Origin of the sequence: Streptomyces sp. GbtcB6 (assembly GCF_019091475.1) — a bacterium.
Classification (GTDB): domain Bacteria; phylum Actinomycetota; class Actinomycetes; order Streptomycetales; family Streptomycetaceae; genus Streptomyces; species Streptomyces hyaluromycini.
The window spans coordinates 1-52,390 of sequence record NZ_JAGXJL010000059.1 but is presented as its reverse complement, the minus strand read 5'-3'; the positions used below and the strand labels follow the sequence as shown (position 1 = coordinate 52,390).

Genomic DNA, 52,390 nt, shown 5'->3' with positions numbered 1-52,390 from the left:
GGGCCGGGCTGGGCCGCCGCGAGCGACCTGCTGCGGGTGGCGGTCGTCAAGGAGTTCGGCGGCCTGTACAGCGACGGCGACCATGTGATCGACAGCCTGGCGGACCTGCACGAGATCGGCCGGGGAGCCCGCCAGGACACCTACGCGGTCTACTCCGAGTTCGTTCCGCAGACCCAGAACTACAACATCGCGAACGGGGTCCTGCTCGCGCCGGCCGGCCATCCGGTTCTGACGATGCTGGAGGACACACACCTGCGGAACTACGAAAAGACCCAGCGGCAGCTGTACCAACCCTTCAGCAACGCCATCCAGGCCGGCCGGGTCGACATGAGCACACATCGCTATTCCGTCATGTTCCGGACGGGGCCCAACACCTTCACCGACCTGTTCGTCGATCTCGGCTATGTCAACACCGTCCGGGTTCCCTCCGTCCAGCACATCACGATGAGTTTCGAGGGCAGCTGGCGGGCGGCGGTGCCCCCCGTGAGCGTCGCCGAGAACTGGCCGAAGGAGCGCACCCACGCCCTTGCCAGGAATCTCGTCCACACCGCGGTCCGGGGCCTGCACAACCGCGACGGCGACCTGCACCTCACCCAACTGGACAAGGCGATCCGGAAATCGGGGCACCCCGACCGGGACCTGCTGTGGCGGAGCGTCTTCCAGTTCCTGCGCTCCCGGAACGACCTGGCGGGCCGGGTCAGGACGGTGACCCCCACCTCCTGGAACGACAGCACCGGCCGCTGGGAGACGGTCGAGCTGCCCCCGGACGTCGTGGCCATGATCCAGTACCAGCAGGCGCCGCCGGAACAGTGGCTGTCGGAGTACGTGTACCAGGCGCGGCTGACAGCACCCGCACCGGCCCAGGCCCAGGCTCAGGGCTGGCAGCCAGGTCTGGCCGGCGGCGCGCCCGCCGCTGACCGAGGTGCGGACGCGGGGTGGGACACGGCGGCGGCCGGTCCCTCCTCCGGTGTGCGGGAGCCGTCGGTCACGGCAGGTCCGGAGCCCGTCGACGTGCTCCCGGAGGGCGGTCTCGCGGAGCGGTTCGACGCGCTGGTGGAGGTGCTGGCCGCGGAGCGTGGCCGTGCGATCCGGGAGGCGGTGGCGGCGCTCCGCCGGGACGGGGGTGCGGCGCGGGTCCTGATCGGGAACGACACCGAGACGGTGCTGGCGCGTCAGCGGCGTGCTCTGCGGCTGCTCACGGCGGCCGAGGAGCGGGAGCCCGGGGAGGCGCGTCACCGGGAGCTGCTCGACCGGCTGCACGCCCTCCACGCGGCTTTCGAGACCGGCGTGACGGCACCGGCCGCCACCAGCTCTCGCGACGAGCCCGCCGGTGCGCAGACCGCGGACGGCGACGCCACCGGGCAGACCGTCCGGCCCCCCTGGTACACCGCCCACGGCATGCTCGGTGTGCACACCCTCCGGGAAGCCGCCGGCTGGTCACGCGACGAGGCGGACGGCCATGCCCGCGCGTTCGCGGCGGAACTCGCCGACCGGGACCTGGCGCGGGCCGTCGAACCGCACATCGCCGAACTGCTCGCCGTGCGGGGGCCCGCCGCGTGGCACTCCCTGCTGGCCGCCGGACGGACGGTGCCGCTGGACGGGCGAGTGGTCTGGCTGCGGCCGGTGCTGCACGGCTTCACACCGTCCGAGGCGCCGGCGGCGGCCGACGGGGTCCGTGACTACGAGGTGCGCTACGCCGCCACCTCCGTCCAGAACACCGAGACCCGGGCGACCACCCGCGCCGCGGACGCCCTGCTGTTCACCGCCCTGAACCTCAAGACGGCGGTGGCGTCGGCGTTCGTGGGTACGCCGATGATCACCGGGCAGGCCGAACGGATCACGAACACCAAGGTCAAGCAGGACGTCGTCAGCGGGCGCAAGATATTCGTGGCGGACGTCAACACGTTCGACGCGGACCTCCGGGTCCAGATCTTCGTCGACGGGGAGCGGCGCAACCCGGAGGGCCGGTACTCCCTGCCCCGGGCCATGACCGTGGAGTTCCCGGACGCCTACTCACAGCCGGACGAACCCGTGGTCGCCCCGACCGGGGAGCCCATCGCGACTCCGGCGGACACGACCGCGCCGGCGAACGTCCAGGAAGCCGGCCGCGCCGCACGGCCGAGGCCGGCCGGCGAGGTGGTCAACGCCCTCGACACCGGCCCCGTCCTCGCCGCGCTGCAACAGGCGCTGCGCGCCCAGGACCTGAACCCGCGGGTCACCGCCGAGGTGGTCCACGAGGCCGGCAAGCTGCTGAACGAGTCCACCCTGCTCAACCGCAGCCGCTGGTCGCTCACCAGCGGTGACCCGAGCAACCCCATCGTGAAGGGCCTCAACCTGCCCGGCCTGGGAGGCTTCGACGGCCATTTCCGGCTCCGTACCGACATCGCCGGGCTCCAGCTGATCGGTTTCGCCCCGTCCAGGACCCGCCAGGACCTCGGAGTCGGCCTCGCCCGGCTCGACGGGTACGGCGGCAAGAGCGCCGTCACCTACAGCGTGCTCGCCAACGTCAGCGGACTGAACGTGCCGAGCCTGTCCGAACGGGTCCGCGCCTTCGCGCCGTTGGCGGGCCTCGGCCTCGGTACGGGCCGGAAGTGGGGTCATACGCTCACCTCGCAGCCCCTCGCCCACGCCATCCTCAACACGGACACCATGCAGGCGCGGTACCGGGCGCGGGTGCGGGTCGCCCTGGAGTGGACGAGCCGTACCCACCCAGGGCTGAGCACGGTCGACGCGGTCACCGACGCGGACATCAGCGTGCCGTGGCGGGACGGCGCGGGCGCCCGGGAGTTCGAGGAGCACGTCCTCGGTGACGTGCGCAGCCCCGCCGTACGGGAGGCGGGACCGGTCGTGGCACGCGGCCCGGTCGCCGCGCAGCCGTATGTGCGGGCGCTGCTCCGGGAGGCGGGGATCACCCCCCGGCGCACCGACGTCCGTCCCGCACGCCTGGACACCCCGCCCGAGGAACAGGTACGGCGGGCCAGGACCCTGCCCGCCGCCGAACCGCCGGCGCTGGCGCGGCGCCGCGGCATCGGCTACGCCGTCGCCGCCGCCCTGCCCGGTGCCGCGCTGGTCGAGGAACACTTCCGGTCGGCGGTGCGCGACGTGGCCGGACGGGACCGCAACGTCCCCTGGGCCCTGGTCGACCGCCAGCTGTCGTCGTACTTCGGCCAGCCGGCGCTGGAGGGCGAGCTGCACAACCTGCTCGCCGGAGTGGGGCACACGATCCGCGCCGGGGACCACCGGCTGAGGCTGTCCGTCCGGGCCCATCTGCTCGACCACCGGGGCACGGTGTCCTATCCGATGACCGTCAACAACCGGGCGGCCGTCGGCGAGACGCTGGCCGTACACGTGGACACCACCCGCAGCGTCTCCGGCGGGCTGGGCGCGGCCGTACGGTTCAAGGCCAGCTCCGCGGTGCGGCTGCAGCTCGGCGGCCTGCGGTTCCGGCTGCACGCCGACACGGGCCGTACCGAGGGTTTCACGGACGTCGCCAAGGGCTACCGGCGCATGGAGAACGTCAACAGTGTCGACGAGCACCGCTACGACGTCGTCTACGAGTTGTCCCTCGTCCCCGAGAACCGGCCGCGGGAAGCCGTGCGCTGGTGGATCGACGAGCCGGGACTGCTGGCGCAGGTCGTGATACCGCAGGAGCACGTCCCACGGACGCATCCCGGGCACCGGGAACTCCTGGACGCCGGGAACGTCGCGTTCTCCCGGGCCTGGCCGGACGAGAAGGAGGCCCACTTCGACTTCGGCCGCGGAGCCGCCGGCCTGTACCCGGCGTTCCTGCACAGTCCCTCCCTCGACGCCGTGGCCGCCGACCTGTTCTCCCGGCTGCACGGGCTGCCGCGCAGTCGCCCCGGCCGGGAACAGCTGCTGCCGGAGGCCCTGTCGACGGCGACCCGGCCCGGCGACCTGGTGGCGTACTTCGGCCAGCTCGTCGAACCGACGGGCCGGGTCGTGCGGTTGCCGGACCTGAACGGCTGGCACTCGACGCTGCGGCTGCGGCTGCGCGGCCACCGGCCCCGCCGGGCCCCGCAGCCGGCCGGCGACGGTCCCACCGAGATCGAGCAGTACGCCCAGGCGTCCTCCCGCCACTCCGAGCGGCGCAGCCTGGGAGTGGCGCTGAGCGTCCAGGCGGGGCTGGGGCCGCAGATCCGGTTCGGCTCGGACCTCGGCAACGACGCGGAACTCGCCGACGAGCACGGGAGGGAGGCCCTCGCGGCCCGCCGCCCCGGCGGACGGTTCGTCGCCTCCGCGCACGCGGAGTTCGGCTGGCAGCTGTACAACAGGGCCCGCGAGCAGGACAGGGGCGCGATCGAGGTCACCCGGGCGACCTACGCCGACTCGGCCGCCTTCCGGGCGGACGCCGTGTACGAGGTGACGGTGACCCGGTGGAAGTCGCGGCGGGATCCGCAGACGCTGACGCGCTATCTGCGGGTCACGGACGGGATGGATCTGCTGGCCCCGACACGCAGGATCGAGGACATCCTGCCCGCGGAAGCCCCCGAACCGGCTCCCGCACCGCACCCCCTGGCCGAGGGAACCGTCGCCGGGACCGGCCGCACCGGCGGGATCACGCGAGGCTATCTCGGCGGCCGGCTCCTGCCCGCCGCGTCCCATCCGGAGCTGCTCGACGCGCACTCCGTCCTGCCGTACATCGTGCGGCACCTCGGCGACCGGGGCGTCCTGCGGGCCGGCGCGGCCGACCGGGGGACCGAGCTGTGGCGCTCCCTCCAGGCGGCGTTCCGCTCCGAGTCGCTCGGCACGCAGTGGGCCGCGCTCACCGACGGCGGTGTGCAGCGGTGGTTCCCCGTCAAGGCCTCGGAGTCCTCGGCGCTCTCCGGCCTCGCCGGTACCGGTCACTACCTGTGGGTGAACGTCGAGGTGACGGACCTGGCGCCCGCTCACGCGCACCGCCACCGCGACGGCGTCAGGCTCACCCTGCGCGGCGAGTCCGTCACCGACGAGACGAACGTCCGGGGCCGGGGCACCGCCCACGGCTTCGGCGTGGAGGCCGAGGCGCGCGGGGGCGAGCGGGTCCTGGAGAACAACCAGCAGGCCCACGGCGGCCTGGGCTTCACCGCCGGGGTCGTCGACCGGGACATCCGCACGGTCACCGCCGTGAAGAAGGACGTCGACATCTACCGGGCGGACACCCGGGACTCCTCGGAGGAGTTCACCCACCGGCTCGGGTTCCGGGTGCGGATGGGCGTCACCACACAGATGCCGGAGATCCTGAGCTCCGTCGGACGGACCCTGGTGGGTGCCGCCGGGCTGCTGGCGCGCCCGCTCGGCGCCCGGCACCTGGTGGAGAACGCCTGGTACCGCCACCAGCCGTGGAGCTGGGAGCACCGCAGCGACGGCACCCCGATCGACGGTGAGGTACGGCTGCTGGTCCCGTCCCATCTCACCGTCGACCTCGACGGGACCGAGCCGGCGGCCGAAGGCGCCGGTGCGGCACCGCTGGCCCGTCCGGAGATCGGCACCCCGCGCTGGAGCGGCCGCGACGGGACGACGGCCCGCCCCGGGCCCACCCCACGGCAGGTCGCGGACCTGCTGGCGGAACTCCACCCGTGGGACGTGCCGGCCGCCCGGGCGGTGCGCGAGTGGGCCAAGGTGGTCGGCACACCGAGCCGGAAACTCCCCGACCTGGCGGACGTCCGCACGCGTGACGTGCCGGCGGTCGGCCTCCTCACCCGGCACGGACTCCTCTACCACAACGAGACCGCCCGGTCCGCCCTCCGGGCCCGGATCTCGCATCTCCTCGCCCACACCTACCAGGTCGACGTCGCGGGCCGGAAGGTCACCGTCGGCTTCGAGCCGACCGCCGCACGCCGACTGCACCCCGACGACCGCGCCGTGCCCTTCAAGGCACGGCGCTACCAGCCGGGCGACACCAGCGAGCACGTGGGCGTCGACCGGGCCACGGGCCGGTACGCGGGCGTCATCCCCGAAGGCGGCGGCAGCGGGGGCGGCGATGTCGCCCGGCTGGGGCGCGTGATCTACGAAGCCGGCGTGGAACGGGGCAGCGGGATCGACGGCGGCATCTCGGAGACGCGGGAGCACAACCGTGCCGCCGGCCGGCCGTACGCCTACTACGCCTTCGACGTCGACGTCGTCATGCGGGGCGCCGGCGGGCGGGAACTGCGCGTCCACGTACCTGACGGCCTGACCGGCATGCTGCCGGTCACGGACGGCGGACCGGCAGCCCCACTCGTGGCGCAGCTGGACCACCTGTTCGCCGAGCAGGCCTTCGGCTCCCGTGAGGAGTTCGACCGGGCGGCCGCCTCGGCCGGCAGGTTCCTCGGCAAGCAGCGGCCCGAAGTGGCGGGGCGCTGGGAGGCCAGGGCCGCCGCCCTGATGGCGGACGAGCACGAGGCGCCTCCGGTCCGGCACGCGGAGATGACGGAGGGGGACGCCGCGCGGCTCGCCGTCCACGAGAACATCCGGTCGGTGCTCGCCCGCCGGCTGTACCAGGACCGGGACGCGGCCGATCCGGAAGGCGCCGCCCGCAGGCTGTCACGGGAGGCGGGGGACCTTCTCGGCACGCGACGCGCGAACTCCGTACCGGCTTCCGGGGCCCGCACCCTCGACCCGGACCGGCAGCTCCTCGACGACACCAACGCCGAGCTGCGGAGGCTGGAGTGGCCGGACGGGCCCGTCGACCTCGCCACCGTGCTCAGGCACCGCGACACCTACCCGCCCGCCCAGCTGCCGCACCAGCCCGTGCGGCACATCGCCGAACGGATCGCCCGCACCATCGCCGCCCGCGGCACGGAGTCCGGGGTGCCGGGAGGCTCGCCCGCCTCACGGCGCAACGACGAGCGGCGGACCGGGACGTCCACACCGTACGTCGCCTCGGGCCAGCGGTCGGCGACGCGCGGGGGGACTCCCGGGGCGATGGCCGGTCCCTCCCAGAGCCACGGCGGCGCGGGCACCGGGTACCGCACGGCCGGGGAAGTCGTCGCCGATCTGCACCGGACGGCGGTCATGCCCGCGGTGGGGCCGTTCCAGCAGCACGGCGCCCTGGGCCCCGACCTGTTCGGGCTGCGGCGAGCGCCCGGCGTTCCGGCCCTCCTGAGGGACCAGCAGAACATCCCGTACGACTACTCGGGGCTGCCCGCCGACCAGAGGGTGGAGTTCCTGCGGCGCGTGGACATGGTCGCGCGGACATCCGCCCAGGGCATGGACCCGCGCGGCTGGGGCGTGCCATCGGGACGGTTCAGCCACTCCCGTCGGCTGGACGGCCGGCAGTGGCACTTCGGCCCCTCGGTCCGGCGTCTTGAGCAACTGCCGTTCACCACCATGGAGATGCCCCGGCTGGTGCACGCCGTCTGGCTGGGCGGTCCGCTCAACACGGCCGACGCCCCGCGGTTCTGGGAGCGGTACGGCAACGATGCGGTGAGGTTCCGCGACGAGGCGACCTTCGTGCTGTGGACCGACGTCTCGCGCGCGGAGATCGGGAACGCCCTGGCGGGGTACCGGGGTTCACCCGGTACCCGGGCCGCCAGGGTCGCGGACTTCGTCCAGTGGGCGCACAACTCCGGCGTCCGGCTGGTGAACGTCGACGAGGTGTTCAACGCGAGCCGTCCGATGCGGCTCAACGACGCGTTCCGCACCGAGCTGGCGAAGCAGTCCGGGCCGGGCTGGGCCGCCGCGAGCGACCTGCTGCGGGTGGCGGTCGTCAAGGAGTTCGGCGGCCTGTACAGCGACGGTGACCATGTGATCGACAGCCTGGCGGACCTGCACGAGATCGGCCGGGGAGTCCGCCAGGACACCTACGCGATCTACGCCTCGCTCGACGCGCAGACGCAGCGCCCCGACTTCGCGAACGGAGTGGTGCTCGCACCGGCCGGCCACCCGATCCTGACGATGATCGAGGACATGCAGGCGCACAACTACTCCCTGACCCAGGGGCAGTTGTACGAGCCTTTCCTCCCGGCCATCAACGCCAACCGGATCGACATGAACCTGCACCGGCATTCCGTCATGTTCCGGACGGGGCCGACCAACTTCACCAAGCTGTTCGTCGATCTCGGCTATGCCCAGGCCCTGCCCCCGTCCGTCAGACACATCACGATGCATTTCGAGAACACCTGGCGGGCGGCGGTGCCGGTGGAGCACGCCGTCGAGCAGTGGCCGCGGGACCGCACCCTGGCCCTCGTGAAGAACCTCGTCCATTCCGCGGTCCGGGGTCTGTACAACAGGAACGGCAGCCTGCACGTCACCCAGCTGGACGAGGCCATCCGCAAGTCGCGGCACCCCGACCGGGACCTGCTGTGGCGGAGCGTCTTCCAGTTCCTCGCCTCCCGCAACGACCTGAGGAGTCAGGTCCGCGTGGCAACGCTCGACTCCTGGGAGAGAGGTGGCTGGGCGCGGGTGCAACTCCCGCAGGACGTCCTGGACATGGTCGAGTGGACCCCGGGGCAGCCGCCGTTCGAATGGCTTTCGGAGTACTCCTACTGGATGACTCTGCGGGCACCCGCGCAGGGGGGCCAGGGTCCGTGGCAGCCCGGTATGCCCGGCGGAGCGCCGGATGCGGCGTCGGCCGGTTCCTCCTCCACTGCGCGGGAGGCGGGGCGGGACCCGTCGGCCGAGGCCGGCCGGGATGCCGTCGACGTTCTCGCGGAGGCGGCGGCGGACACCGAGGGTGGTGCGTCGCAGCCGGAGCTCACGGAGCGGTTCGACGCGCTCGTGGAGGTGCTCGCCGGGGAGTTCGCCGGGGAGCGCGGCGGGGAGCGCGGCGGGGCGCTCGGGGAGGCGATGGCGGCGCTCCGCCGGGACGAGGGTGCGGCGCGGGTCCTGATCGGGAACGACGCCGAGACCGTACTGGCGCGTCAGCGGCGTGCTCTGCGGCTGCTCACGGCGGCCGAGGAGAGGCAGCCGGGGGAGGGACGGCGGGAGCTGCTCGACCGGCTGCGTGCCCTCCACACGGCTCTCGAAGCCGGCGTCAGGACACCGGCGGAGACCGGCCGGCGGGAAACCTCCGGCTCCGGCGGGACCGGCATGCCGGAAGGTGCGAAGGGCAAGACGAAAGCCGGCGGCTCCGGTGCCGGCCTCTCGCGCTCCGCGGCACAGACCGCGCAGAGTTCCGCGTCCGACACCGGCCGAGAAGCGGCCGAACTGCCGGACCTGCTGGTGCACGTCGTACACAGCGTGCTGCTGCGGGACCTGCGGTGGAGCAGCGCGGCGATGCCCGACGACGCGCTGGTGGGCGCAGTCCGCGAAGCCCTCGGCGAGGATTGGCGGCAGCGACCCGACCACGAGGTGGGTGCCGAGATCGCGCACCGCATCGCGGCGGTACTGGCCCCGATCGCACAGCCCCACCCCGGCATGCCCGACCGGGTGGTGCTGCTGGGCCAGGTACGGCGGGCCGTCGGCGACCGCGGACCCGAGATCACCGAGGAAGACCTTCGCGATGCCCTGGCCTCCCTTCCCCCGGCCGACTGGACCCTCCACGAGCCCACCCTCGCCGAACGCCTGACCACCGGGCCCCTGGGCCTGCGGCGCCGGCCGCGGGAGTCCCGCCGGGCCGGCCGATGACCGCTGCCCGGGCGGTCGCCGGCGACCCCCGCCGGTGCGCGGACCGAGCCGAGGGAACCCGCCCGCCGGGCGGTACGCCGACGGACCCGGCGACTACGGCCCGGGGCCTGGGCAGCGGGGCCCGCATGCTACGGCGAGGAGCGCGCGCGTCGCGTCCGTTCATACCCGCGAACCTGCCTGTTCGGCTCGACTTGGGAAGCGCGCGGCGCCGGTCGGGTGCGCCTCGCGAAGCGGAAAGCCGCTGGTCCGGGCGGTGTTCGGGCTCGGCGGACGCCGTGTGGCCGGCCGGTGGGACGCGGGTTCGCTCGATTACCGTTCGAAGGGTGACGGTGACATGGGCGGCTCCTGTAACCCGGAGCCGACGATGAGCGGGCGGTCCGCCCGGCGGGGTTCGGGCAGGCGCCGTGGGGACCGGCACGGCGACGAGGCGGCCCTGGAGGTCACCGGCGCTGACGGCGTCCTCGCCGTGCACGCGGCGGGCCAGTCGCCCGACCATCTCGTGGGCGTGGCCGCCGAGTTGCGGCAGGGGCGCCCCACGGACCACGTGACCGTACTGGTGGGCGCCGGCTTCGAGGCGCCCGAGACGCTCCGCGCCCGGCTGGCCCCGGCGCTCGCCGAGGCCCACGCGGCCGGGGCGCGCGAGCTCCGGCTGGTGATGTCCGGCGCCGCCGCCGACCGCCCCGACCGGCCCGCCGCCGCACGCGCGTTCAGCGAGGCGGGGCCGTTCGAGGTCCTCGCGCCCCGCGGCCTCGTCGTCGTGGCCCCCGGCGGCACTCTCTTCGCACCCGATCTGCCCGACACCCCGGGCGGCTGGTGGAACTTCTCCTCCGGGCTGGTGCCCCGCCGCGTCGGCACCCGGCTCCCGGAACCGCAGTGGCAGGCCGCGGTGGAGCGCACCGCCCCGGCGGTCGCCGGCGGCTGCGTGGTGGAGCAGATCCCCGCGGGCCTGCTCGTCCTGCCCACCGGAACCCCGCCGGAGGGCGCCTCCGCGCTGCGGTACGCGGTGCCGCCCGACGCGGCCGGTCCGCTGCTCGTCGTCGGCTCCTCCCGGACCGCGACCGTGCCCGCCGACGCCCTCGCCGAGGTGATCGCCGCGCTCCCCGCCCAGGTGCGCGGCACCGTACGGCTCGTCCCCGGCGGCGGCGCCGATCTGCTCCCGGTCGGCCGACACGTCGCGGACCTGCTCGGCATCCCCGTCCAGGTGCTCAGCGGACTGCCGTTGCTGCTGGACGACCCGGAACGCGCCGACGACCGCGGCCGGGCCGGCACACCGCGCGTGGTGCTCACCGACGAGACCGGCGAGCCCTCCTGGCGGCCCTACGTGGAGACCGTCACCTGTGTGCCCTCGGACGGCGGTGCCGCGCCCGCGCCGCGCCTGGGCACCTGGCGGCCGCCCGTCAGCGGACTGCGCCCGGGACTCGAACCCGGAGCGATGATGCTCGACCGCAAGTGGGAGGTCGTGGTCACCAGAGCGGGGCTCTGGATCGGGCCGAACGGCCTCGCGGTACCGGAGGACATCGCCGCCCGCCCCGTTCTGCCCGAACTCATGACGGTGGACGTCGGCGTGCCGGGCGAGCCACTCGACGACTCGGTCTGGGAACCCCTCGACCGCCTCTTCACCGCCCTCCAGGACGACGTGCGCGAGCGCACCCTCGTCCAGCTGCAGGGCGACGGCTCGGACGACGACCTGCGCGCGGTACGCCGGCTGGCCGTCGTCCACGGTCTGGCCGTGGCACCGCGCGGCTGGCAGGGCGCGGCAGGGACGTCCGCCGCCGCGGAGCCCGCCGTGGCACCCGGGCCGGTGGTGCGGCCGGACTTCGCGCTCCAGGCGGAGCCGGCCGAGGAGCCCGCCGAGAACGTACGGCCCGAGAACGTACGGCCCGAGCACGTACGGCCCGAACCGGCGGTGTCCCCCGCAGCGGGGCAGCAGCCGGGGCCCGGGACCGGATCCGGCACCGCACAGCACCACGAGCCGAAGCAGGAGCACGAGCCGGAGCCGGAGCAGAAGGCCGCTCCGGGAGGGGCCGCGGGCGGGGCGTTGCGGCTCGTCGCCGAGCCCGTGCCGAGGCCCCCCGCCGTCACCGTCACCTTCACACCACCGGCCGCGACGCCCCCGCCCCCGCCGGCGCAACAGCCCGGCGCGCACGGAGAGATGTCCAGTTCACCGGGGTGAAGTCCGGGCGCTGGCCACCACCAGAAGACCACGAGGAGAACGGATGACCCCCACGCACCAGCCGGGCGCCCGGCCGCCCGGCACGGATCGCACGGCTCTCGGCGATCCGCCGAGGGCCAGGCGGATACGCCGCGCCGCCGCCATGCCCATGCACGACGGCGACCCGGACGGCACGGCCGCCTCGGCCGCGCTCGCGCACGCCCAGGCCGTCGCGGCCGGCGTCGCGGCACGGGCGGCGGTCACCGCCGTCGCCGAGGAGCCGACGGCCCCCGTCGTACCGGCGCCCGCCGAGACCCGCCCGGACGTCGTCACCCGCCTGCGCCGCACGGGCGCGACGGCGCGCGGCTTCCGCCCCGACCCCGGCGGCGACCAGCCGGGTCCGGTCACGCGCGGCGCCCGGCCGAAGTCCGGCCCCTGGCCGCTGGTCGCCGCGGCCGCGGTGGCGGGCGCGGTCCTGGTCTCCGTGCCGCTGGCGCACAAGGGCGAGAAGCAGACCACCGACGTGGAAGGGCTCGACCGCGTGGCGCCGGTGGCCACGTCCGGCAGCGGCGACCTCTCCAGCGACGGCGGCAGCAGCCCGGTCCCGTACGCCACCCAGCAGCAGGGCACGCGGAACCCGGCCCAGAGCGGTACGGCGACGGACGACGACCTCGGCGCGGGCGGCACACCGACGCCGACACCCTCCCCGAGCGGCAGCCGGACGCCGCACGCGGCGCCGAGCGGGGACGCCACCCCGAAGGCCGCCGCGCACCAGCACGCCGCACCCCGCACGTCACCCAGCGAGAGCCGAACACCGCCCGTGCCGTGGGCGGATGCGCTCCTGGAGGAGTCGGACGACCAGACCCCGGGGACGGACGATCAGGTCACGAGCCGGCCGCGGCACGTCTCCCGAGCGGCGGAGGACTCGGCGAGCGCGGACTCCGCTGCCACGCCGCGGACCGACGCCGCACCGGCCCACCGGTCGCGGACGGCCACCGACCGGCCGTCGGCGGCCACCGAACGGTCCGTCACTCCGCGTGCGACCACCGAGAAGCAGCCGGTCCACCGGACAACGGCCGCTCAGAAGCCGACAGTCGAGAAGCCGACAGTCGAGAAGCACACGGCCGAGAAGCACACGGTCGAGAAGCCGAAGGCCACGGAGACGCCGGAGGCCACCGAGAAGCCCAAGGCCAGTGCCCGTCCGAGCGTCGCCGCCGCCCCGCACCAGTGGGGGACCCGGGTGGTCAACGCCACCACCGTGCTCGGCGCGGGGCAGTCCGTGTCCACGGACCATGTGCGGCTCGCCATGACGTCGGCCGGCAATCTGGTGATCACCGACACGAACGGCACGGTCCTTTGGTCCGCCGGCACCTCGGGCGCGGGCAACCGGGCGGTGTTCCAGGCCGACGGCAACTTCGTCGTCTACGGCTCCGCCGACCAGACCCTGTGGACCGCGGGCACCGCCGGGAACAACGGCGCCGAACTGGTCCTGCAGGCCGACGGCAACGTGACGGTCCTGACCTCGTCCGGCACCGTCGTCTGGGCTTCCGGCACCGTGCACTGAGACCCGTAGGGCGTAGACGGTCCCCCCGCCGCAACTCCGCGGCGGGGGGACCGTTTCCGGTTATCCGGCCGGAACCGCTTCGGCCTCCGGCTCGGGTGCCGGAGCGGCGACCACACCCGCGCCGTACAGCTCCCGCGCACCGATCTCCAGCCGCTCGCAACGGGCCGCGAGCAGATCGGCCAGCCGGTGCGCGCCGAAGACCGCGCCGCCGGGCGGCCGCCGGCCGAACTCGGCGGCCAGTTCCGCGGCGCCGTCCTCGGCGAGCCGGAAGCCCTGGACCCGCAGCCGCCGTGCCACCAGCTCGACCAGTTCCGCCGGTGTGTACGGCACCATCCGCACGTACTCGGCGAACACCGCCGTCAGCGGGGCCCGGCCCCGCAGCAGCGGCCCCATGTTGGCCGAGCCGCTGAGCACCGGCACCGGACCACCCGGCCGGACCGCGACCGCCTGCAGGCCGTCCAGGACCGCCGTCTGCTCCGCCGGCGGCCGCTGTTCGAAGCCGGGGTCCAGCTCCAGCAGCAGCACCCCGCCCTCGGCCTCCGCGAACGCGGCGGTCAGCCGGGCCACGGGCTGCTCCGGCCAGCGGGCCGGCACCTGCGACAGCGGCAGCCGTACCACCGCACCGGTGGGCAGCAGTCCCGCCTCCGCGAGCCCGCGCCCGTACAGCGCGGTCAGTGCCGCGCGACCGGATCCCGGCCCGCCCTCCAGCACCAGAGCGGCCGCCCGCGGCAGTTCCCGGTCGGCGCCGGACGCGACGGCCAGTCGGCGCAGCCGCGCCAGCAGGGCGTCGCGGGCCGGCTGCTGCCCGCTGACCGCGGCGAGCCGGCGCACCGCGGGGGTCTCCCGGCCGCCGCCGTCCTTGCCGCCCGACTCGTCGCCCCGGGCCGGCAGGGCGGGTACGTCAGTGGCCGCCAGGACGCTCAGCTCGTTGTCGTCGAGCGGCGCCTCGACGGCGAGCCGGGACGCCTGACGGCTGATCATCTCCTCGAAGATCTGCCGGGCCACCCGCCCGTTGCCGAAGGTGTCGCTCTTGGGCACCGCCTCGAAGTACTGGTCCAGCGCCGCCAGCGCGCCGTCCGACAGCTCGTAGTAGTGCTTGCCGCACAGGCCCCGCACGATGGTCACCAGCTCGTCGGGGCTGTAGTTGGGGAACTCCACGGAGCGGGCGAACCGGGACGCCATGCCCGGGTTGGAGGCGAGGAACTGGTCCATCTGCGCCGAGTAGCCGGCCACGATGACCACGATCTCGTCGCGGTGGTCCTCCATCAGCTTCATGAGCGTCTCGACGGCCTCTTGGCCGAAGTCCGGCCCGTTGCCGCGGGACTGGTTGGTGAGGGTGTACGCCTCGTCGATGAACAGCACCCCGCCCAGGGCCTTGTTGAAGACCTCGGTGGTCTTGATGGCGGTCCCGCCGATGATCTGGGCCACCAGGTCGGCCCGGGCCACCTCCACGATGTGGCCCTCGCTGAGGATGCCCAGCTCCGCGAGCACGGCCCCGTACAGCCGGGCCACCGTGGTCTTGCCGGTGCCGGGCGGACCGGCGAAGACCAGGTGCCGGCTCATCGGCGGCATCGGCAGCCCCATCTCCTGCCGCCGCTGGGCCATCTTGTTGAGGTTGATCAGGCCCGTGACCTCGCGCTTGACGCTCTCCAGACCGACCAGCGCGTCGAGTTCGGCGAGCGGTCCCACCATCCGGGTCCGGTCCGTACGACCGTCCTCGCCCTCCCTGCCGGACCGCCCGGCCGGCCCGGCGTCGGGTCCGTCGCGGTCGGCCTTTCCGGCCACGGCGTCCGGGGCGCCGCTCCGGTCGGCCACCGCCCGGCCGCCGTTGTCCCGGATGTCGCAGTCGGTGACCACCACCGGCTCGTCGCTGCGCGAGCGCACGCCGTCGCCGCCGTTGTCCCGTACCGTGCAGCCCGTCAGCTCCGCCCGGCAGCCCGCCGTCACATGGACACCGTGGCCGCGGGCGCCGGAGATCCGGCAGCCGGTCGCGGCCAGTTCGCCCGCGGTGAGCAGACGGATGCCGTCCGCGTCGGAGTCGCCGAACTCGCTGTCGTGCGCGGTCAGCCGGGAGCCGGAACCGATCAGCACCGCGGAGCCGGTCACCGCCGACCCGGTGAGGGCGGCCCGGGACGCGTCCGCCAGCGACAGGCCCGGTCCGCCGGTGGCCCGCAGCCGTACCGCCGACAGCTCCGCCCGCGCCCCCTCGGTCAGCGTCACACCGGTGCCCGCCGCCACCTCGGCGTCCCGCACCTCCAGCCGGCCCCCGTCACGCACCACCACGCCGTGCCCCCGGCCCCCGCTCACCGTCAGCCGTTCGACCCGCGCCTCCCCGGCCACCCGCAGCGCCGCCTGCGCCGCGTCGTGGACGGCCAGCCCCGCACACTCCGCGCTCGCCTCCGCGTCCACCGCGACGCCCACCCCGGCCCCGCTGACCGCGCACTCCTCCAGCCGCACCCGGGCCCCGGACACGGCCTGTACGCCGACCTCGCCCGGTGACTCCAGCACACAGTTCCGCAACACCGGGGCGGCGCCCGGGCCCACATACACCGACTGCTGGCCGGCGCCGGTGAACCGGCACCCCGTCAGCACGGTCTCCGCGGTGCTGGTCAGATACGCGTCCAGCGTGGCGCTCCCGGAGATCTGCACCTCGCGCAGCTCGGCCCGCGCCTGCTGCTCGACGGCGAGAGCCGGTTTCCCGCTGCCCGCGATCCGGGTCGTCTCCACCGTCAGCGAGCTCTGCCCGTTGGCGCACACGCCGTTGCCCCGCGCCCCCTCCAGCACACAGTCACGGACCGTCAGCCGGCCCCGTTCGGCGACCACCACGGCGGACGAGCCCACCCCGGTCACCCGGCTGCGCTCCACCACGTTCGACCGGTCCGAGGTCACCACGATCCCCGCGCCCCGCTCGTTGGCCAACTCGCAGTCCCGCAACGCCAGTACGCCCTCGTGCCAGGCCAGCACCGCGGCCCAGGCCTGACCGGAGACCCGGCAGCCGTCCAGGGCCGCCTGGCCGCGGCGCACGTCCAGCACCGGCGCCTCCCGGTCCGCCCCCGTCAGCACCAGGTGGGACAACTGCACCGCCTCGGCGTCCAGGACGATCGTGCTGCCCGCCGAGGCGTGCAGCCGCGGCGGCTGCGCGCTGTCCTGCGCGGCGACCGTCACCGGCTTGGTCACGTGCAGGCTCTCCTCGTAACGGCCGGGCGCCACGGTGATCAGCGCGCCCTCCCGGGCGTCGGCCAGCGCCGCGCCGATCGAGCGGTAGGCACCGGGCCGGTCCGGGGCGACCTGCAGCATCTGCCGGGTCACTGGCGTGCTCCCTTGCTGTTCGACGAGGCGGGGCGGGCCGGCAGCAGTCCCGGCGGGACGCCCACGGGACGGGCCGGCGGTTCCTGGCCGCGCGCCGGACCGCCGCGGAACTCGCGCAGGGCGGCGAGCGACGCGGTGAGACCGTTGAGCGCGATCTCGTCCAACGGGAGCGGCTCGTCCTGCCCGGTCTCCGAGGCGGACAGCTGGCGCAGCAGGACCGCGGGCCGGTCCCCTTCGCCGTCGGTGCGCAGCACCTTGAAACGGGTGCCGGGTTCGAAGACCACGCGGTCGGTGGCGGAGGCGTCCACCAGCCGGGTGCGGCGCGCGGTCATCGACCACACCAGGAAGTCCACGCTGTCCGGCGGCGCCGGGTAGGGCGCCGTCCACGCGGAGCAGAACGCCCACTCCGTGGTGACCCGGCCCTCGTGGAACCAGGCCAGTTCCGCCGGACCGGCCGGCGCGTGCAGCAGCGCCGGGCCGCGGTAGGAGGGCAGCCGGCGCAGACCCGCGGTCACGCACCGGGACATCGGGACGTGCGGTCCCTTCGTGGCGCCGCGCACCGCCGCGTCCACACGGGCGCTGTCGCCGCCCAGGTACAGGCGCACCGCCACCAGGTCGGTCAGCGCGTCCGCCGCGTCCTCGCGGGAGGACGAACGCAGCCCCGGCGACTCCGACAGCACCCGGGCGACCGACCCCGCGAGCGCGCCGAACTGGGCGCTGAACGTCCGGCGCAGCCAGGTCCGTTCCCGCTCCAGCCCACGCTCCGGCGGCACCGCGGCAACCGCCGCACCGGGCACGGGCTGCACCCGGACCCCGGGCCCGCCCGCCTCCCGCCGGTCACCGGCTGCGGCCGCCGGCACCGACGGCCCCGGGGGCATCACGTCCGACTCGAGCCGGATGAGAGGGGCCCCCGCCCGCGCGCCGGGCGGCGGCGGCACGGCTCCACCGGGCCCCGCGGACACCCCGGGCGCCGGCACCGGCACGCCGCCCACGGGGGCGGCCGGAGCGGGAGCCCCGTGTGTCACAGCGGCGCCTCCGAGGCCGACCGGAGCGGTGGGCGCCGGTTCACCGGTCGGGGGGTCGGCAGGGGTCGTGTGCCCCGGTGCGCTGCCCGCTGGGTCGGCGTGGACCGGTCGGGGGGCGGCGAGGTCGGGGCGTGTGGCCGGTGCCGGTTCCGTGTCTGCCGGTTCTGTGGGGGTGGCGGGTCCCGGCCGGGCGTTCCCGACACCGCTCCGGACCTCGGTGGACCGCTCTTCGCCGGCCCGGCCGCCGGGAGTGGCGGGCGTCGGTTCCGCGCCCGCGGGATCCGACGGAACGGCGGGATCCTGCACGGTGTCCACGGGATCGGCGGGGGCCGGTGCTGTGCCTCCCGGGCCACCGGGATCGGGGCGTCCCGGCCGCGTGTCCGTGGGGTCGGCGGGAACCGCGTGTGTCCGTGTCGCGTTCGCCGGATCGGCCCGACCCGGCTCGGGGCCGCGGCTCTCCTCGGGCGGGGCGGGATACGGGACCGTCGCGGGTCCGGGGCCGGCTGCCGAGGCCGGGTAGGTCGGGGGTTCCGGTGCGGGCGTCGGCTGGATGCGGGCGTACGACGGTGCGGGCGGCGGTGCGCTCGGCGCTGCGGCGGGGGCGGCGGTCGGTGCCGCCACGGCCTGCCCGGCGTCCTCGTGTCCGGGCGACCACACCCACCACTCCTGCTCGTGCCAGCCGAGCGAGGGGCCCGGTTCGTCCGCCGGGGTCACCCGGAACGCCTCCCGCAGGGTGGGGTCCAGCTGGCGCAGCATGTCCTCGGCCAGGCCGCGCAGCCGCTCCCCGGACTCGGGGGTGGCCCGGTCGTAGAGGATCAGCGCCCGCCCGGGCGCGGCGGCGACCCGGCGGACCCGGTCGGAGTTGTCCGGCTCGGCCTGCGGGCGCAGCCACAGCCCGCTCTGGACGACCTCCAGCACGGTCTCGGGCCCGTACGCGTACGTCCCGCCCGTGCCGTCGGGGGTTCCGGTGAGCGGGGAGCGGACGCCGAACAGGGCGGGCAGCGGTGGCGTACGGCCGTTGCCCGGGAAGTACACCACCTCGCTGACGAACGGCTTCCAGGCGGCCGTACCGTCGTGGCTCGGCACCTCGATGTCGGGGGCCTGCCCGCCCAGGTGCTGCCGGGCGGGCAGGCCGGTGTAGAAGACGACCTGTTCGCCGGTGCCGTCGGCGAGCCCCTGGCCGAGGGAGTCCACGCCGTCCGGCAGGGCCACCGGGCCGAGTTGCAGGAAGCGCAGCCGCCGGCGGGCCGAGGGCAGGACGCTGTGCCAGACCCGGACCGCGTCCGGGAGGTCCACCGGAGGGCCGCCCGGGCTGCCCACCACCGCGGTCAGCATCTCGGTGCCGGCCGGGATGCGGTCCACCAGCCAGTGCCGGCCGCCGCCGGGGGCGCCGGTGCCGCGCAGCCAGACCCCGCTCGGGGTGGGCTCCACGACGGCGTGGGACGCGGTGTGCCACGTCCGGTCGGTGACGGCGTACTCCCAGGCGGGCTTCGGGAAGCGCCGGGAGTCGTACCCCACCGGGTGGCGGGCCCGGTAGCTCAGCCAGCCGGTGCCGTCCTCGGGCGCGATGAACAGCCCGCCCTCGGGCAGGGTCCGTACCGCGCCGTCCGGTGCCAGCACCACGCTGCCGAGCCGCTCGGCCGCGGCCTGGCCGAACCGGCGTACATCGGGCGGGAGGGCATGGCTGAACACCAGCCGTACCCCCTCCGGCGCGGCGGTCAGCGCCCGCGGCACCGCCTCCCACTCGCGGACGGTGGCGTCGAACGGCAGGTCCACCACGACGAGTCGGTGGAGCGGGTCGGCGGCGAGGGTCCGGGCGAAGGCCAGCGCGGCCGGATCCGGCCCGCCCTTGCGGTGGACCAGCAGGGCCTCGCCGGCCGGCCGGGTCCGCAGACCGGCGCGGCCGGCCAGCGCGGCCGGGGCCTCCAGATGCACCACGCTCACCCCTCCTTCACGGTGGCGGCGGCCGCGTCGCCGTCCAGGACCGGGCCGCGGGGCAGCAGCGACAGCACGTCGGCGGGCATGGGCGTGGTCGGTCCGCCGAGCCGCAGCGCGCTCGCGGCCTGCTGACCGAGCGGGAAGAGCCTGCCCTGGTCGTCCACCAGGTACGGCTGCGGGGCGGCGGCCCCGGCGGCGACCTGGTCCTGGTCCACGGCGAGCACGCCGTGCCCGGGCGGTACCCGTACGGTGCGGTCGTCGCCGGCCGTACGCTGCTCCAGCACCACGGTGGAGGTGAGCTTCCGGCCGGCGGGAACCTGACGCAGGCACAGGTCGGCGCCGGCGGTGTCCACCGCCGGCGCGTGCAGGACGTCGGGCAGGCCGGTGGCGGCCAGGCCGGACCGGGAGAGGGTGGCGCCGGCCAGGGTGGTGGCGTCGATGGTGAGCACCGGGGCCGGGCCGCGCCGGGCGGCCAGCAGGGCCAGTTCGGTCGGCGTGACCGGCGCGATCCCGTCGGCGAGCAGCACGTAGGTGTGGCCGCCGGACGCGGCGGGGGTGCGGAAGAGCTGTCCGACCCGCACGGCGTGACCGGCCACGCGGCCGGCCGGGGTACCGGCGTGCGGTACGGCCGGTGCGGTGAGGGCCGTGCCGCTGGGCACCCGGGCGAGCCAGGCGCGGGGCGCGGTGATCCGCTGTTCGCTGTCCAGGCCGAGTGCGATCAGGGTGGCGTCGGCGGCCGGCACGGGGTACTTCACGCCCTGCCACAGGACGTAGAGCTCGCCCTTCGGTCCGGCCAGCACGGCCTGGGCGGAGCCCGGCGCGGGCAGCGTCCGGGGCGGCCCCAGGTCGAGGATCTCGCCGGCCCGCGCCCCCGGCCGCAGACAGCGCGCCCAGCCGCCCGACAGGACGTCGGCCGCCGCCGGCAGCGCGTCGGGGGCGCCGGCGATGCCGATGGCCGAGCCGTGCGGCACCGTGGCGAGCACGTCCCGGGAGACCGTGCGCACCGTCCCGGACGAACCGGTGAGCAGCAGCGCGGAGGCGTAGTTGAGCACCGGCCGCAGGGTGCCGCCGACCAGCAGGTAGCGGCTGCCGGTCTCCTTCTCCACGATGATCGACCCCGGCTGCCGCCAGGTGTCCTTCTGCACCGGCTTGATCAGGCCGTACACCCCGGAGCCGGCGCACAGCAGCACCACCAGGAGCACGCCGAAGAAGGCGCCCAGGGAGCCGCGCCGGGTCGGGCTGGTACCGCGGCCCGGATCACCGGTGACCAGCGAGGTCGCCAGCCGGCCCACGGCGAACTGGTACGCCTGCACATGGTCGCGTCGGGTCTGCACCTGTGTCTCCTTCAGCCGGCCAGGGAACGGAACCACGCGTAGGCGTGCAGCAGCTGGAACAGCAGCGGCAGCAGGGCGATCGCGGTGACCCACTCGGTGATGTCGCCCAGCTGCCCCCAGACCGGCAGCAGCCGGCGTCCGGGCAGCCGTTCGGCGGCCAGCAGCAGTCCGCCCGCGGCCAGCAGCAGCGTCGCCGCCGTCGCCATCCGGGCCCCGGTGCCGTGCGGTGCCACGTCGACCAGCAGCACCACGACCGGCCCGGCCAGACCGGCCACGGCGGTGGACACCCGCTGGGTGATCCCGGTCAGTTCGCGGGCCTGCAGCGCCACCGCCGTGCCGAAGACCAGCGGAAGTACCCAGCCGACCCAGTCGGTGCGGTGGGCCAGCAGCCACCAGGCGGCCAGGCACAGTACGGCGGTGGTGACGGCGAGCGTGTCCAGCAGGGCGCCGGCCACCCTGGTCCGGGAGCGGATCCGCTCCTCCGGCTGGGGCTCGATGTCCTGCTGCAACTCGTCCGCGTTGTGCGGGAGCTGGGGTGCCCGCAGCCGGGCCAGGCGCAGCGCCGTACGCGGGCCGAAGCGGCCGAGGACGAACAGGGCGGCGGCCACCACGGCGACCGCCTGCGAGGGCGAGCAGCCGGCGGCGGCCAGCCCGCAGGCCGCCGCCGTGCTCACCGCGGTGAGCAGCGCGGCGCCCGGCAGCGCGTCCGGCAGCGCCCGCAGCGCCAGCAGGGGACCGGCGAGCACGGTCACCCAGAGCGCGGCGAGCAGCAGGCCGGGGCCGTCCGGACGGTAGCCGCCGCCCGCCGCGGGGCGGGAGGCGAGGCCCGCGAGGACGCCGAGGGCGAGGGCGCCGCAGCCGGCCGGCACGGCGGTGGCCCGCCGGGTGCCGTACCGGTCCGCGGCGACGCAGCCGGCCGCCAGCAGCAGCGCGGCCGCACCGGCGGCGGCCGCGTTCGCCGCACCGGGGCCGGGCCGCAGCAGTGCCGCGAGCAGCACCACCAGCACCAGCCCGGCCCCGGTCAGGGCGAGGACCCGGGTGGCGGCCGGGGTCCAGCGCCCGCGCTGCCCGCCGACGACATGGGCTACGCCGTCCGCGACGTCGTCGAAGTGCAGTCCAGGCAGGGCCTCTTCCGCCGCCCGCAGCCACAGCACCTCACCGTGGCGCAGCCCCAGGGTCTGCGGGGTGCCGTCGGGGTCGAGCGGCTCGTCGCCGATCCGCTGGAGCACCCAGTTGCTGCTGCCGTCGTCCGGCAGGCCCGCGTGCCGCAGCAGGACGGGCAGCAGCGCGGCGACCGGCAGGGTGAGCGGGACCGCCAGATCGGCGCGCCCGGCCGGGCCCTGAACGGTGAGCCGGCAGACGTCGGGCGGAGTGGACTGGAGCGGGGGCGTTGACGTCGTCATGGTGTTCCTGTGCGGTGTGGGGGCGGGATCCTGTTACCGGGACCCGGTCGCGCGGCGGAGAGGGAGCGGCGGGGCGGTCGCGTCGGGGGCGCGTCGGGGATCACGCCGGGGGGACCAGGCCGGTGTGGACGAGACCGACCGAACGCCGGGTGACCAGCTGGGCCCGGCCGGGCGGCAGGGTGCGGGGCTTGGCCTCGCCGAGGAACTTGCCCTCTTCCTTCGGGTAGGAGAACAGCAGTGCCGGGTTGCCCAGTTCCCACATGCGGCGCAGCAGCGGGTCCATCATGGCCCGGCCGGCTCCCGAGGCGCTGCGGGCGACCACCAGGTGCAGGCCGATGTGCAGGCCCTGCGCCAGCAGCGGGACCAGGGGTGCCGTCGGGGAGGGCATCCCGGGCAGGCCGCCGAACAGGTCGTAGTCGTCCATCACCACGAACAGCCGCGGCCCGTGCCACCAGTCCCGGCGGGCCAGCTGCTCGGGGCTGATGTCCGCCCCCGGCAGCCGCTGACCGACCGACACGGCCGCGGACTTGGCCAGTTCGCCGAGTCCGTCGGAGTCGACGGCGTAGCCGACCCGGTAGGCCTCGGGGATGTCCCGCAGCAGCCCGCGGCCGGGGTCCGCGGTCAGGATGCGGGCCTCGTCGGGGGAGTAGCGGGCGGTGACGGCCCGGATGGCGAGGCGCAGCAGGTTCGTCTTGCCGGTCTCGTTGTCGCCCAGCACCATCAGGTGCGGCGCGGTGCCGAAGTCGTGCCAGGCGGGCTCCAGGCGCAGTTCGTCCACACCGAGGCAGATCCGCAGTTCGGCGGCGTCCGCGGGCGGGTTCGGCAGCCGGTCGGCGGGCAGCCGCAGGGGCAGCAGCCGTACCTCGGGAGCCCGGCGGCCGGTCCAGAACGTGTCGATCTCGGCGACCGCGGACTTGGTCGCCGCCGTCAGGTCGTCGACCGTCGCCATGCCGTCGATCCGGGGCAGCGCGGACAGGAAGTGGTGACCGGAGGAGACCAGGCCGCGGCCCGGCCGGTGCGGCACCCCGGCGGCGATCCGGCTGCCCACCTCGGACTCCATCGAGTCGCCCAGCCGCAGCTCCAGCTTGGTGCCGAGCAGGTCCCGCAGCCGGGGCCGGATCTCCGACCAGCGCACCGCGGAGGCGACCACGTGCACCCCGAAGGACAGGCCGCGCGCGGCCAGGTCGATGACGACCGGCTCCAGGTCCTCGTACTCCGAACGCAGCGTCGCCCAGCCGTCGACCACCAGGAACACATCGCCGTACGGGTCCTCGACCTGGCCGGCGGCGCGCCGCGCGCGGTAGGCGGCCATCGACTCGACGCCCAGGGCGGCGAACTCCTGTTCCCGGCGTTCAAGGAGCTGGGTCAGCTCGGCCACCGTACGGTGCACCCGGTCGCGGTCGACCCGGCCGGCGATCGAGCCGACGTGCGGCAGACCGCCGGTGGAGAGCAGACCGCCGCCGAAGTCCAGGCAGTAGAACTGCACCTGCTCCGGGGTGTGGGTGAGCGCCAGGGACAGCATCAGGGTGCGCAGCAGCGTCGACTTGCCGGTCTGCGGCGCGCCCACCAGGCCGACATGGCCGTCGGGCCCGGCGAGGTCCGCCACGAGCAGTTCCCGGGCCTGTTCGTACGGCCGGTCCACCATGCCGAGCGGGACGCGGGTCAGCGGGGGAGCGTCATGGCCGGCGGCGGTCATGCCGCGCACCGGGTCGGGGACGATGCCGGGCAGCAGTTCGTCAAGGCCGGCCGGATCGGTCAGCGGCGGCAGCCACACCTGCCGGGCCGGCGGCCCGCTGTCCTCAAGGCGGCGCACCAGCAGGTCCAGCAGACTCTCCCCGCTCGCGTCCTGCTCCGCCCGGTCCTCGTCGACGGACGGCCGGGCCGGTGCCGCCGTCGGCTCCGGCGGCCGGACCGGGCCCAGCCGGCCCAGACCGAACAGCGCGACCTCCGCCGCCGGTTCGGCCGCCTGTGCCGCCGACTCGCCCGGAGCGGCCGGTGCCGGTGCCGGACCCGAGACGTAGGCGGCCTTGAACCGGGCCAGATTGGAGATGTCGACCTTCAGATAGCCGTTGCCGGGCGCGGACGGCAGTTCGTACGCGGAGGTCACCCCGATGACGGCGCGGGACTCCATGGCGGAGAACGTGCGCAGCGCGAGCCGGTACGACAGGTGGCCCTCGACCTTGTGGATACGGCTCTCGTCCAGCCGCTGCGAGGCGAGCAGCAGATGCACCCCGAGGCTGCGTCCCAGCCGTCCGATGGACACGAACAGGTCGACGAACTCGGGCTTGCTGGCGAGGAGTTCGGAGAACTCGTCGACGATGATGAGCAGTGACGGCAGCGGGGTGAGGTCGGCTCCGGACAGCCTGGCCTTCTCGTACTCGAAGAGCGAGGAGTGGCCGGCGGCGCGCAGCAGCTCCTGACGGCGGACCATCTCCCCGTTGATCGAGTCCCGCATGCGGTCGACCAGGTGGACCTCGTCGGCGAGGTTGGTGATCACCGCCGAGGTGTGCGGCAGCCGCTCCATGTTCAGGAAGGTGGCGCCGCCCTTGAAGTCCACCAGGACCAGGTTGAGCACCTCCGAGGAGTGGGTGGCGGCCAGGCCCATCACCAGGGTGCGCAGCAGTTCGCTCTTGCCGGAGCCGGTGGCGCCGATCAGCAGCCCGTGCGGGCCCATCCCGCCCTGCGCGGACTCCTTGAGGTCGAGCTCGACCACCTCGCCGTCCTCGGTGACCCCGAGCGGCACCTTCAGCCGGGCCGCCTGCAGCTGGCGCGGCCGCCACAGCCCGGCCACGTCGAAGGTGTGCGGGTCGCGCACGCCCAGCAGGGTGGTCAGTTCGAAGTCCGAGTCCAGCGACCGGTCCACCAGGTCGATGACCCCGCCGGTCCGCAGCGGTGCCAGCTGCCGGGCCAGTACCTCGGCGGCCGTCCCGCTCAGCGCGTCGGCCGTCACCCGGGCGGTGTCGTTGCCCGCCGGGTACTCGGCCCGGCCGTCGCGCACGGTCAGCCGCAGCACCTTCGTACCGCCGGGCATGGCGCCGGTCGCGTCCAGCAGGACCACGTTGCGGATTCCCGAGGTCAGCAGCCGGGACGCCGCGGGGATTCGGAGGTCCTGCGCGATCACCACCACGAACGGCTCGGCGATGCTGGGCGACACGTCCGGGTCGTGGTCGGGGCGGTCGCGGACCTCGGCGCCGAGCAGCTCCAGCAGCCCGTCGTGGTCGTCGGCGGCCAGCCGCAGCGGTCCGGCCGCGTCCGACTCCTCCGGATGCGCGTTGTGCGGCAGCCACTTCAGCCACTCCCACTCCGCGGCCGCCAGCTCCCCGCCCAGCAGGGCGATCCGCAGGTCGTCGGGGGAGTGCAGCACGGCCAGCTGAGCCACCATCGCCCGCATCAGGGCCAGCGCCTCGACACCGGAACCGGCGAACTCCACGCTGGTGAAGGCGCGCAGCGCCACCGGCACCGGCAGATGCGGGACCCGCTGGTGGGCCCGGGTGAAACGGCGCAGCGACACCGCCGACAGCGGCTCCAGGTCCTCCACCGGCCGGGTCTGCGGCGGCAGGAACTCCAGTGCCGCCCGCCGGGTGCCGGTGCCGATCCGCACCCGGGCGAAGTCCTCGTGGTTCGGCCGGCGTTCCCACAGCCGGTCGCCGAGCGGCCACGTCCACAGCCGGTCGGGCGGCGGGTTGTCCCACAGCAGGGCGGCGCGCTGCTCGGCCGCGGCCTGCCGGGCCTGGGCCCGCTTCTGGCCCAGGTAGCGCAGGTAGTCACGGCGTTCCGCGCGCATCCGGCGCCGCCGGTCGCCGCCGGCCCGGCCCAGCTGGGTCAGGGTCATGCTCGCCATCGACCCGCCCATCAGCCCCGACATCAGATACGTCGTGGGACCGGGCCGGCCCTGGGAGAACATCAGCATCATCGCGCCCGTGCCCAGGCCCATCGGCAGGTACATCAGGGCGGAGCCGAGGTCGGCCTGCGGGGGCTCGCCGAGCGCGGGCGGCTCGGCCAGCTCCACCTGCCCCTCCGGCATCCCCGGCCCCGCACCCCGCGGCCCCCGCCGCACCGATTCGGTACTCAACGGCCCTGCCCCTTCGCCGAGTCGGCGCGGAGACATGCTCCACGGGGGGCGGCGGGGCAACGGGTACGGGGGTGGGTGCCGTGGCCGGACAGCGGGCGGGACCACATGGCACGCGGGTCGGCGGCACAGCCGGGCAGCGCGGGGTGCCAGGCGGTACGGCGGTCGGCGCAGCGGCCGGGCAGCGGGCGGTACCACGCGGGCCGTGCGCGGTACCGGCGGGCGGGGTTCATATCTGGCCGCTTCGGATCGCGTAGGCCACCGCGTGGGCGCGGTTGCGCAGCCGGTGCCGTTTGATCATTCCGTAGAGCACGTTCTTGATGGTCCGTTCCGAGTAGCCGAGCTTGTCTCCGATGTGCTGCAACTCGTCGCCCTCGGAGACCAGTTGCAGCACCTCCGCCTCCCGCTGGGTGAGCCCGCCGGGGGTCAGGCCGTGGGGGGCGAGCACCTCTTGGTGGGTCCTCGTCATCTGGTCCATCAGCTGGCCCTGCAACGCCGCCGGCAGATCACCGTGACCGGCCCGCACCTCCTGCAGCGCCTCGCCGAACCGCTCCCAGGTGAACGCCGGGCGGAACAGCACCGCGCGCACGCCCGCCTCCAGCGCGGCGTAGGGGTCGACCGACCACTCGCCGTCCACGATCACGACGAGCCTGGCGGCGCCCTCGGCCTCCTGGCTCAGGTGTGTGAGCGTGCGGGCGTCCGGGTCCTGCAGAGCCGCCACGACGATGTCGGCGGGTGTGTCCCGGCCGGTAAGCGTCAGGCCGGGCTGCCGCCGGAGGTAACTCACCAGGGCGGACCGGGTGATCGGGTCGGCGGCGTGCACCGCCAGCCGGACCGTGTCGGTGGCGTCCGCGCCCTCGGACGGGGACCGGCCGTGGCCCTGGTCGTTCCCGAGGCCGCCGGGGACCGGGTGCGGGCGCGCGGAGAGGGGGTTGAGTGCTCTCGGCTCCGTCCTGCCGGGGCCGGCCGGCGCGGCGGGTGGAGCACTGCGCGGGGTGGCGCCTGCCATCGGTCTCTCCTCTCCGGTGTCCGGTGCACGGTTCGGCCGAACCGTGCACCGGGCCTTCTGCGTGTGGGGCACAGCCAGGCTCCGGCGGCGTACGCCGTTCAATTGCAGAACTTTCTCGATCGCTCGATTCTTCTCGACGATATCCGGGACTTGTCAAGCCTCTCCGGGTGTGACGTCCTTGCGTACGCAATAATCTCGCCAATTTCACCGGGTGGTCGCCCGGGTGGCGACAATTAACCGACTCGTTGCCCGCTCCGGTGGAACCGAACGTGCCGACCAGGCGTCTAGGAGCACCCCTTGGCCGCGCGAAACACCAGGTGAAGCAGGTGACTTGACATGAGCAGTGAAGTGACTGAAGATTCATTCATGGTGCAGGGTGGAGGGGTGTGCGACCCGGAGGTAACTTCTCCATAAGCGGCGAGGGGAGATTCTTCGGCTGCCGTGGAGGAGCGGAAAATGCCCCTCGATGCCCGCCCGGCGCATTAGTCGGCCGCTCGCCGGAATATCCCGGTGTTTCGGTGGCGTTTTCCGTCGGGACGCGGATTTCCGCCGGACCGCACAGCACGCCGGGCGCGATGCGTTCCTTTCCCGGCCGCCCGCACGGATGCCGTATCCAGGATGATCGCCGTCGCGCCGGCAGTCGATGTGCCGGGCCACAGAGTTGTCCCGCCCCCGCAGTGGATCGCCACTGCCAGGGCCTCCCGGACTCCTTCGTACGGCTCCGGCAGGGCGAGGGCGCCGAGGACGGTCACGTCGACGGTGGCCGGCGGGGCGTCGGCGAGGTCCTCCGGCGGGTCACCAGCCGGTGAACAAGAGGTGGTTCAGCAGCAGCCCGAGCAGCGCCTGTGCCGTGAGCCAGACACGCGGCCGGGGCAGGAGCGCGCAGGCCGGCAGCAGCCACATCGCGAACGGCAGCCAGATGCGCTCGGTCTCCGCCTTGCTCATCCCGGACAGGTCGGCGATCAGCAGGGCCAGCAGGGCGGTGCCCGCGAGGAGGGCGAGACGGGTCCGCGGGGCAGGCGCGGTACGGCGGCGGACCAGCACGGCACCCGCCCGCCGCAGCCCGGCGACCGTGGCCGGACCCGTGATGACCACCGTGCAGGCCAGGTTGGCCCACACCCAGTAGCCGTACGGCCGGGTCCCGCCGACGCCCTGGTAGTAGCGGGTGACCAGCAGCCGGTACCCCTGCCACCAGTCGAACCCGGCGAACGTGAACACGAGCGGGACGACCGCGGCCCCGGCCGCCAGCAGGGCGAGGACGACCGGCCGGGCCCGGACCCGCCGCCGGCCGAGCACCAGCACGGCCGCCCCGATCAGCGCGAAGAGCGTCAGGCCGTACGAGAGGTAGCAGGTCAGCCCGTACAGCAGTCCCGCACCCGCCGCCCAGGCCACGGACCGGCCGGTGACCGCGAGCGCCAGCAGGGCCACCGCCCAGGCGGCGACGGCCGCGAAGTACCCGTCGGCCGAGGCGCCCACCCACACCGCGGCCGGCGCCATGACCAGGAAGGACGCGGCCCGCCGGGCTAGCCGCTCGTCGGCCAGCGCCCGCACCGCGACCAGCACGGCGACGCAGGCCGTCGAACCGACGGTGATGCACCAGGCGCCCGCCCAGCCCCCGCCGCGCAGCCCGATCCGGTCCAGGAGGACGAAGGTGAGCGTGGCCGCCGGCGGGTGCCCGGCGATGTGTGCGGGCCAGGGGGCCGGGGTGCCGCTGACGATGTGGTGGGTGAAGTCGCGCAGGGTCGCCGGGATGTCGTGGAAGCGGCCGATGACCGTGAGGTACTCGTTCGGGCTGGTGAGCCGGCCCGCCACGCCCCGCTGCCAGCCGTCCACCAGCGCCAGCGACCACGTCCAGGCCAGACAGGCGCCCCAGGCCGCGCCGAGCAGCCCGCGCCAGGGCAGCCGTACGGCGAGGTTCGGCCCGTACGCCACGACGGCGGCCGCGACCAGCACGGCGGCCGGGGTGCCCGGGCCCACGTGCGGGTCCCAGTCGGCGAACAGCGGCGGCCAGTGCACGAACAGCACGCGGTAGGTGTCCTGGAGGTGCCGGCCGACCAGTACGGCCACGAGCACGAGCAGGGCGGCGCCGAGGACGGCGAGCAGATCGGCGTACCGATCCCGGAGCGGAGCGCGGGTCACAGCGGAACGCTAGGTCGGCGACCGCGCCGGAGCGTGGATCAAGCGGCTGACGTCAGACTTTCGTCATGGGTCGCGCACCCTTTCCGGGGGTTTTCCCGGCCTACGGTCGGAGCATGCGACACGACGACCCGCGGCTCCCCACCTCACCCGGCTTCTGGCGCAGCCCGCTGCGCGGCACCTGGTTCACCTCGGTGCTCGGCCTGGTGCTGCTCGTCGGCATCACCGTGCTGTTCGTGACGGGACTGGTCTCGTACGCCGCGTACAACCCGGACCTGGCCCCGGTGAACGACCAGACCCCGGACAAGGGCATCCTCGGCTTCTACCTCTTCTCCTGGCCGACGAACCCGTCCTGGCTCTACCGGCTCACCCAGGGCCTGCACGTCACCCTGGGCATCGTCCTGATCCCGGTGCTGCTCGCCAAGCTGTGGTCGGTGGTGCCCAAGCTGTTCACGCTGCCCCCGGCCCGCTCGCTCGCCCACGCCCTGGAGCGGATCTCGCTGCTGCTGCTGGTCGGCGGCGGCCTCTTCGAGTTCACCACCGGTGTCCTCAACGTCCAGCTCGACTATGTCTTCCCCGGTTCCTTCTACCCCCTGCACTTCTACGGCGCCTGGGTGTTCTTCGCCGCGTTCCTCGCGCATGCCGCCCTGAAGACCCCGACGGCGCTCCGGGCCGTTCGCGGGCGACGCCTGGACGAAGCGGAGTTGGCGGCACCCCGGCCGGACCCGCCCACCGTCTCGCGGCGCGGGGCGCTCTGGTTCGTGGGCGGCGCGTCCCTGCTGCTGCTCGTCACGACGGCCGGGCAGAGCATCGGGGGCGCGCTGCGGCGCACCGCCCTGCTCGCTCCGCACGGCGGAGCCGACCCCGGCAGCGGGCCGAACGGCTTCCAGATCAACAAGACGGCCGCCTACGCCGGGATCGACACGAAGGAGACCGGGGAGGAGGCGTGGCGGCTCGTCGTCACGGGCCGGGGCGGCAGAACGGTCCGCCTCAGCCGCACCCAGCTCCTCCGACTGCCCCAGCACAGCGCCGCGTTGCCCATCGCCTGTGTCGAGGGCTGGTCGACCGCCGACCAGTGGTGGCGCGGAGTGCGGCTGCGCGACCTCGCCGCGCTCGTCGGCTACGACGGCGACCCGCCGGACGTGCTCGTCGAGTCGATCCAACGGCACGGCGCCTTCCGCCGCGCGGCCCTGCGCGCCAACCAGGTCGCCGACCCGCGCTCCCTGCTCGCCCTCCAGGTGAACGGCGAGGACCTGTCCCCCGACCACGGCTACCCGGCGCGCGTGATCGTGCCCGCCGCACCCGGTGTCCTCAACACCAAGTGGGTGGCCCGGATGACCTTCGGAGACCTGTGATGCGCCCGCGCCCGGTGGTCGGCAGCCCCTTCCACATCCTCATCCTGGCCTGCTCGTTCGCACTGGCCGCCTACGCCGGCGTACGGCTGCTGTCCGGCGACTGGCTCGGCGTGGCGCTGTGGGTGGCCGGGGCGGCGCTGCTGCACGACCTCGTCCTGCTGCCGCTGTACGCGCTGGCCGACCGGGCGGTGGCACGGGGCCTCGGCGCCGCCGGCCGCCGGGAGTGGGCGATGTACGTCCGGGTCCCGGCCGCCCTCTCCGCGCTGCTCCTCCTCGTGTGGTTCCCGCTGATCAGCGGGACGGTGGCCGGACACTACCGGTCGGCCACCGGCCAGTCCGCGGACGGCTTCCTGGCCCGCTGGCTGCTGATCACCGCCGTGCTCTTCGGCGGCTCGGCGCTGCTGCTGGCGCGCCGGCTGCGCAGGGCGACGAAGCGGCGCCCGCCGGCCACCCACTGAGCCTCCTGCTCCCAGCCCCGCGCGTACCGCAGCAGGGCCGGGGTGCCGAGCCGCGCCCAGAGGAAGGGGGCGCCGACCGCCTCCTGGGCGTCGGTGAGGTGGACGTGGGCGCGTTCGTCCACGTCCACCGAGGTCGTCTCGGCGATCAACAACCCTTTCCGGGCGAGGAGTCGGGCCACCCGGTCCAGCAGGGCGTGCGGGTCGCCGCCGATGCCGACGTTGCCGTCCATCAGCAGGACGGTGCCCCAGCGGCCCTCGCCGGGCAGCGGCTCGAAGACCGAGCGGCGCAGGGCCTGGCCGCCGAGCCGCACGGTGTGCTCGACGGCGGCCGCGCTGACGTCGATGCCGAGGACGGTACGGCCCCGGGCGGCGAGTTCGGCGACCAGCCGCCCGGGGCCGCAGCCGACGTCCAGGACCGGGCCCTCGCAGCGGTCGAGGACCGCCAGGTCGACCGGGTCGGCCCGCGCGCACCAGCGCTCGACGTCCAGGGGCAGCAGCCAGCCGTCGGTGCGGCGCAGGAACAGCGGGCCGTGCCCGGCGTGCAGGGCGGCGGCGTAGGGGTCGGGGCCGGTCCAGGGGACGGCCGGCGAGGTGGTCATCGGCGGCCCGTTCCGCTGGGCGCCGTGCACCGGGCCAGCAGCGCGGCGAAACGGCCGTGCGGGACGAGGGCGGCGACGGCGGCCGCGTCGGCCGCGGTGTCCACGTCCCGCAGCCGGGGCAGGTCACGCACGCGCAGCCCGGCGGTGACGAGGCGCCGCCGCTGGACGGCGCCGGTCTCCGGCGTGGACATCGGCACCCCGAGCAGCAGGGCCGGGTCCGGGTCGGCCAGCCCCAGCGCCCAGAACCCGCCGTCCTCGGCGGCACCGAAGTACGCGTCGCACTCCGCGAAGTCCACGGTGAGCAGGGCCGTGGTGACCTGGGGGGTGTCCATGCCGATGAGGAGGGCGGGGCCGGAGCAGTGCGCGAAGGCGTCGGCGAGCCGCTCGTCCAGCCCGCCGGCGCACTGCGGCACGACGTCGAAGCCGGGCGGCAGCCAGGGGCCGGGGTTGCCGGCGAGGGCGAGAACGCGGCGGGTGGCGGGGGTCTTGGCCACCACGTCCAGGGTGTCGGCGAGCGAGGCCTCGGCGAGAGCGGCGGCCTGCGCGGGAGAGAAGGGCGGGGTGAGCCGGGTCTTGACCCTGCCGGGGAGGGGTTCCTTGGCGATGACGAGGAGGGTGGTCATGGGGGGTTCCTTGGGTGGTGCGAGTGGGTGGGGCCGGGGGGTGGGTTCGCTTACCGGCGCTGGCCGGGTGCCGCTGCGCCCACCCGTGCCGCCTGGGGGTACCTCCCAGGCCCTTAAGGCACTGGGGGAGGCACGACTGCCCGCAGCTGGGTAGCTGCGACGCTGCCCGCGGCTGGGGAGATGCGGCGGGCGTAGCGCCCCGTAAGGGGCGCGGGGCTGTATCTGATTTGAGGCTGCCGCCGCGTGGGCGTGATCAGCCCCCACCGGCCTGCACCCGAGGTGACTCGTGCAGCACCCGGCTCATGTCCCGCACCGCCTGCCACGTGCCGCGCCACGTGCCCGTCACCTTCGAGGAACCCACGCGCGGCCGGTACGCCACATCGCGCTCGGCGATCCGCCACCCCGCGTCCGCCGCCCGCACCACCATCTGGAGCGGATAGCCGCTGCGCCGGTCGTCGAGGTCCAGCGCGAGCAGCGCCTCGCGGCGGGCCGCCCGCAGCGGACCGAGGTCGTGCAGCCGCAGCCCCGTGCGGCGCCGCAGCATCCGCGCCAGCGCCAGATTCCCCGCGCGGGCATGCGCGGGCCACGCGCCCCGCCCCTGCGGACGCCGCCGGCCCAGCACCAAGTCCGCCTCGCCGTCCAGGACTTCCCGCACGAACGGCACGAGGAGTCCCGGGTCCAGCGAGGCGTCGCAGTCGCAGAAGCAGACGATGCCGGCGGTCGCGGCGGTCAGCCCCGCATGGCACGCCGCGCCGAAGCCGCGCCGCGCCTCGTGGACGACGGTCGCACCGTGCGCCCGGGCGATGTCCGCCGAGCCGTCGGTGGATCCGTTGTCCACCACGACGGCCCGCCAGCCCGCCGGGATCCGGCCGAGCACCCAGGGCAGGGCCGCCGCCTCGTTCAGGCAGGGGAGGACGACGTCCACGTCCGTCGCCGGGGAAGGGGAAGAAGGTGAGGTGGTCACGGCTTCACCCTACGAACGTGAACCGGGCATATCGGGCCCCGACTGCTTACGAAACGCGGACGTCGGCGCCGGGCGTCCGCCTCCCCTGTTTCTTACGAAACGCGAACGTCGCACCCCGGGCCCACCCTCGGCCGCGACACCCGCGACGGCCCGGTGCGAGGGTGGAGGCATGCAGCAGCCGTACGAGCTCACCGAGGCCGAGGCCACCGCCGGAGGTGCCCGTGTCCTGGTAGTGGACGACGATCCGACCGTCGCCGAGATCGTCGCCGGGTACCTGGACCGCGCCGGGTACCTGGTCGACCACGCCGGCGACGGCCCGACCGCCCTGACCCGCGCCGCCGCGCACTGGCCGGACCTGGTCGTGCTCGACCTGATGCTGCCCGGCATGGACGGTCTGGAGGTCTGCCGGCGGCTGCGCGGCCACGCCCCCGTCCCGGTCATCATGCTCACCGCACGCGGCGACGAGGACGACCGGATCCTCGGCCTGGAGGTCGGCGCCGACGACTACGTCACCAAGCCCTTCAGCCCCCGGGAACTGGTCCTGCGGGTGGAGTCGGTACTGCGCCGCAGCCGCCCCGCCCCCGCCGACCGGTCCTTCTCGTCCGCCGGACTCACCCTCGACCCAGGTGCCCGCCGCGCCACCAAGGACGGCACCGGACTCGCCCTCACCCTGCGCGAGTTCGACCTCCTCGCCTTCTTCCTGCGGCACCCGGGGCGGGCGTACAGCAGGGAGGACCTGATGCGCGCGGTGTGGGGCTGGGACTTCGGCGACCTGTCCACCGTCACGGTCCATGTCCGCCGGCTGCGCGCCAAGGTCGAGGACGACCCGGCCCGGCCGCGGCTGATCCAGACGGTGTGGGGCGTCGGCTACCGTTTCGAACCGACCGGACAGGGCGGACCGAACGGACCGGAAGGAGCGGCCTGACATGCGCGACACCCTCCTCATCGCCCTGTATGCCTTCGCCGGCGCCGCCGGCACCGGACTGCTCGGAGCGGCCGCGCTGCGCCTGCTGCGGCGCCGCTCGCTGACCGCGTCTCTCGCCGTGGTCGCCACCGTCGGCGTGGTCGCGATGCTCGCCGGCACCCTGGCCGTCGCCTGGGCGATGTTCCTCTCCTCGCACGACCTGTCGGTGGTGACGACGGTCGTCGCGATGGCGGCCGTGGTGTCACTCGCGACCGCGCTGATACTGGGCCGCTGGGTCGTCGCCCGCAGCCGTGAACTCGTCCTCGCGGCACGCTCGTTCGGCGAGGACGGCGACTTCGCCGCGCCCTCGGTCCCGGCCACCGCCGAACTGGCCGAGGTGAGCCGCGAGCTGGCGGCGACCAGCGCGAAGCTCGCCGAATCCCGGGAGCGGGAACGTGCGTTGGAGACCTCGCGCCGGGAGCTCGTCGCCTGGATCTCGCACGACCTGCGCACCCCGCTGGCCGGTCTGCGCGCCATGTCGGAGGCCCTGGAGGACGGCGTCGCCACCGACCCCGGCCGCTACCACAAGCAGATCCGCACCGAGGTCGAGCGCCTCAACGACATGGTCGGAGACCTCTTCGAACTCTCCCGCATCCACGCCGGCACGCTCGCGCTGAGCCCCAGCCGGATGTCCCTGTACGACCTCGTCGGCGACGCCCTCGCGGGCGTCGATCCGCTGGCCCGCGAGCACGGCGTACGGCTGGTCGGCGACCGGGTGGAGCCGGTGCCGGTCGAGGTGGACGGCAAGGAGATGAGCAGGGTGCTGGGCAACCTGCTGGTGAACGCCATCCGCCGGACGCCCCCCGACGGCACGGTGGCGGTCGCCGCCGAGCGGTCCGCCGAGGGTGCCGTCGTCCTGTCCGTCACGGACGGCTGTGGCGGCATCCCCGAGGAGGACCTGCCCCGCGTCTTCGACACCGGCTGGCGCGGCAGCCACGCCCGGACGCCGCCGGCCGGGGCCGGGCTCGGCCTCGCCATCGTGCGCGGGATCGTCGAGGCCCACCAGGGCCGGGCCACCGTGCACAACATCCCCGGCGGCTGCCGTTTCGAGGTCACGCTGCCTTCGGCGCCGTAACAGCCGCTCGCGCTGCCGACGGCGCCGTAACGGTACGCCGTCGGCAGCGCCGCCTCTCACTCCGCGCGCGCGAACTCCCGCATCCCCTCCGCGAACCCGACCTCCGGCTTCCAGCCCAGTTCGGCCCGCAGCCGCGAGGAGTCGGCCGTGATGTGCCGTACATCGCCCAGCCGGTACTCCCCGGTGACCACCGGCAGCGGCCCGCCGTGCGCCTCGGCCAGTGCGCGGGCCATTTCGCCGACGGTGTGCGGCTCGCCGCTTCCGGTGTTGTAGGCGGCCAGCACCCCCGGGGCCGGCCGCGCCTCCAGCGCCACGGCGTTGGCGGCGGCCACGTCCCGGACGTGCACGAAGTCCCGGCGCTGCCGCCCGTCCTCGTACACCCGGGGCGCCTCGCCCCGGGCGAGCGCGGAGCGGAAGAACGAGGCCACGCCCGCGTAGGGGGTGTCACGGGGCATCCGGGGGCCGTACACGTTGTGGTAGCGCAGCGACACCGCCGACCCGCCCGTCGACCGGGCCCAGGCGGCGGCCAGATGCTCCTGGGCCAGCTTGGTCGTGGCGTACACGTTGCGCGGATCGACGGGCGCGTCCTCACCGACCAGCCCGGACGTCAACGCGGCACCGCACGCGGGGCAGTTCGGCTCGAACCGCCCGGCGTCCAGATCGGCGACCGCGCGCGGGCCGGGCCGTACGACGCCGTGGCGCGGGCACTCGTAGCGCCCCTCCCCGTACACGACCATCGACCCGGCCAGCACGAGGTGCCGTACCCCCGCGTCGGCCATCGCGGAGAGCAGTACGGCCGTACCGAGGTCGTTGCGCGAGACGTACTCGGCCGCGTCGCCGAACCCGACGCCGAGGCCGACCATCGCGGCCTGGTGGCAGACGGCGTCCACGCCCGCCAGGGCCCGCCCCACCGCCACCGGACTGCGCACGTCGGCGCCCGGATCGTCCCGCACGTCGAACACGACCGTCTCGTGCCCGCGCTCCGTCAGCGCCTCGACGACATGGGACCCGATGAACCCGGCACCGCCGGTGACCAGTACACGCATACGGCCACGCTAGGCTCGCCCGGCCCCCGGACCACCACTCCACGCCCGCACGTCACGACTCCGTAAGGCGACCCGCCGTACTCACGCAGCCGCTCACTTCATGTCGAGCGCGTACTCGCACCGCACCTCCTGGGTGTACCTGTTGCCGCCCTGCGTGTAGTTCACGCGGCAGCCGCTGAGGTGCTCCCCGATGTGGCCGACGATCCTGACCCTGACCATGGCGTAGTAGTCGCCGCTGTCGGCGTGGCCGCGTATCACCATGGGTCTGCCGGCGTAGTCCGGCATCGTGGTCATGTCCCGGCTGCCCGGGGCGTTCTTGTCCCCCTCCAGGCTGTCCAGGATGTATCCGTCCGTGTCCTTCATGGAGTAGACCGGGTACCCCTCGACCCGCGCCCCGGACGGAACGTGGTCCAGCCGTACCGAGGTGATCCGGACCGTCGTCCTCGAGTTGTTGACGAACAGCGGGAAGGCGAATCTCCAGACCATTCCGATCTTGGCGTGGGGATACCCCAGAATCCCGAACGCGGGTGGACCCGCCGCCGTGAGGGCGTCCCCGGTCGCGGGCGGCGTACTCATCGATGCCGTCGCGGCCGTCGAACTCGTGCCGAAGCCGAGCACGGTGGCGACGGCAGCCACCGCCAGCAGTCTGTTGCCGCGCGTGGAACGCACCGGTCCTGCCATGGATCAGTCCCCCCGCTCCCCAGTCGGAGGATCGTAAGGATCACTTACTCAAACAATCAACGACTTTCGGTTCAAGAGCGCACCAAGCCCTGCGACTCGTCATCATGCGGACTCGCCTGTTGAACGGCCCGGCCGGGGGTCACGTACCTGTCGCTGTGGGCGGCGCGGTGCTGCTCGAAGGAAGGGCTGAACGATTTCAGTGGATGCGAGTCGCCCGGCCGGAAGCACGCTCGACCTGGCCGCCCCCGTGCGACAGGGGGAGAACGGGAACGGCGACGGGGCGCAGGTCCGTCGGCAAGTACAGGGCCTGGACGGTCTCCGTGGCCTGGCGGCACTGTATGTGGTCCTGTTCCACTGCTGGTTGTACACCTTCCCGGGCTACCCCCGCAGTTCGGCACCCCCATGGCTGGGCGGGCTGATGTTCGGGCGCCTGGCCGTCGTCTTCTTCCTGGTGCTGTCCGGGTTCTCCCTGGCGATCTCCCCGGCCCGGCACGGCTGGCGGTCGGCCGGTGTCGGCGAGTTCCTGCGCCGGCGCGCCTGGCGCATCCTTCCCCCGTACTGGGCGGCACTGGCCCTGAGCCTGGTGATTTCGTGGTTCGTCGTGCCGGCCTCGCACTTCGGGCCGCCCACCGGCGCGACCGTTCTGGTGTACGGCCTCGTCGCCCAGGACATGGTCACCGCCCCGACGCCGAACGGTGCGTTCTGGTCGATAGGAGTGGAGGCCGAGCTCTATCTCCTCTTCCCGCTTCTCCTGTTCGTCCGTCGGCGCTGGGGCGCCGTGATCCTGGCCGCGTGCGTGACACTCCCGGTGATCGCCGGTGGTCTGGCGGCGCCCGGCGCGAACCCCGTGGAGGGCGACAACTGGCTCGCTCCCCATCTCGCTCCGGTGTTCGCCGCGGGCGTGCTGGGCGCCGGAGTCGTCGCCGCCGGGGACAGGGTGCGACGCCTGCCGTGGGGATGGTTCGCCGTCCTGGCGGCCCTGCCGGTCCTGGCTCTCGGTGCCGTCCGGGGTTCCGTCTGGACGGTGAACCACTACTTCTGGATCGACCTCGCCATCGCCCCCGCCATGACGATGGTGCTGGCCGCCGTTGCCACCGGAAAACCCGCCGTCCTCGTACGGCTCCTGACGGCACGCCCCGTCCACGGCCTCGGCAGTTTCTCCTACAGCCTCTACCTGATCCATCTTCCGATCGTCATGGCCGTGATTCGCCGAATCGCCCCGCATTTCGTGTCGCCGGGACTGCCCACGTTCTGGTTCACGCTGGCGGTGGGCCTGCCCGGTTCGATACTCGGGGCGTGGCTGTTTTCCAAGGTCTTCGAAATTCCGTTCAAGCAGAACAGGTCCTGGAAAACAATTGCCGCACTGGGTGTCCCGGGCGTCAGCCCGTCACGCTGGACTTCTGGCCGGCAGGAGTGACGGCGTACCACTCCCCGTCCTTCCCCTGGCCGTTCGTCTGCCCGGCCGCCGTGTCGCCCACGTACCGGTAGAGCGGCCAGCCGGCGAGGGTGAGCTGTGTCTCGCCGTTCCGGTGGACCGTGCCGAGGAGACTCTTCTCCACCCCTGAGGTCTGCACGGACTCCGGCACGATCACGGGCAGCCAGGTCTTGGTGCACGCGCCGGAGCACGTCCACTTGGAGGGGTTCGGCTCGTCCTTGTCGAAGCGGTAGAGGGTCAGCCCCTTGTCGTCGGTGACGATGCTGCCCAGGCCCTGGGCCGTCCTGGTCAGCACGGCGTCGGTGGTGGCCGGCTGCTCGCTCCCGGGTGTGCTGCTGACGGCCGGCGCGGAGGTCGCCGGATCCGACGTGGCCGGGGAAGCCGGGGCGGTCGGGGCGGCGTCGGCGGGGCTGCTGCCGTTCGAGGAGCCGCACGCCCCCAGCAGGGCGGCGGAGGCGAGCCCCGCGGCGAGGCTCAGACCGATGCGTCGCGGAATCAAGGAGTTGCCCTTCGTCGGAGTCGCGTCTACGTGCTTCTTCAGTACGTCGGCAGGCCTCCGCCCGCTCAGTCGCCGAGATCACGTGACGCACTCTTGACCATCGCCGTGGGGGTGGTGAATTCCAGGTTTCAGGAATCTCAGGATGCAGAGCGGTCTCTATGGGTTGACCGTGGAATCGCTGGAATTGTTGACGATATTGTCGCCACTGAATTACGTTCGCTGCCGAGATCGAGACAAGCGTCCCGTGAAGCAGTTTCAGAACTCTCCGGACACCCGCACCGGCACTCCCGTCGGCGAAGAAAGCCCGTATTGCCGTCGATGGCGGTTCGGAAACTGCTGCGCCACGTGAAGGAGACACGAAATGACGCACAAGATGAACCGCAGGGCCCTGATCAAGGGAATTGCCGCGGCCGCCGTCGCCGTACCGGTGGTGGGGATCGCCGGCGGCACGAACGCGCTGGCGGCGACCGCGTCGACCGACGCGACCACGTCCGACTCCCTGGCCTTCGACCCCGACGCGTACACCGAGATCACGACGACGATCTCCACCGACGACGGCGACAAGGAGGTCACCTACCATTTCTGGTCGGCCATCACCTATGTCACCGACCCGGTGGACGAGACCTACCAGAGCCTGACCGTCAGCGTCCCCGTGTCCATCGACGGCACCGCCGTGGACGCCACCGACGCCCCGATCCTCGTCTCCAACTCGATCGGCGGCTACCTCCCCTCCTCGGTGTCGACCAACACGGGCGTGAGCAGCAGCCGGGCGCAGCTGGCGATCGCGGCCGGGTACGTCGCGGTGGAGCCGGGCGCGCGCGGCCGGACCCTGGTGGACTCCGGCGGTGACTACTACGGCACCGCGCCGGCGGCGATCGTGGACCTCAAGGCCGCGATCCGGTACGTGCGTTACAACGCGGGCACCGTCCCGGGCGACACCGACAAGATCGTCACCGCCGGGACCAGCGCCGGCGGCGCCCTGTCGGCCCTGCTGGGAGCCTCCGGCGGCAGCTCGCTGTACGACGACTACCTCAGCGCGCTCGGCGCGGCCGACGCCGACGACGTCGTCTACGCCACCGGCGCCTGGTGCCCCATCACCGACCTGGAGAACGCCGACGGCGCCTACGAGTGGAACTGGGGCACCAACACGCTCAGCAGCGGCGACGAGGTGGACCAGGACGTCTCCGCGGACCTCAAGGCCCTGTTCGAGACCTACCAGTCCGGGCTCGGCCTGACGGCGGACGACTACGGCACCATCACGGCGGACAACCTCGACGACTACCTGCTGGCGACCTACCTGGAGCCGGCCGCCACCAGCTACCTGGCGGACCTGTCGGACGACGACCGGACCGCCTACCTGTCCTCCAACACCTTCATCACCTGGGACGGCTCCTCGGCCGCGTTCTCCTGGTCCGACTACCTCGACCACGTCGGATCCCGCGGCAAGGACGCCCCGGCCTTCGACGCCTTCGACCTGTCGGCGGGCGAGAACAACGAGTTCGGCGTCGACACCACCGAGGCCCGGCACTTCACCGACTACAGCCTGGCCAACGACACGAGCGGCACCGGCGGCACGTCACTGGACAGCGACATCCCCGGCAAGCTCGACATGATGAACCCGATGTACTTCATCGGCGAGTCCAACGACGACCGGGCCAAGTACTGGTGGATCCGCACCGGCACCAAGGACACCGACACCGCGCTGACGATCGTCGGCAACCTCGCCCTGAGCCTGGAGAACCTCGGGGACGACGTCAACGCCCTCATGTACTGGGACGCCGCCCACGGCGCCGACGAGGACCCGGGCGACTTCATCACGTGGATCGGCGACGTGACCGGCTACACCGGCTAGGGCCGGCCGCGGTCGGGTGGTCCCTGCCGGCTCGCAACGCCACCGGGCGGGAGGCGCCGCACGCGCCTCCCGCCCTTCGCGCCGCCACCGCCCCGGTCCTCCGCACCGGTGCTCCGTGCCCGGCCGACGCCGTGCGGTCAATTCCCGTATGCCTGGCGGAACTTGTCGGCCGTGGCGTCGGTGACCCCGTTCGCGCCGCATGCCGGGACAGTGCCGTCGGCGTCCGCGGCGACGATGTAGTGCTCGCCGACCGAGAAGGCGAGGCGCTCCGGCACGTGGGTGTCGCTGGTGAGCCGTGCCGTGCCGGCGCCGGCGCCGCCCTGCAGCCAGTGATCGACCCGGAACGAGGCCGAGGAACCGCTGACGGAGGTGACCGTTCCCTCGAACAGCAGCGGGTACTGGCGGAATCGGTCGGGGACGGGGGCGGCGCACTTGGCGCCGGCGGAGCCGCTCGTGACGGTGAGACGCAGTGGACCGGCCGAGGGCGAGGTGCCGCTGCCGTGGTTCGCCATGAGCCCTCCGGTGATTCCGCCGCCGAGCAGAAGCGCTCCGACGGCCGCCGCGAGTGCGAGCGGATGACGGCGTCTGCGCGTGGCGGTCTTCGCGGGGAGCGCCGGAACGCCGGTGGCGTCCCTTTCCGGCCGGAGCGTGGTGCCGGTGTGCGAAACGGCCTCCACAAGACGGTCGACGTCGGGCAGGGGAGCTCGTGCCGCCAGTGCGGGGTCCGCGGCCTTCAGGCGGGCCAGCAGCTCGTCGTCGTTCACCGACTGCTCCTTCCTTCAGCACCGTCATGTCCGGGCCGTACCGGGTTCTTTCGCCCCAGCTGTGCGGCGAGCCTTCGCTTCGCCCGGTGGAGGCGCATGCTCACGGCGTTGGCGGTCAGCCCGGTCACCTCCGCGATCTGGCGCGGCGCCAGTCCCTCCCACGCCCACAGCTGCACGACTTCGCGGTCCAGGGTCCCGAGGGCATCGAGTGCCTCGTGCAGGTCGCTGTGGTCGGCGGCCGTGGCCGGAAGGTGCCGGTGGGCCCCGACCAGCCGCTCCACCAGGCGCAGCCTGCGTCCGTCGGCACGTCGGGCATTCGCCAGGCATCCGCGTGCCACCCCGTAGCACCACGGCAGGACGTCGTCCGGATCGGGCGCGGACGCGGTGTCCAGTCCGGGCACGTCGTCGAGTCGTCGCCACAGCACCAGCATCGTGTCCGACAGGATGTCCTCGACCATGTCGGCGGTCACCCGTCGCACCAGATACCGATGCAGCGGATTCGCCACCGCGTGTGCCAGTCGCTCGAAGCGAGCCTGCCGCTGCCGGAGCATCTGATGTTCCGCTATGGATTCCACGCCCCGTCCTGTCCGGCTCCGGCCGGTTCCTTTCAGCGCTGTGCCATGCGGATTCCTACCACCCCGTGCTGTCACGCCCCGCCGACGGAACGGCCTCGCGGCCGTCGTCCCGCGCGGCCGTGCCCGTCTCCGTCGCGGTGCCGGTGCCGCCGGGCCCCAGCAACGGCCGCAGGCGGGTCGCGGTCAGCCGCCCGGCCAGGGTGTCCGCGTGTCTGCGCAGTGCCGGCATGACGAGCAGGACGGTGAGGGTGCCCACCGCGATCCCCGCCAGCACGTCGTGGGGGTAGTGCGCGCCGACCCAGATCCGAGCGGCCGCCATCGCGGCGGCGGCCACGGCGGCCGCGATGCCGAGCCGACGGGAGACGAACAGCAGGGCGACGGCCGCCGCGGCGGCGATGGCCGCGTGGTTGCTGGGGAAGGACCAGTCGCCGGGCGCCGGGCACGCCTCCAGCGTGGTCACGCGCAGGCTCTGGCACGGCCGGTCCTCGCGCACGAGGAGCTTCAGCACCGCATCCACCCCGAACGCCGCGAGGACGGCGAACGGCACGGCGAGCGCCGTCACCGACGCGCCGGCGCTCTCCCGCCGGGCACGCCACCAGCCGACGGCCATGAGCACCGCGAAAAGGGCCAGCCCGTACGTCGACCACGCCGACACCGTGTCGTTCAGCCATGCGGGAGCATGCCGGGCGAGGTTCACCACATCGGTGTAGGCGGGACCGTCGAGCGAGGAGCCGTCGAGCGCGAGGATCATCCGCGAGCCTCCTTCGCCATCGCCGCCCGGCGCGAGCGGTACACCGCGGTGACGAGCGGAATCGGCGAGAGGCCGGCGATCACGGCGACCGTCGTTCGCGGACACCGGTCGGGGTTCGGCAGCTGCGACGACAGGTGCACGGCCGTGGTCATCGTCGGGATCTCCTTCATGACTACAGTTCTGTAGACGGTCTACTTCACTGTAGACGAAGGTACGGCGAGGGGCGTTCCGTGTCCGACACAAGGGGATTCGGGCAACTGTCCGGTGAATTCAAGACTGCTTGCGGTGTCGCCCGCCGTGGGTGACGCCCGGCTGGAAGACTGTCAGGGCCCTGTGCGCCGCCCGGCTCGCCCCCTGGCCCGCCCTTCCCGGCCCCCGTCCTCGCCGCCGTCCGTGATCTGCCCCTACGGCCTGTAGGGTTGCAACGGCCCTACAAGCTGTAGGGGGAGGGGTGTGAGATGAGAGACGGCCCACAGGCCACGGACATCGCGCCGGCCACGTCGACCGGCCCGCGCCGGCCCGGCCCGCCCACGGCCGGCCGTCCCGCCCGCCGATTCCGGGGTGAGCGGGCGCCGGCGGTCGTGGCCGCCGTCTTCACCCTGGCCCAGCTCCTGCTCGTACGACCGGGGATGGGCCTCGGCTGGGACGAGTCGGTCTACGTCAGCCAGGTGGCCGCCCATGCGCCCGCCGCGTTCTTCAGCGCCCCGCGGGCCCGCGGCGTTCCGCTGCTGGTGGCGCCGGTCGCCGCCTGGTCGTCGTCCACCGCGCTGCTGCGGATCTACCTGGCCGTCCTGTCCGGCCTCGCGCTCTTCCTCGCGCTCCGCGCCTGGCGGGGCGTCTTCCCGGCCCGCGTGCGGGCGACCGCGGGCGCCCTCTTCGCCACCTTGTGGGTGACGCTGTACTACGGCCCGCAGGCCATGCCCAACTACTGGGTCGCCGTCGCCGCCCTGGCCTGCACGGGATGCTTCCTGCGCGCCCAGGCGGACCGCTTCGACCGCTCGGCCCTGTGGGGCGTGGGCCTGAGCGCGGCCGTGATGGGCTGGATGCGGCCCGTGGACGCGGTCTGGGCGACCCTGCCCCTGCTCGTGCTGCTGGTGGGCGTACGGCGATGGCGGCGCCCCGCGCTGCTGGCGACGCTGCTCGGCGGCCTCGCCGCCGGTGCGGCCGAGTGGGTGATCGAGGCCTTCGTCTCCTACGGCGGCCTGGCACAGCGCCTGTCCGACGCGTCCCGCATCCAGGGCGGCCTCGGCTGGCACATCGCCGTCACGGACCAGCTGCGCGCGCTGGGCGGACGTACGCTGTGCCGTCCGTGCACCGGTGCCGTGCCCTCCGCCCCGGTGACCCTGTGGTGGTACGTGCTCCCGGTGTTCGCCGTCCTCGCGGCCGTGGTCGCGATCCGCGCCCGGCGCGGCACGGCCACTCTGTTGGCGCTGGCCTGCGCCGCTTCCTCGGCCTTCCCGTACCTCTTCCTGATCGGCTACGCGGCACCGCGCTTCCTGCTGCCCGCCTACGCACTGCTCGCCGTCCCGGTCGCCGATCTCCTGGTGCGCCTGGTCCGGGCCCCCGGACGGATCCGCCGGCCGCTGACCGCGGCACTGCTGACCCTCGCCCTGGCCGGTCATCTGGCCGTGCAGTTCGTGGTCCTGGAACGCACCGTGCAGCGCTCCACCGCCACCCACCGCGACTGGGCGCGCGTCGCCGCCGGGCTGCACCGGCTGGGCGTCGCCCCGCCCTGTCTGGTCACCGGTGACAACTACGCCCCGATCGCCTACTACGCGGGCTGCTCCTCGGCGTCGACCGGCGGCCACGACGCCAACACCACGCCGGCGGCCATCCGGCGGACCGCCCGCCGGCTGCCCACCGCCACGCTCCTGGCACCCGGCGGCCGCCCGCCCGGCTATGCCCGCTCCTGGACCCCGCACACGGTGGCGGGCGTGCGTGTCTACGTCGCACCCGCCCCGGACCGGGGAGGACAGCGGTGAGCACCACCGGCGTGCCGCTGTCCCGCGGCCTCGGCCGGACCTGGCAGCTCGCCGTCACCGCGGCCGTGACGGCGGCGGCCGGCTGGCTGCTCGCCGCGCACCGGCACACGATGGACGCCGGGGCCGACCGGCTCGCCGTCGCCGACCGCGACTGGCTGCTGGCGGGCGGCGCGGCCGCCCTGGCCACCTGGGTGTGCGCGGCCGTGGCCCAGCAGGGAGCGGTGGCCGAACGGCTGCCCGCCGGGCGGCTGGTGGCCGCACAGTTCGCGGCCTGCGCGGCCAATCACGTGCTGCCGGCCGGGGTCGGCGCGAGCGCCGTCAACCTGCGGTTCCTCACCCGCTGCGGGCTGTCCACCGCCCGGTCGGCGACCGCGCTCGCGGTCAAGGCCGCCGCCGGTGCGCTGGTCCGGTTCGCGCTGGCCGCCGTACTGCTGCTGGCCTCGCCCCGGCCCCTGCGGCTCTCGCCGGCCGTCCCGCGCGCCTCCCTGCTGCTGCCGGCCGTCGGCTGCGCCGCGGTGGCCGTCCTGGCCGTGGCGCTGAGCCGACCGGTACGCCACCGCGCCCGGAGTGCGGTCCGGCGCGTCCTGGCCGATGTCAGGGCCGTGCACGGCAGCCGGTCCAGGGCCTGCGCCCTGTGGGGAGGATCCGTCGGATTCGCCCTGCTGCACGCCGCCGTGCTGGTCGCCGTGGTCCGGGCGCTGGAGGTGACCGTGCCCGCCGGACACGTCCTGCTGGCGTACCTCGTCGCCAGCGGAGCCGCGGTACTGCTGCCCACCCCCGGCGGCCTGGGCTCACTGGACGCCGCGCTCGTACTGACGCTCACCGCGGCCGGGGCGCCCGCGGCCGCGGCCCTGTCGGCGGTCTTCGGCTACCGCATGCTCACCGGCTGGCTGCCGCTGCTCCCCGGCCTGCTGGTACTGGCACTGCTGACCCGACGCTCCGTCCTGTGAGCCGGGCCCGGCACCGCCGGGACAAGCGGCGCCGACGCAGCTCAGACGCGTAGTACCGGGGTACCACGCGCCCGGCCCAGGTCAGCCTCCCGGTACCACGGGACCGGGTGATCCCGCGCCTACCGTTGCCGTGAGGCGTCGCAGACCAGGGACGCCGGAGGCCGACAGAAAGACACGCGCATGATCGACGCACGGCAGCTGACCAAGAGATACGGCGAGAAGACCGCCGTCGACAGCCTGGACTTCGTCGTCAAGCCCGGCACGGTGACCGGCTTTCTCGGGCCCAACGGCGCGGGCAAGTCCACGACCATGCGCATGATCGTCGGACTCGACGCGCCGACGACCGGCTCCGTCACCGTGAACGGCCGGCCCTACGCCGGCCACGAGGCACCGCTCCAGGAGGTCGGTGCCCTGCTGGAGGCGAAGTCGATCCACCCGGGCCGCTCGGCCTACAACCACCTGCGGGCCCTCGCGCTGACCCACGGCATTCCGCGCCGCCGGGTCGACGAGGTCATCGAGCTGGCCGGCCTCGGCAGCGTGGCGAAGAAGCGGGCCGGTGCCTTCTCCCTCGGCATGGGGCAGCGGCTGGGCATCGCGGCGGCGCTGCTGGGCGATCCGCAGACGGTGATGCTGGACGAGCCGGTCAACGGGCTCGACCCGGAGGGCGTCCTCTGGATCCGCAACCTGCTGAAGGCCCTCGCCGACGAGGGCCGGACCGTGTTCGTGTCCTCGCACCTGATGAGCGAGATGGCCCTGGTCGCGGACCACCTGATCATCGTGGGGCGCGGGCGGCTGCTGGCCGACACCACCGTCGGGGACCTGATCCGGGAGGCGGGCGGTGACACCGTGACGGTGGTGACACAGGACCCGGCGCGGCTGCGGGACGTCCTGGCGGGCCCGGGCGTCGACATCACCGGCCGGATCGGCTCCGAGGAACTGCAGGTGACCGGGGTGACCGCCCGCGAGATCGGGCTGAAGGCGGCCGAGCACGGCATCGCGCTGTTCGAGCTGAGTTCGCGGAGCGTGTCGCTGGAGGAGGCGTTCATGGACCTGACCAGGGATGCCGTGGAGTACCACGGCTCCACGACCGCCGTCGAGACCGAGGGGAGTGTGGCATGAGCACCCTCACCGCAACCGCCGAGGAGGAACCCCGGACCACCACCCCGGCCCGCCCCGCCTACCGGGTGACCGGCCGGCGCGTGCTCTCCTCGGAGTGGGCCAAGCTGTGGTCGCTGCGCTCGACCTGGATCACGCTGGGCCTCGGCCTGCTCTTCCTGGTGGCCTTCGGCCTGATCGCCGCGAGCCACTACAAGTCGGAGATCGACTCCGGCCACGTGGGCCGTGACCGCGACTTCGCCACCGCCACGGCCGTCAGCCTCTCCCTCTTCGGCACGAACTTCGCCCAGCTCGCCCTCGGTGTGCTCGGCGTGCTGGTCACGGCGGGGGAGTACTCGACCGGCGTGATCCGCTCGACACTCGCCGCGGTGCCCCGCAGGCTGCCCGTGCTGTGGTCCAAGGCGGCCGTGTTCGGGCTGGTCGCGCTGGCGGTGGGAACGCTGGGCGCGTTCGTCGCCTTCCTGTTCGGCAGCGGGATCGTCTCGGGCACGCCCGCGGCCATGGGCCTCTCCCACGCGGGCGTCCTGCGCAGCCTGCTGGGCGCCGGGCTCTACCTCGGCCTGGTCGGGGTGATCGGCGTCGCCCTGGGCGCGCTGCTGCGCTCGGTGGCCGGCGGGATCTCGGTCCTGGTGGCCTCGCTGATGCTGATCCCGGGCCTGATCTCCCTGCTGCCGAGCTCCTGGCAGGACAACATCAGCCCCTACCTGCCGTCCAACGCGGGCGAGTCGATGTTCGCCCTCACACACGACTCCACGACCCTGTCGCCGGGCGCCGGACTGCTGGTCTTCCTCGGCTGGACGGCACTGGCACTGGCCGGCGCGGCGTACCGGCTCGTGCGCAGCGACGTCTGAGACCCGCACCATGGCAGCGTGACGTCCGTGACCATCGATGACATCAGCGGAACGGGACCGCTGGTCGCCCGGCTCTCCCGGGGCGGCCAGCGGTTGCGGCAGGCCGACCAGGCCCACCCCTGGGTGCTCGACACCGGGGTCGTGGTCCTGGTCTTCCTGATGTTCTGCCTGCCCGACCTCGTCCACCACGGTGACGGGGACGGCGACGGCGACCGCGCACGCAACTTCCGGCTCGCCTTCACCCAGCTCCCCGTCGCCGCGATGCTGGCGGTGCAGGTCGGCCTCGTGCTGCCCCTGCTGTGGCGGCGGCGCAGTCCCGAGGCGGCCTTCGGCGTGATCGCCGCGGTGTTCGTCGTCCAGTGGGCCCTGGGCGCGGCGTTGCGCGCGGACGTCGCGCTCTTCGTCGCCCTGTACAGCCTGACCCTGCACGGGCGGCTGCGCCGGCTGCCGTGGGCGTGCGGGGTCATGGCGGGCGCCATGGCACTGGTGGCGGTGCGCGTCTCCGCGGTGGTGTCGGTCTGGGACGCGCTGTTCTTCCTGCTCAGCACGGCGACGGCGGCACTCGCGCTCGGCCTGATGGTACGGATCCGGCGGGCCCAGCTCGCCGGACTGCGGGAGCGAGCCGCCCAGCTGGAGATCGAACGCGACCAGCGCAGCCGACTGGCCACGGCCACCGAACGCACCCGCGTCGCGCGCGAGATGCACGACATCGTCGGCCACAACCTCTCCGTGATCATCACGCTCGCCGACGCCGGCGCCTACGCCAGCGACACCGCCCCCGAACGGGGCAAGGAGGCCCTGCAGCTGATCGGCGACACCGGCCGGCAGGCTCTGGGCGAGCTGCGGCGGGTGCTCGGCGTGCTGCGCGAGCCGGCGGACGGCCCCACGGGCGGGCCCGAGCTCAGCCCGCAGCCGGGCATCGCGGACCTCGACGCGCTGTGCGCGAAAGTGCGGGCCGCCGGACTGGAGGTCGTCTACCGCACCTCCGGCGACGTGGACGCCCTGGACGGCGGCGTGCAGCTGACCGTGTACCGCATCGTCCAGGAAGCCCTCACCAACACCCTGAAGCACGCCGACACGGACGCCGAGACCCGGGTCCACCTGGCGATCCTCGCCGAGGGCGGCAGACTGACCATCCGGGTCCAGGACACGGGCCGGACCGCAGCGGCCGGACCGCCGAACGAGGAAGGACACGGACTGGTGGGCATGAGGGAACGAGCGGCTCTGTACGGGGGCACCGTCAGCGCGGGTCCCGCGCGCGGCGGCGGATGGCGCGTCGAGGCCGTCCTCGACCTCACCCCCCAGGGCGGTGCCCGATGACCACCGTGCTCATCGTGGACGACCAGCCGCTGCAGCGCTACGGCTTCCGCATGCTGCTGGACTCCGTCCCGGAGACCGAGGTCGTGGGCGAGGCCGCGCACGGCGCCGACGCCGTCCGCAAGGCCGCCGAACTGCGCCCGGACGTCGTCCTGATGGACGTCCGCATGCCCGGCATGGACGGGATCGAGGCCACCCGTCGCATCGTCGCCGCGGGCGAGCGCTCCCGGGTCCTCGTGCTCACCACCTTCGACCTCGACGAGTACGTCCACGCCGCCCTGCGCGCCGGTGCCAGCGGCTTCCTGCTCAAGGACGCGCACGCCGAGGAACTCCTCGCCGGCATCCGGGCCGTCGCCGCCGGGGACGCCGTCATCGCGCCGGCCCTCACCCGCCGCATCCTCGACGAGTTCACCCGCTACGTCCCCGCCCCCAGCGGAGACCGTGACGAGGACCCGAGACTCGGCTCCCTCACCGACCGCGAGCGCGAGATCCTCGTCGCCATCGGCAAGGGCTGGAGCAACGGCGAGATCGCCGAGCGGTTCGTCGTGACCGAGTCCACCGTCAAGACCCACGTCGGCCGCGTCCTGGCCAAGATCGGCGCCCGGGACCGCGTCCAGGCCGTGATCTTCGCCTACGACCAGGGCCTCGCCCGCCCCAACGCGGACTGAGCCCCCGGCGCGGACCGGCCATGTCCCGCCCTCGCCCTGCTGGTACCGGTCCGTCAGGACGACACCGGCGCCGGCAGCGGCTGAGGGCGCCGGTCCGACCAGCCGGCGTACCCGACGAGTACCGCGCACACCGCCGCCGACAGCAGGGCCGTCGTACCGAAGCCGACGCCCACGCCGAACGGCTTGTCCATGCCCAGGTAGTCCGCCAGGGACGCGCCGAGCGGCCGGGTCAGCACGTACGACGTCCAGAACGCGGCGACGGCGTTCAGGTGCGCGAAGCGGTACAGCAGCCACGGCACGAGGATCGCCGCGCCGAACAGCAGTGCCGAGTGCACGAACCCGAGGTCCAGGTAGAAGCCGGTCAGGTCGCCGGCCGCCGTGCCGAGCGCGAAGGTGAGCAGCACGGTGAGCCAGTAGAAGACCTCGCGGCGCGGGGTGTCGATCGTGTGGATCGACAGGGTGCGCTCGGTGGCGTACCAGGCGGCGAAGCACACGGCCAGCGCCAGCGCGTAGCCGGTCGTCGTGTACGGCAACTCCACGTGCAGGCCGATCCGGAAGCAGTCGGCGGCCGCCGTGCCGAAGACGGCGATCATCGCGACGGTGAACCAGTACGTCGCCGGCCGGTAGCGCGGCGAGCGGAACTGCAGCCACAAGGCCACCGTCAGGGCGGCGGCACTCGCCCCGGCGGACAGCCACAGGCTCCACTGGCCGAGATAGTCGGAAGTGGCCTCGCCCATGCCGGTGGTGAGGACCTTGATGACCCAGAACAGGGCTGTCGCCGCGGGGACTTTTGTCGCCGCCCGATGGGAATCCATGAATGCCTTCGCCTCTTTCCCTTTTCTTACTATGTGCTCTTGCTCTGTGCTTTTGCGGGGATGGACGGAGACGCTAAGGGCCACGTCAGGTCCGTGACATCCGACGAAGGTGGGCTCTTTCCCGGCGATGTACGACCATCGATTGATGGCGGCCGAGGCGAATTCCCGTAATCTCGGCGAGGTGGTTTCCCTGGTTTCGCTGATTTCCCCGGTCCGGACGCGCATGAATTCCGCGGCCGTGCTGCTGCTCGTGCCGTGCCTGGTGTGCACCGCGCTCGCGGCGCACGAGCTGCTCTACAACCGTGCCGGGGTACGGGACTGGGCGCTGGCCATGGCCGTCGTATGGCCCCTGCTGCTGCGCCGGCGCGCCCCGCTCGCCGTCTTCGCGGTCTGCTGGGCGGTGGCGATGCTGACGTGGGCGCTGGGCACGGTGTCGTTCGCGGAGCTGGCGGTCCTGGTCGCGCTGTACACCGTCACCGCCCATCGGGACCTGCGGTTCGCACTCGGCGCGGCGGCGGCCGTGGGGCTCGGGGTCGTGCTGATGGCGGTGCGGTTCGGGCCGGCGGGCAGTGTGAACGACGCCATGGTGATCCTGGGCGGCCTGGCAGGCGCCGCGTTCTTCCTCGGCACGACGGTGCGGGCCCAGCACCGCTACCTGGCCTCCATCGAGGACCGGGCCGAGCGGCTCGAACGGGAACGGGAACAGCAGGCGCAACTGGCCGCGGCCGCGGAACGCACCCGGATCGCCCGCGAGATGCACGACATCGTCGCCCACGGCCTGGTGGTCGTCGTAGCCCTGTCGGAGGCCGCGGCCGCCACCACCGCGACCGACCCGGACGGCGCCCGCGACAAGATGCTGCAGGCCGCCACCACCGGGCGGCAGTCGCTGGCCGGGACCCGTCGGCTGCTCGGGGTACTGCGCGAGGACGACGGAGCCGACCGGTCCCCGCAGCCCGACCTGGCGGCGCTGAAGGGCCTGGTCGCCCAGACCTGCCGGACCGGTCTGGACGTCCGGCTCACCGAGACCGGGACCAGCGAGAACCTGAGCCCGCAGGCGCAGACCACCCTCTACCGGATCGTGCAGGAGGCCCTCACCAACGTGGTCAAGCACGCCCGGGGCGCCTCCCGCGTCGACGTCGTCCTCGACTGCGCGCCCCGCACGGTCGCCTTCCGCATCGCCGACGACGGCACCCCGGCCCGTGCGGTCCGCCCCGGAAACGGGCTCACCGGCATGCGCGAACGCGTCGCCCTGTTCGACGGCGACCTCCACGCGGGCCCCACCCCGTCCGGCTGGGCCGTGCTCGGCCAACTGAGGCTCGGAGAACCGCGATGACGATCTCGGTCCTGCTCGCCGACGACCAGGCACTGGTCCGCATGGCCTTCCGGAGCCTGCTGGGCACGATGCCGGACATCGAGGTCGTCGGCGAGGCCGCGGACGGGGCGGAAGCGGTCGACCTGACCCGGCGCACGGCCCCGGACGTCGTCCTCATGGACGTCCGGATGCCTGTCCTCGACGGCATCGAGGCCACCCGGCTGCTCGCCGGTGCCGGGGTGCCGCATCCGGT

At 74.0% G+C, this 52,390-nt stretch carries 36 protein-coding genes; 17 read left to right on the top strand and 19 right to left on the bottom strand.

Features of this window, described 5'->3' with window-relative positions; translation table 11 throughout:
• The first annotated feature begins 36 nt into the window (after positions 1-36).
• The 3 genes from KVT45_RS46980 to KVT45_RS46970 all read left to right on the top strand — a co-directional run bounded on the left by KVT45_RS46980 (position 37) and on the right by KVT45_RS46970 (position 13,262).
• Positions 37-9,546, top strand: coding sequence for a hypothetical protein (locus KVT45_RS46980; RefSeq protein ID WP_217556654.1), 9,510 nt, complete (start codon positions 37-39; stop codon positions 9,544-9,546).
• 334 nt (positions 9,547-9,880) lie between these two features.
• Positions 9,881-11,719 carry a hypothetical protein gene (locus tag KVT45_RS46975; RefSeq protein WP_217556647.1) on the top strand — a complete coding sequence of 613 codons (1,839 nt, stop codon included), beginning with the start codon at positions 9,881-9,883 and terminating at the stop codon, positions 11,717-11,719.
• 43 nt (positions 11,720-11,762) lie between these two features.
• Positions 11,763-13,262, top strand: a complete 1,500-nt coding sequence (locus tag KVT45_RS46970; RefSeq protein WP_217556633.1) for a hypothetical protein — start codon at positions 11,763-11,765, stop codon at positions 13,260-13,262.
• A 60-nt stretch (positions 13,263-13,322) separates the two neighbouring features.
• Here KVT45_RS46970 and KVT45_RS46965 read toward each other — a convergent pair whose 3' ends face one another.
• The 7 genes from KVT45_RS46965 to KVT45_RS46935 all read right to left on the bottom strand — a co-directional run bounded on the left by KVT45_RS46965 (position 13,323) and on the right by KVT45_RS46935 (position 27,349).
• Positions 13,323-16,571 (bottom strand): right-handed parallel beta-helix repeat-containing protein, encoded by a 3,249-nt coding sequence (locus tag KVT45_RS46965; RefSeq protein ID WP_217556631.1) that lies wholly within the window; start codon positions 16,569-16,571, stop codon positions 13,323-13,325.
• Positions 16,568-19,534, bottom strand: a complete 2,967-nt coding sequence (locus tag KVT45_RS46960; RefSeq protein ID WP_217556623.1) for a hypothetical protein — start codon at positions 19,532-19,534, stop codon at positions 16,568-16,570. The genes KVT45_RS46965 and KVT45_RS46960 overlap by 4 nt, the downstream gene beginning before the upstream one ends.
• A gap of 2 nt (positions 19,535-19,536) precedes the next feature.
• Entirely contained in the window at positions 19,537-20,868 is a 1,332-nt protein-coding gene (eccB, locus tag KVT45_RS46955; protein ID WP_217556608.1) for a type VII secretion protein EccB, read from the bottom strand.
• Positions 20,869-20,879: 11 nt separating this feature from the next.
• The gene (gene eccD, locus KVT45_RS46950; protein ID WP_217556600.1) at positions 20,880-22,271 is read right to left on the bottom strand and encodes a type VII secretion integral membrane protein EccD; all 1,392 of its coding nucleotides are present in this window, start codon (positions 22,269-22,271) and stop codon (positions 20,880-20,882) included.
• A 100-nt stretch (positions 22,272-22,371) separates the two neighbouring features.
• Complete coding sequence (gene eccCa / locus KVT45_RS46945) at positions 22,372-26,295, bottom strand: type VII secretion protein EccCa (RefSeq protein WP_217556667.1); 3,924 nt, start codon at positions 26,293-26,295, stop codon at positions 22,372-22,374.
• Positions 26,296-26,339: 44 nt separating this feature from the next.
• On the bottom strand, positions 26,340-26,573 hold the full coding sequence (locus KVT45_RS46940) for a hypothetical protein (protein ID WP_217556592.1): 234 nt from the start codon (positions 26,571-26,573) through the stop codon (positions 26,340-26,342).
• Positions 26,570-27,349, bottom strand: a complete 780-nt coding sequence (locus tag KVT45_RS46935; protein WP_217556584.1) for a response regulator transcription factor — start codon at positions 27,347-27,349, stop codon at positions 26,570-26,572. Before KVT45_RS46935 ends, KVT45_RS46940 begins: the two co-directional genes overlap by 4 nt.
• A 677-nt stretch (positions 27,350-28,026) precedes the next feature.
• On the opposite strand from KVT45_RS46935, the gene KVT45_RS57900 reads away from it, so the two are divergent.
• Complete coding sequence (locus KVT45_RS57900; protein WP_302832652.1) at positions 28,027-28,158, top strand: hypothetical protein; 132 nt, start codon at positions 28,027-28,029, stop codon at positions 28,156-28,158.
• Here the strand turns inward: KVT45_RS57900 and KVT45_RS46930 are convergent.
• Positions 28,145-29,488 (bottom strand): hypothetical protein, encoded by a 1,344-nt coding sequence (locus tag KVT45_RS46930; protein ID WP_217556577.1) that lies wholly within the window; start codon positions 29,486-29,488, stop codon positions 28,145-28,147. The genes KVT45_RS57900 and KVT45_RS46930 overlap by 14 nt on opposite strands.
• 113 nt (positions 29,489-29,601) lie before the next feature.
• On the opposite strand from KVT45_RS46930, the gene KVT45_RS46925 reads away from it, so the two are divergent.
• Entirely contained in the window at positions 29,602-30,840 is a 1,239-nt protein-coding gene (locus KVT45_RS46925) for a molybdopterin-dependent oxidoreductase (protein WP_217556563.1), read from the top strand.
• Positions 30,841-31,153: 313 nt separating this feature from the next.
• Here the strand turns inward: KVT45_RS46925 and KVT45_RS46920 are convergent, their stop codons facing one another.
• The 3 genes from KVT45_RS46920 to KVT45_RS46910 form a co-directional block, all read right to left on the bottom strand.
• Entirely contained in the window at positions 31,154-31,897 is a 744-nt protein-coding gene (locus KVT45_RS46920; protein ID WP_217556555.1) for a bifunctional 2-polyprenyl-6-hydroxyphenol methylase/3-demethylubiquinol 3-O-methyltransferase UbiG, read from the bottom strand.
• Positions 31,894-32,520, bottom strand: coding sequence for a DUF2064 domain-containing protein (locus KVT45_RS46915; RefSeq protein ID WP_217556547.1), 627 nt, complete (start codon positions 32,518-32,520; stop codon positions 31,894-31,896). The genes KVT45_RS46920 and KVT45_RS46915 overlap by 4 nt, the downstream gene beginning before the upstream one ends.
• 253 nt (positions 32,521-32,773) lie before the next feature.
• Positions 32,774-33,484 carry a glycosyltransferase family 2 protein gene (locus KVT45_RS46910; RefSeq protein WP_217556530.1) on the bottom strand — a complete coding sequence of 237 codons (711 nt, stop codon included), beginning with the start codon at positions 33,482-33,484 and terminating at the stop codon, positions 32,774-32,776.
• Positions 33,485-33,653: 169 nt separating this feature from the next.
• On the opposite strand from KVT45_RS46910, the gene KVT45_RS46905 reads away from it, so the two are divergent.
• Positions 33,654-34,409, top strand: a complete 756-nt coding sequence (locus tag KVT45_RS46905) for a response regulator transcription factor (protein WP_217556523.1) — start codon at positions 33,654-33,656, stop codon at positions 34,407-34,409.
• A gap of 1 nt (position 34,410) precedes the next feature.
• Positions 34,411-35,523 (top strand): sensor histidine kinase KdpD, encoded by a 1,113-nt coding sequence (locus KVT45_RS46900; protein WP_217556514.1) that lies wholly within the window; start codon positions 34,411-34,413, stop codon positions 35,521-35,523.
• Positions 35,524-35,579: 56 nt separating this feature from the next.
• On the opposite strand, the gene KVT45_RS46895 is transcribed toward KVT45_RS46900, so the two are convergent.
• Positions 35,580-36,569, bottom strand: coding sequence for an NAD(P)-dependent oxidoreductase (locus KVT45_RS46895; RefSeq protein ID WP_217556500.1), 990 nt, complete (start codon positions 36,567-36,569; stop codon positions 35,580-35,582).
• Between the two features lie 93 nt (positions 36,570-36,662).
• The gene (locus tag KVT45_RS46890) at positions 36,663-37,250 is read right to left on the bottom strand and encodes a hypothetical protein (protein ID WP_217556492.1); all 588 of its coding nucleotides are present in this window, start codon (positions 37,248-37,250) and stop codon (positions 36,663-36,665) included.
• A 199-nt stretch (positions 37,251-37,449) separates the two neighbouring features.
• On the opposite strand from KVT45_RS46890, the gene KVT45_RS46885 reads away from it, so the two are divergent.
• Positions 37,450-38,667 carry an acyltransferase gene (locus KVT45_RS46885; RefSeq protein ID WP_308311080.1) on the top strand — a complete coding sequence of 406 codons (1,218 nt, stop codon included), beginning with the start codon at positions 37,450-37,452 and terminating at the stop codon, positions 38,665-38,667.
• On the opposite strand, the gene KVT45_RS46880 is transcribed toward KVT45_RS46885, so the two are convergent.
• On the bottom strand, positions 38,630-39,184 hold the full coding sequence (locus KVT45_RS46880; RefSeq protein WP_217556490.1) for a hypothetical protein: 555 nt from the start codon (positions 39,182-39,184) through the stop codon (positions 38,630-38,632). The two genes, KVT45_RS46885 and KVT45_RS46880, sit on opposite strands and share 38 nt — an antisense overlap.
• Before the next feature lie 361 nt (positions 39,185-39,545).
• On the opposite strand from KVT45_RS46880, the gene KVT45_RS46875 reads away from it, so the two are divergent.
• Positions 39,546-41,036 carry a subtype B tannase gene (locus tag KVT45_RS46875; RefSeq protein WP_254648372.1) on the top strand — a complete coding sequence of 497 codons (1,491 nt, stop codon included), beginning with the start codon at positions 39,546-39,548 and terminating at the stop codon, positions 41,034-41,036.
• Between the two features lie 137 nt (positions 41,037-41,173).
• Here KVT45_RS46875 and KVT45_RS46870 read toward each other — a convergent pair whose 3' ends face one another.
• The 4 genes from KVT45_RS46870 to KVT45_RS46855 are packed head-to-tail and all read right to left on the bottom strand — an operon-like array spanning position 41,174 to position 43,278.
• Positions 41,174-41,800: a hypothetical protein gene (locus KVT45_RS46870; protein WP_217556481.1), complete on the bottom strand. Its 627-nt coding sequence runs from the start codon at positions 41,798-41,800 to the stop codon at positions 41,174-41,176.
• Positions 41,797-42,375 carry an RNA polymerase sigma factor gene (locus KVT45_RS46865; RefSeq protein ID WP_217556479.1) on the bottom strand — a complete coding sequence of 193 codons (579 nt, stop codon included), beginning with the start codon at positions 42,373-42,375 and terminating at the stop codon, positions 41,797-41,799. The genes KVT45_RS46870 and KVT45_RS46865 overlap by 4 nt, the downstream gene beginning before the upstream one ends.
• Before the next feature lie 55 nt (positions 42,376-42,430).
• A complete protein-coding gene (locus KVT45_RS46860; protein ID WP_217556477.1) occupies positions 42,431-43,126 on the bottom strand; it encodes a phosphatase PAP2 family protein in 696 nt (231 codons plus the stop codon).
• Positions 43,123-43,278 carry a hypothetical protein gene (locus KVT45_RS46855; protein WP_217556468.1) on the bottom strand — a complete coding sequence of 52 codons (156 nt, stop codon included), beginning with the start codon at positions 43,276-43,278 and terminating at the stop codon, positions 43,123-43,125. The genes KVT45_RS46860 and KVT45_RS46855 overlap by 4 nt, the downstream gene beginning before the upstream one ends.
• A gap of 306 nt (positions 43,279-43,584) precedes the next feature.
• Between KVT45_RS46855 and KVT45_RS46850 the strand changes: the two genes are divergently transcribed.
• The 6 genes from KVT45_RS46850 (at position 43,585) to KVT45_RS46825 (ending at position 50,010) form a co-directional block, all read left to right on the top strand.
• Positions 43,585-45,108 carry a hypothetical protein gene (locus KVT45_RS46850; protein WP_217556466.1) on the top strand — a complete coding sequence of 508 codons (1,524 nt, stop codon included), beginning with the start codon at positions 43,585-43,587 and terminating at the stop codon, positions 45,106-45,108.
• Between the two features lie 65 nt (positions 45,109-45,173).
• On the top strand, positions 45,174-46,058 hold the full coding sequence (locus KVT45_RS46845; RefSeq protein WP_308311081.1) for a lysylphosphatidylglycerol synthase domain-containing protein: 885 nt from the start codon (positions 45,174-45,176) through the stop codon (positions 46,056-46,058).
• Between the two features lie 180 nt (positions 46,059-46,238).
• Positions 46,239-47,177: an ATP-binding cassette domain-containing protein gene (locus tag KVT45_RS46840; RefSeq protein ID WP_217556455.1), complete on the top strand. Its 939-nt coding sequence runs from the start codon at positions 46,239-46,241 to the stop codon at positions 47,175-47,177.
• Complete coding sequence (locus tag KVT45_RS46835; protein ID WP_217556448.1) at positions 47,174-48,025, top strand: ABC transporter permease; 852 nt, start codon at positions 47,174-47,176, stop codon at positions 48,023-48,025. Before KVT45_RS46840 ends, KVT45_RS46835 begins: the two co-directional genes overlap by 4 nt.
• Before the next feature lie 27 nt (positions 48,026-48,052).
• Entirely contained in the window at positions 48,053-49,345 is a 1,293-nt protein-coding gene (locus KVT45_RS46830) for a sensor histidine kinase (protein WP_217556446.1), read from the top strand.
• Positions 49,342-50,010, top strand: a complete 669-nt coding sequence (locus tag KVT45_RS46825) for a response regulator transcription factor (protein WP_089104492.1) — start codon at positions 49,342-49,344, stop codon at positions 50,008-50,010. Before KVT45_RS46830 ends, KVT45_RS46825 begins: the two co-directional genes overlap by 4 nt.
• A 53-nt stretch (positions 50,011-50,063) precedes the next feature.
• Here the strand turns inward: KVT45_RS46825 and KVT45_RS46820 are convergent, their stop codons facing one another.
• A complete protein-coding gene (locus KVT45_RS46820; RefSeq protein WP_217556444.1) occupies positions 50,064-50,825 on the bottom strand; it encodes a hypothetical protein in 762 nt (253 codons plus the stop codon).
• A 223-nt stretch (positions 50,826-51,048) separates the two neighbouring features.
• On the opposite strand from KVT45_RS46820, the gene KVT45_RS46815 reads away from it, so the two are divergent.
• Complete coding sequence (locus tag KVT45_RS46815) at positions 51,049-52,158, top strand: sensor histidine kinase (RefSeq protein WP_217556442.1); 1,110 nt, start codon at positions 51,049-51,051, stop codon at positions 52,156-52,158.
• On the top strand, positions 52,155-52,390 hold a 236-nt coding region (locus KVT45_RS46810), incomplete at its 3' end, for a response regulator transcription factor (protein ID WP_217556440.1). The genes KVT45_RS46815 and KVT45_RS46810, both read left to right, overlap by 4 nt.

Coding starts and splice junctions, on each gene's coding strand:
- KVT45_RS46975 (WP_217556647.1), top strand. CDS start 9,881: ATGGGCGGCTCCTGTAACCCGGAGCCGACGATGAGCGGGCGGTCCGCC.
- KVT45_RS46815 (WP_217556442.1), top strand. CDS start 51,049: ATGAATTCCGCGGCCGTGCTGCTGCTCGTGCCGTGCCTGGTGTGCACC.
- KVT45_RS46860 (WP_217556477.1), bottom strand. CDS start 43,126: ATGATCCTCGCGCTCGACGGCTCCTCGCTCGACGGTCCCGCCTACACC.
- KVT45_RS46920 (WP_217556555.1), bottom strand. CDS start 31,897: ATGACCACCTCGCCGGCCGTCCCCTGGACCGGCCCCGACCCCTACGCC.
- KVT45_RS46940 (WP_217556592.1), bottom strand. CDS start 26,573: ATGAACCCCGCCCGCCGGTACCGCGCACGGCCCGCGTGGTACCGCCCG.
- KVT45_RS46890 (WP_217556492.1), bottom strand. CDS start 37,250: ATGGCAGGACCGGTGCGTTCCACGCGCGGCAACAGACTGCTGGCGGTG.
- KVT45_RS46850 (WP_217556466.1), top strand. CDS start 43,585: ATGAGAGACGGCCCACAGGCCACGGACATCGCGCCGGCCACGTCGACC.
- KVT45_RS46935 (WP_217556584.1), bottom strand. CDS start 27,349: ATGGCAGGCGCCACCCCGCGCAGTGCTCCACCCGCCGCGCCGGCCGGC.
- KVT45_RS46855 (WP_217556468.1), bottom strand. CDS start 43,278: ATGACCACGGCCGTGCACCTGTCGTCGCAGCTGCCGAACCCCGACCGG.
- KVT45_RS46835 (WP_217556448.1), top strand. CDS start 47,174: ATGAGCACCCTCACCGCAACCGCCGAGGAGGAACCCCGGACCACCACC.
- eccCa (WP_217556667.1), bottom strand. CDS start 26,295: ATGCCGGAGGGGCAGGTGGAGCTGGCCGAGCCGCCCGCGCTCGGCGAG.
- KVT45_RS46820 (WP_217556444.1), bottom strand. CDS start 50,825: ATGGATTCCCATCGGGCGGCGACAAAAGTCCCCGCGGCGACAGCCCTG.
- KVT45_RS46970 (WP_217556633.1), top strand. CDS start 11,763: ATGACCCCCACGCACCAGCCGGGCGCCCGGCCGCCCGGCACGGATCGC.
- KVT45_RS46825 (WP_089104492.1), top strand. CDS start 49,342: ATGACCACCGTGCTCATCGTGGACGACCAGCCGCTGCAGCGCTACGGC.
- KVT45_RS46915 (WP_217556547.1), bottom strand. CDS start 32,520: ATGACCACCCTCCTCGTCATCGCCAAGGAACCCCTCCCCGGCAGGGTC.
- eccD (WP_217556600.1), bottom strand. CDS start 22,271: ATGACGACGTCAACGCCCCCGCTCCAGTCCACTCCGCCCGACGTCTGC.
- KVT45_RS46840 (WP_217556455.1), top strand. CDS start 46,239: ATGATCGACGCACGGCAGCTGACCAAGAGATACGGCGAGAAGACCGCC.
- KVT45_RS46875 (WP_254648372.1), top strand. CDS start 39,546: ATGACGCACAAGATGAACCGCAGGGCCCTGATCAAGGGAATTGCCGCG.
- KVT45_RS46900 (WP_217556514.1), top strand. CDS start 34,411: ATGCGCGACACCCTCCTCATCGCCCTGTATGCCTTCGCCGGCGCCGCC.
- KVT45_RS46925 (WP_217556563.1), top strand. CDS start 29,602: ATGCGACACGACGACCCGCGGCTCCCCACCTCACCCGGCTTCTGGCGC.
- KVT45_RS46895 (WP_217556500.1), bottom strand. CDS start 36,569: ATGCGTGTACTGGTCACCGGCGGTGCCGGGTTCATCGGGTCCCATGTC.
- KVT45_RS46905 (WP_217556523.1), top strand. CDS start 33,654: ATGCAGCAGCCGTACGAGCTCACCGAGGCCGAGGCCACCGCCGGAGGT.